Source organism: Roseovarius sp. CH_XMU1461 (assembly GCF_037027165.1).
In the GTDB taxonomy this organism is placed as follows: Bacteria; Pseudomonadota; Alphaproteobacteria; order Rhodobacterales; family Rhodobacteraceae; genus Roseovarius; species Roseovarius nubinhibens.
Genome location: NZ_JAYMDV010000005.1, coordinates 1 through 55,053, shown reverse-complemented (window position 1 = coordinate 55,053; position 55,053 = coordinate 1). Strand labels below are relative to the sequence as shown.

The following is a 55,053-nucleotide window of genomic DNA, read 5'->3' as shown; positions in this document are numbered from 1 at the left end:
GCACCGGCAGGTGGCCCCTTGGATGCTTGGTCAGGACTGCAGCGATCTCGACGATCTGCTCGATCTTGTCACCGAGCGCGAACACAAGTTTCCCGGCTCCTACCTGCGCCGCGCCATGGCCGGGGTCGACACCGCGATCTGGGATCTGCGCGGCAAACAGGCGGGCAAACCGGTGGCCGAACTTCTCGGCGGCTCGGCCGGCACGATCCGCGCCTATGCCAGCTCGATGAAGCGCGACATCACCCCCCGCGACGAGGCCGAGCGCATGAAGCGGCTGCGCGACGCCCATGGGTTCGACGCCTTCAAGGTGCGCGCCGGGGCTGAGGTTGGCCGGGGCCGCGATGAATGGCCGGGCCGCACCGAAGAGATCGTGCCGACCATGCGCCGCGAGATGGGCGACAGTGCCGCGCTGCTCATCGACGCCAACAGCTGCTATGCACCAGCGCAGGCGATTGAGCTTGGTAAGCTCTTGCAGGATCACGGGTTTTCCCATTTTGAAGAGCCCTGCCCCTATTGGGAGCTGGAGCAGACCAAAGAGGTCAGCGAGGCCCTCGACATCGATGTGACGGGGGGCGAGCAGGATTGCGACCTGACGACATGGCGGCGGATGATCGACATGCGCGCGGTCGATGTGGTGCAGCCCGACATCCTCTATCTCGGCGGCATCTGCCGGACGCTGCGGGTGGCGCGGATGGCCGAGGCGGCAGCGCTTCCGGTGACACCGCATTGCGCCAACCTGTCGCTGGTGACGCTCTTCACCATGCATCTGCTGCGCGCCATTCCCAATGCCGGGAAATATCTCGAGTTTTCCATCGAGGGCGAGGATTACTACCCGTGGCAGGACGGGCTTTTCGTCGAAGACCCCTACCGGATCGAAGACGGCCATGCCCGCGTCACCGAGGCCCCCGGCTGGGGTGTCGAGATCTGCCCCGAGTGGCTCGCGCGGTCGGCCTACAAGGTGAGCCGCGCCTGACAAGAACCGCTTGCACCTGCGAAATTGGCTGGCTACGGTCGCATCAGTTTTGTTTGAGTGAGTGCATAGCGACATGGGTTTCGTCGAAGCAGTCAAGACCTGCTATGGGCCTAAATACGCCCGGTTCAGCGGCCGCGCCGCACGGTCTGAATATTGGTATTTCATGCTTTCACACGTCTTGGTCTTGCTATGCTGGCTTGGCCTGGCGGTCGCCCTGTTCCTCCCCGCATTGGACAGGGTGCTTCCTCAATTTTTCGACGTTGCGGTGAGCCTCGCCATGCTTGCCATCTTCATTGTCACCATTCTCAAAGGCACCGAGGGCCGGAACCGCTTTGGCCCCGATCCGCTCGCGACCCGCGCTAGGGAAGAGATATTTGCATGAAGGTGACAATTCCGACCCAGCTAGAAATTAGCACGCCCCGCCACGCGCGCCCAGCTTGATCGGCGCTCCCCTCCCCCCTAGCATTCCAACCATAAACCTTAGAAAGGGACAGAAACCATGGGTTTTAAAGAAGCAATTTGCACAGTTCTCAAGGAAAAATACGCCACGTTTCAGGGCCGCGCGTCGCGGTCGGAATTCTGGTATTTCATGCTGTTTACCACGCTGGTGGGGATCGCCTGCGTCGGCCTCGGCTTTGCCACCGGCGGCATGGACCTTCTGGAAGGTCGTAACGCCTCGGCCCTGCCGATGATCTTCTTCGGTCTTTACGGCCTGTTCTATCTGGCAATCCTGATCCCGACCATCGCCGTCACCGTGCGCCGCCTGCATGACCGCAACATGTCGGGCTGGTGGTATCTCGGCTTTATCGTCGGCGGGATGATCCCCTTTGTGGGGCCGCTCATCTCGATTGCCATGATCGTGATCCTGGCGCTCAAAGGCACCGATGGCGACAATAAATTCGGCCCCGATCCGCTGCGCGGCGCGGCCAATTCCGACGTCTTCGCCTGATTTCATGAGGTCATTGCGCCTCCTTTGCCCCGCGCTTTTTCTGTGCGGGGCACTTCTCTCTGCGGGGCTTGCCTCTGCCAGAGAACCCTTGGCCCTGCCCGAAGATGCGCGCGCGGCCACGGCACCGCGAGGCGAGACGGCAGAGCGCTATCTCGAGGCGGCGCGCGCCCAGCGTCTCGAGACGCGGGCCGAATATGTGTCCGATCTGGGCAGCCTTACCCTGACCGGCGACACCCGCCGGATCGAGCCTGTCCGCCGCCGCGATCCGGGCGTCAAGCTCGAAGGTGGCACCGGCACGATCATCGTCGTTCTGGTGCTGCTGGCGCTGCTGTTGCTCTTTCTGCGCTTTGGCGGCACCGGCACGATCTTGTCGCGCGCGCCCAAGGAGAAGGACGGCAAAACCATCGACGCCCCCGAGAGCTGGAAAATCGACGCCGACGAGGCCGCCACCGATCAGCAGAGCCTGCTTGCCCAGCTCCGTGCCATGCCCGACCGGCGGGCGGCGCTGGTGCGGCTCTTGCGCCATGTGCTGCTGGCGGCGGGCACCGCTTGCGAGACGCGCTTTGCCCGCTCGGACACCGAACGCGAGGCCTTTGCCCGGCTGCCCGGCGACTGGAAATATCGCGGCACTTTGGCCGATATCCTCAAAGCGGCCGAGCTGGCCCATTACGGCGGCCGCGAGGTCAGCGATGACGGGTTTGAGGAGGCCCTGAGCCAAGGCGCGACCATTCTGCGGCTCGGAGAGATGCGTCATGGGTAACAAGGGTCCCATGGTGGTGGTGGCAGGGCTGATCCTCGCCGGTCTCGCGGGGCTCTTCTTGCTGCGCGGCGGCGAGGAGGGCGGCTATATCGACCGGTCTGTCATCGGGCTACACGGGCTGATCCCGGTCTATGAGGCCGACAATCTGCCGGTCCGCGCCTCGAACCGGCGGCTGCATCCCAATCGCGAGGACCTGTCGTTCCGGCTGCTGCCGCTCTATGACATCGACCTCGACAAGCCTCCCCAGCGTCCGACCACCAAGGATGAGCTGTTTCATCAACAGACCCAGAAGGACATGGAACGCTTTGCCTTCGAGACCAAGCTCATCGAGCTGCCAACGGTGATCGTCTTGCCGAAATGGCGCACCGGATTTGTCGAGACCGGCATCGCGCATGACCTCACGCTGATCCGCTCCGGCAATCTGTCGCGGCTGTTGCGGCAGATCGGGCTGAAAGACGCGCGGATCAACCGGGCCGGGCCGGAGTTTCTGCGCGGGACGCTCTTTGGGGCCGATGTCGCGCTCTTTCAGGCGCAAAGCCTGCCGCGCGACGTCCTGCCCGAACACTGCCGGCCCGAGGCGGCGCTCGGCGAGAGCGTCTTTGTCCTGAGCTGTGATCTGCCCGAGCCAGAGCATGCCACATGGATCGTCACCGACCCCGATCTTCTGAACAATCACGGGCTTGGCCTTGGCGACAACGCGCGTTTTGCCACCGCCCTCGCCCGCCGGGTCGGCGGCGAGATCACCCGCGACATCTATGTCGACACCAGCCCGGACCTGCTCACCGAATATGAGGCCACCGACGTAGAGCGGCGCGACTATGAGCGCACCGCCGATGATTTCGGCCGGATGTTCGACTATCCGTTCAACGTGCTCTGGGCGATGCTGGCGCTGGTGATTGCGGTGGTCTATTGGCGCGGCACCCGGCGTTTCGGCCCGGTGCGGCCGCTGGACGACCCGGGTGACGGCCACGGGATCTCGCGCGAGGCGTCGATTGCCGCCAAGGCGCGGCTGCTGCGTCTGTCGGGTCACGACGGGCATCTGGTATCGGATTTCGTGCAGGCTCAGCTTGTCGACATCACCCGTCAGGTCTTTGGCCCCGATCAGGGGGCGGCCGGGCAAGAGCGGCTCTTTGCCCATCTCGCCCGGCAGGACCCGACCCTCGCCCGCGAGTTCGAAGCGACGGCGCGCGCGCTCGTCTCCGAGGCCCCGTCTTTGCCGCAGGCCGAGATCTACCGGCTGCTCGGCACGTATAAATTGCTCTTGAAACAGGTTGTGGAACGCTATGGATCTCTCCGAATTTCAACAAATCACTGACGATATCCGCACCGAGGTGGGCCAGGTGGTTCAGGGGCAAGAGCCGCTGATCGACATGCTGCTGACCTCGGTCTTTGCGCGCGGGCACTGCCTTCTCGAAGGGCCGCCGGGCACCGCCAAGACGCTTCTGGCGCGCTGTCTGGCGCAGGTCATCTCGCTCGATTTCGGGCGGGTGCAATTCACCCCCGACCTGATGCCGGGCGATGTGCTCGGCGTGAACCTCTATGATTTCCAGAGCGGCAGTTTCCGCCTCACCAAAGGGCCGGTCTTTACCGACATCCTGCTCGCCGATGAGATCAACCGCGCCCCGCCCAAGACGCAATCGGCGCTGTTGCAGGCGATGAACGAACGCGAAGTGACCATCGACGGCACCAACTATCCGCTCGGCGGCGAGTTCTTCGTGATCGCCACCCAGAACCCCATCGAACAGCACGGCACCTATCCGCTGCCCGAGGCCCAGCTCGACCGGTTCTTGTTCAAGCTTCTGGTGGATTTCCCCGACCGCGACGCCGAAATCTCGATCCTGTCGCGCCATGCCGCCCTGCCGGTCGAGACCGACAAGGGCCGGACCGAGCTGCGCCGCGTGCTCGACCGCGACACGCTTCTCGCGGGGCGGGCGCTGGTCGACAGCATCCGGCTCGACGAGACGATCCTCACCTATATCGTCGATCTGGTCCGCGCCACGCGCACCGATGCCGAGGTGCTGCACGGGGCCTCGACCCGCGCAGCCGACGCGCTGGCCGGGGCGGTGCGGGCGCGCGCGGCGCTCGACGGGCGCGACTATGCGCTGCCCGATGATGTGCAGGCGCTGATCACGCCGGTGTTGCGGCACCGGGTGGTGCTCGGCCCCACCGCCGAGATCGAAGGCCGCACCTCCGACGATGTGTTGCAGACCATCGTCAACCGCCTGGACGCGCCGCGCTAGATGCGCCCGTCGCGTCGCCTTGTTGCGCTGACACTGGCGCTGGCCGCGATCACGGTGCTGGTCACCGTGCTCTTGCCGGATGCGAGCCTGGCGCTGCTCCTGTTGTGGGGCGGGCTGGCGCTCGTGGGCTGTGCCGATCTCATCCTGTCGGTGGCAAGCCGCAGTCTCACGCTCGAGGCGCTGCTGCCCGCGCAGGGCTATAACGGGGTCGAGACCTGGCTGCGCGGCACGCTTTCGCGCAAATCCGGGCCGCTGCCGCGTGTCATTGCCGCACGCCTTGGCCGGAGCCCCGGGCTGGTGGCGCAGGACACGGTCGATCTCAGCCCCTCGGAGGGCGCGGGCGAGATCACCTTTGACATCGGTCTGCGCCCGGTCGAACGCGGTACCCAGCGCGTCGACGACATCACGCTGTGCTATGGCTCGCGCTTTGGGCTCTTCGAGATCCTGCCGCGCTGGCCGCTCGATCTCGAAATCAAGATCCAGCCCAACCTTCAGCCGATCCTCTCGGGCGAGATCCAGACCCAGATGCTGCCGCTGCTCGACGGGCTCAAGACCACGACGCTCAAGGGCGAAGGGTCCGAATTTCATCAGCTGCGCGACTATATGCCCGGCATGGACCCGCGCAGCATCGATTGGAAACGCTCGGCCCGGATGAACGCGATGGTCGCCCGCGAGACCCGCGCCGAACGCAATCACCAGATCATGATCTGCGTCGATCACGGCCATCTCATGGCGCAAAAGCTCGACACGCTCTCCAAGCTCGACCATGCGATCAACGCCGCCCTGGCGATGACCTGGGCCGGGGTTCTGGGCGGCGACAATGTAGGGTTTTATACCTTCGGGGCGCGCCCCGGTCAGGTGGTGCCGCCGCGCGCCGGGCGCAACGCCTTTGGCCGCATTCGCGCGGTGACCGCCGATCTCCGCGAAAGCCACTCCGAGAGCAACCACACCCTCGCCCTCACCCATCTCCACGGGCTGCTGTCGCGGCGCTCGCTGGTCATCATCTTTTCCGATTTCGTCGACAGCACCAGCGCCGAGCTGCTGATCGAAAACCTCGCGGTGATGACGCGCCAGCATCTCGTGCTCTATGTCGCGCTGCGCGACCGCGAGCTTGACGCGCTGGCCCATCCCGAGGATCTCTCGATGGACAGCGTGGCGCGCGCCATCTCGGCGAGCCAGCTGCGGCAGGAACGGGCGCGGGTGCTCGACCGTCTGCGCCGTCTCGGCGTGCTCTGCCTCGACAGCGATCCGCAATCGCTCACCCCCGAGCTCATCTCGCGCTATATGGATATCAAATCGCAGGGGCTGATATGACCGACACCCATGCCACGCCGTCCCCTGTCAGCGACGCCATCCGCTCGGCCCGGTTCCGCAAGGAGCGCGAGACGAGCTGGAAACGGCTCGATGCGCTGGTGGTCGAGGCCGAGAAACGCGGCGTCCGCAACATGAGCTATCAGGACACGCTCGCCCTGCCGAGCCTCTATCGGCAGGCGATGAATTCGCTGAGCGTGGCGCGCGCCATCTCGCTCGATCAGGCGCTGCTCGCCTATCTCGAGGCGCTCTGCGCGCGGGCCTATCTGGTGATCTACGCGCCGCAGGAAAGCGTCCGCGACGCGCTCGTCAAGCTCTTCACCCAGTACATCCCGCAGGCGGTGCGCAATTCGGCGCTGGCGCTCGCGATCGGCTTTCTCGCCATGGCGCTGGGCGCCTTCACCGGCTACATGCTGTTTTTCGACGACCCGTCCTGGTTCTACAGCTTCGTCCCGTCGGGCCTGTCGGACGGGCGCACGCCCGAGGCCTCGGCCAGCTATCTGCGCAGCACGCTCTTCGACGACAATCCCAGGGCGCATGAAATGCTCGGGGCCTTTGCCGCCCAGCTCTTTTCGCACAACACCCAGATCGCCATCCTGATCTTTGCGCTGGGCATTTTCGTCAGCCTGCCGAGCTTTGCCCTGACCTTCTACAACGGTCTGGTGCTGGGCGCGTTCTTTGCCATGTTTGCCAAGGCCGGGCTCGGCTATGAGCTCTTTGGCTGGCTGTCGATCCACGGGGTGACAGAGCTTTCGGCGATCTGCATCGCCTGTGCCGGTGGCGCACAGCTTGGCCTCGCGGTGCTGATGCCCGGTCAGCTCACCCGCCGCGCCGCGCTGCGCGCCCGGGGCCGCGATGCGGTCTGCCTGGTCATCCTCGCCGCGCTCATGCTCATCGCCGCCGCCTTTATCGAAGGCTTCTTGCGCCAGACCGTGCAATCGACCGAGCTGCGCCTCGCCATCGGCTGGGGCATCGGGCTTGGCTGGCTGGCGTGGCTGATGCTGGCGGGCCGGTCGGGTGACGGCAGCGGCACAGGTGGCCCGGCATGAGCACCAACAGCGCGCAAACCGGGGCCGCCCAGTCCCAGAGCCCCCAGTCTCAGGCCACACAATCCCAGACCGCACAGGCCCAAACCAATACGACCGAGCCCGCCCCGGTGCGCGGCACGACGGTCAACAAATCCCAAGGCGGCCGGCGGCTCGAGAATTACCTGCCGCCCGAAGGCGTCCCCATCGCCTTCGACATCTCTGGCGGCGGCGCGCGGCTTGGCGCGCAGCTCCTCGACATCCTGATCACCTTCGGCGGTGTCATCCTTCTTCTGTTTTTGCTGCTCTGGAGCAATCTCCTCGGCTGGAGCGCCTTTCTCATCCTGCTGTCGCTGCTCTTTTTCTTTGTGCGCGTGCCCTATTACGTGCTGTCCGAACTGGTCTGGAATGGCCGCACCCTGGGCAAGCGCCTCGTCAAGATCCGGGTGATCAGCGCCGATGGCACGCGGCTCAGCCCCTATCAGATCACCGCCCGCAACCTGATGAAAGAGATCGAGGTCTTTACGCCGATCGCGATGATCTTCAGCGTCCCCGACAAACCCGGCTACGCCACCGCTCTCCTCATGCTCTGGGTGGTCGTGGTGCTCTTGGTGCCGTTCTTCAACAAACGCCGTCAGCGGCTTGGCGACATGATCGCCGGAACGCTGGTGGTGGACCAGCCGCTGACGCTGCTCCTGCCCGATCTCGCGCAGACCGCGACGGAAACCCGCGCCAAGCCGCGCTATCTCTTTGACCCGAGCCACCTCGGCATCTATGGCCGGTTCGAGCTGCAGACGCTGGAGCAGATCCTGCGCAGCCCGCCGCAATCGCCGGAACAGCGCAACAATGTCTCTTCGGTGACCAAGACCATCCTGACCAAGATCGACTATCCCGAAACGGTCAATCCGAACGATCAATGGCGGTTCCTGACCGATTTCTACACGGCCCAGCGGGAATTTCTCGAAAGCCGTCAGCTCTTTGGCGATGCGCGCGAGAACAAATTCCACGATGTCGCCAAAACCGCCAAGACTGGCGCAGACGCAAGGTTCACGCCGCCGAAATAAGTGGAGAGTGGCCCAAAGCGCAATTGACGATTCTCACCCCGATGCCGCCTGCCCCGCGCGGACGGGCCACGCGGTGAGAGCAAAAGAGGTGTCCCGATGTTTCTCTCGGTGTTCGATATGTTCAAAGTGGGCGTAGGCCCGTCCTCGTCGCACACGATGGGGCCGATGGTCGCCGCCGCCCGGTTTCTGGACAAGATGCGCGCCGCGCCCTTTGCCCCCGCAGGCGTCAAAGGCTCGTTGCATGGCAGCCTCGCCTTCACCGGCGTCGGCCATGCCACCGACCGCGCCACGATCCTTGGGCTCGCGGGCTTTCTGCCCGAGAGTTATGACCATGAAAAGGCCGAGGAAACCCTCGCCCAGATCCGCGAGACCCAGACGCTGCGCCCCGAGGGCCTGCCCGAGCTGCGCTTTCACCCCAAGGACGATCTCATCTTTGATTTCGGCCCCAATCTCGCCGGTCACGCCAATGGCATGATCCTGATGGCCACCGACGCGCAGGGCGACGTGATCCTGCAAGAGACCTATTATTCCATCGGCGGTGGCTTTGTGCTGACCGAGGACGAGCTCGCCCAAGGGCGCGACACCGATGATGGCGCGCCGGTCCCCTACCCGTTCAAATCCGCCGCCGAAATGCTCGAGATGGCGGAAACCTCGGGCAAGAGCATCGCCCAGATGAAACGCGCCAATGAAGAGGCGCGCGGCGGGGCCGAGAACCTGCGCACCGGGGTGGCCAAGATCTGGCAGGTGATGAGCGATTGCATCGACCGTGGCCTTGCCACCGACGGCATCCTGCCGGGCGGGCTGCAGGTGAAACGCCGCGCCAAGGGCATTCACGAGGCGCTCTTGGCCGAGCGCGGCACCAACCTCAGCGCGCCGCATAAGATCAACGACTGGATGAGCGTCTATGCCATGGCGGTGAACGAGGAAAACGCCGCCGGCGGTCAGGTCGTCACCGCGCCCACCAATGGCGCGGCCGGGGTCGTCCCTGCGGTCATCCGCTACTGGCTCGACCATGTGCCGGGGGCGAGCAGCGACCGCGTCGAGGATTTCCTGCTCACCGCCTCGGCGATTGGCGGGCTGGTCAAGTTCAACGCCTCCATCTCGGGTGCCGAAGCGGGCTGTCAGGCCGAAGTGGGCAGCGCCGCCGCCATGGGTGCGGCCGGTCTCGCCGCGGTGCTGGGCGGCACCCCGGAGCAGATCGAAAACGCCGCCGAGATCGCGCTCGAACATCACCTCGGCATGACCTGCGACCCGGTCAAAGGGCTGGTGCAGGTGCCTTGCATCGAACGCAACGGGCTTGGCGCGATCAAGGCCGTCTCGGCCGCGAGCCTCGCGCTGCGCGGCGATGGCACCCATCTGGTGCCGCTCGACGCCTGTATCGAAACCATGCGCCAGACCGGCGCGGATATGAGCGAGAAATACAAGGAAACCTCGCTCGGCGGTCTCGCCGTCAACGTGCCGAACTGCTGATGACCGACCGGCCCACCATTGCGGGGATGAGCGAGACGACGCTCGGCATCCTCTTCATGGTGGGGTTTTCCGTACTCGCGCCGGTGATGGACACCGCCGCCAAGCTGATCGGCGATCAGGTGGCGGTGGGTCAGGTGGCCGCCACCCGCTTTGTCTTTCAAAGCGCGCTGCTCTTGCCGCTCGCGGCCTGGATGGGCTGGCTGCACCGGCCCCGGCGCGGCGAAATGGGGCTGCATCTCATGCGCGCCGCGCTCTTGCTGGTGGCGACCTCGTGCTTTTTCTTCTCGCTGCGTTTCATGCCGGTGGCCGAGGCGATCTCGATCTTCTTTGTCGAGCCCTTCATCCTGACGCTTCTCGGCGCGTGGATGCTGGGCGAGCCGATCGGCCCGCGCCGCTATATCGCCTGTGCCGTGGGCTTTGCCGGGGCGCTCCTGATCATCCGGCCAACGTTTCAGGATGTCGGCCCGGTGGCGCTCTTGCCGCTGGTCACGGCCTTTCTCTTTGCCTTCTACATGATCCTCACCCGGCGCATGGCGACGCGAATGCATCCGATCACTTTACAGGCCTATACCGGCATTGCCGCGGTGCTCATCGCCATCCCGCTGCTGACTGCGTTCAACGGCTCGGGCCTGTCCGAGCTCGACCCCTCCTGGCCCGGCCCGCGCGAATTGTGGCTTCTGGCGGTGGTCGGTCTCATCGCCACGCTGAGCCATGTCTGCCTGAGCTTCGCGCTCTCGCTCGCGCCCGCCTCGACCATCGCACCGCTGCAATATCTCGAGATTGTCTCGGCCACGGTCATGGGGTTCTATGTCTTTGGGACGCTGCCCGATGGGCTTGCCATGGTGGGGATTGCGCTGATCGTCGGCTCAGGGCTTTTTGTCTTTCTGCGCGAACAGCATCTCGAACGCCGCCCACCGCCCGCGCCCTGATCTCGCCGCCCTGATCTTACCGCCCTGATCTCACCAATGCGACGCGCTGCGCCCCAGCGCCTCGATCACCCGGTCAAGACAGTCCGCCGGCAGGATCAGCAGCATCTTGGGCGCGGTAAAGCTCATCTCCACCGGCCCCAGCGCCCGGTTCGACGTGCCGATCACCCCATCGGGGTAAAAGCTCAGCCCGGCAATCGGCCATTCGAGCCCATCCGACACGCCCTCGACCGCCCCCAGCGGAAACAGCGAAACCACTGTCCCCGGCGCCAGATCGAGGACAATCGACGGCGGCGCGAGCAGCATGATACTGTCGCGGCTGGTCAGGATGACCCGCGCCTCTGCGTGGCGCACCAATGTGTTACAGGCCGCCAGCTGATGATCGAGCCGCGCGCCGAGAAACCCGACCCCAAGGATCAAGGGCGCCTCGATATGGCGCAGCGCCTTGTCGAAATCGGTGCTGTCCTGCTCGTCGATCCGATGGAGCCGCTCTTGCGGGATCTCGCGCCGCGCCCGCGCGGACAGGCTGTCGAAATCGCCGATGACCGCTTCCGGCATGATCCCCGCCGCCAGCGCCTTATCGGCACCGCCATCGGCTGCGACCACGCACTCGGCATGGGCCAGCGCCGCCGCGAGATCGCCCTGGTCCATATCCCCACCGCCGATCAGAGCGATTGGTGACAAGCTGGAAACAATCAAAGATACTACCCCGCATTATTGCCGATATTGGAAACAGAACACAAATTCGTCACGAAATGATACGCTCATGATCCTAGATTCGGGCCTCTTTCGACTGGCTCACCATGGTAAACCCTTCCGTTGTGGGCAACACAAAGCGAGCATAACATGGTCAGTACAAGCAAGATTTTAACGGTCTCCTACGGGACATTTTCCTGTACCCTTGAAGGGTTTGACGACAGTTTCGACACGATGAAGGCCATCGCGGAATATTTCCGTGATCTGGCCGCCGACGACCGTTATTTCGGGGCTGAACCGCCGACACCGGATGCCGAAATGCTGGCCCGTATCGCCGAGCGTGAAATCTCCCGCCGGGTCGAGGCCCGCGATGACGAGGGGCGCATTCACCTGCGCGCGGCCCAGGCCGAGCAGGCCGAGGCTGCGGCCCAACCGGCCCCCCAGCTGACCTCGCAAACCCCTTCTGCGCCTGCGGCTGAGCCCACTCCCGCGCCTGCTCCGGCGCCTGCCGCTGCGATGGAAACCCCCGCGCCGGTCGCCCCTATTGCGCCCGCGCCGGAACCTTTCACCGCCGCGCAGCCCACCCCCGAATACGAGGCCGAACCGGTCACTTCGACGCCGCGCGACATGGACCGCGCCGCCCCCGCCGAGGCCGAGAGCGTCGCCGACAAGCTGCGCCGCATCCGCGCCGTCGCCAGCCCGCAGAGCGTGGCCTTCGCCGAGACCTATAATGAGGACGAGCACGCGCAGGATTTCATGCAATCCGCCGCGCCCGAGGCCGAGGCCGAAGCCGCCCCCGAATCGGTGGCCCCCGCCGCCGAGCCCGTCGAAGAGATCTCTGACGCCTTCGCCGAAGACACTGCCGAAGAGACCGCAGACGACGCGGCCGAAGACCTCGCGGACGAGACCCCGGTCGACGTCACCGAGGATGTGCTCGCCGCGCTCGCCGCAGAGGACAGCGCCGAAAAGGCCGCTGAGCTCTATGACGACGAGGACGAAGACGAGGACGCGCTTTATAGCTCTGGCGCCGAGGCCGAGGACACGCTGGCGCAGCTGATGGCCGATGCCGCGTCTCAGGACGACATCACCGCCGCCGAAGTCAGTGCCGCCGAAGACAGCGCCAATGAGGACAGTGCCGAAGAGGACAGCGTCGAGCTTGGCGACAGCCTCGCCTCGCTTCTGGCCGACGATAAGGCCGAAGAGGCCACCGACGACGACGCCGAGACCTTGGAAGACGTGAGCCCCGTGCGCGTGGTCAAGGTCAAGCGCTCGGAGTTCGACAGCGTTTTCGAGGATGCCGAAGAGGTGGCGACCGACGAGACCGCCGAAGACAATGCCGCAGATAATGCCGAAGACAGCGCCGAAGCTCTCGACCCCGATGCCGAGGCCGAATTACTGCGCGAGCTCGCCGCGGTCGAGGCCGAATTCAACGGTCATGACGAGAGCGCCGATGCGCTGGCCATGGACGACTTGGACGATGATCTCGAGGATGATCTCGACGACGAGGACACGGCCGAGGCCGCCAGCGCAGAAGTCGAGGCCGCAGAAGACGAGGCAGAAGTCGTCCGCGAAAACGACATCGCCACCGCCCGTCCCTCGCGTCTCGCCGCCCAGGCCGACACCGCCGAAACCGACCGGATGTTCCGCGAAGCGGACACCCAGCTCGACGACAGCGAAGGCAGCAAGCGCCGCAGCGCGATCCAGCATCTGCGCGCCGCCGTCGCCGCCACCAAGGCCGAGAAAAGCGCCGGGATCGACATCACCCCGCGCACCGATGCCGCGCCCTATCACATGGATCTGGAGCAGGCCGTGCGCCCGCGCCGTCCCCGTGCCGATGGCGAAGCCCGCACCGACCGCCCCGAAGTCTCGCGCCCGGCGCCGCTGCGTCTCGTCGCCGAACAGCGCGTCGACACCCCGTCCGAGCCGGTGCGCCCGCGCCGCGTCTCGCAGGCCGAATTGGTGAGCGACACGCTCGACGGGCCCGTCCCCTCGACCGATGGCGGCTTTGCCGATTACGCCGAAAAGGTCGGGGCCGACAATCTGACCGAGCTGCTCGAAGCCGCCGCCGCCTATATCTCGGATGTGGAAGGCCGCGAACAATTCTCGCGCCCGATGCTGATGCACAAGCTGCGCGAAGTGGACGACAGCGGCTTCTCGCGCGAAGACGGGCTGCGCTCTTTTGGTCAGCTCCTGCGTCAGGGCAAGCTGCAAAAGGTCAAAGGCGGCCGCTTTACCGTGACCGATGTGACGGATTTCCGCCGCGCCGGCTGATCGCTCCCGCCGCAACAACGACAAATCCCCGGTGCCCGCGCCGGGGATTTTTTCTTGCGCCCCCTTTGCTTTGCCCGCGCCCGCGCCTATATTCATCCCTGTCCCCTCGGGGACTATGGACATAAACGCGCTCGTAATAAGCGGATCGGACCCGGGGGCGGTACCCGGCGTCTCCACCAACCATCCTTCATTTGGGGATCATGGGGACGAAATAGGATCGACGAACGTCTAAAGGGGTTAGCTTTGTCTCGGCGGGGTGCCACCGTATCGGCCCGAACAGTACAATTGCAAATGACAATCGTGCTCCGGTCGCAATGGCTGCGTAAGCAGTCGGAGTAACCGAAACTTAAGCCCTTGCCTCTAGCCAGGTAAGGCGGGGTTCGCAGGCACCTGGCAACAGAAGCCTGCACTTACCTCCCCCCATTCCCCCACTCCATTCGCACCCGGTCCTGCACCGGGATTGACAGCGCGCGCCGCGCCTTTCATTCTGCTCGGCATGGGGCCGCCGCGACTGCCCCGTGAGGCTTTGGCCCAAAGTCGCATCCACTGACCTTTCACAGAGGATGCTTTGTCATGCCCGCCCCCAATGAACTCACCCCAGCACAGCTCTCCCGCCTGATCGGCACCCCGGATTGCCCGCGGCTCATCGATCTCACCCTCGACGAGGATTTCGCCGAAGACCCCTATCTCATCCCCGGCGCCGAACGGCACAGCCACCGTGACCTGCCCGCCCTGACCCAGGATCTGCAAGGCCAGCGCGCCGTGCTCATCTGCCAAAAGGGCGCCAAGCTCAGCCAAGGCGCCGCCGCCTGGCTCGCGGGCGACGGGATCGACGCGATGTATCTGCAGGGCGGCAACCTCGGCTGGCGCGGCACGTCCGGCACGATCCGCCTGACCGCCGCCGCCCGGCCACCGCTGCACGATGGCGCGACGCTCTGGGTCACCCGGCACCGGCCCAAGATCGACCGCATCGCCTGCCCTTGGCTCATCCGCCGTTTTGTCGACCGACGCGCCCGATTTCTCTTTGTCGCCCCCGATCAGGTCGCGGAGGTCGCCGCCCGCTTTGACGCCACCCCGTTCGACATCGACGGCGTGCCGTTCAGCCACCAGGGCGAGGCCTGCAGCTTTGACACGATGCTCGATCTCTTCGGGCTGGGCTCCGAGCCGCTGCGCCGTCTCGCCCTCGTCATCCGCGCGGCGGACACCAATCGCCATGATCTGCACCCCGCCGCCGCCGGGTTGCTGGCGATCTCGGTGGGGCTCTCCCGGCAATATCGCAATGATCAGGATCAACTCACGGCGGGGCTGGCGCTCTATGATGCACTCTACCGCTGGGCCCGCGACGGCTATGACGAGGTCCATGACTGGCCCGGCACCGCCCCGGCACAGACCCAGACTCCGACCCAGTCGCCAACCCAGACCAAGGCCGGAGACCGCGCATGAGCCAGAGCTATTCCGACCTCTTGCGCAGCTTTGGCCGCATCGGTCTGCTATCCTTTGGCGGCCCGGCGGCCCAGATTTCCCTCATGCATGACGAGATCGTCACCCGCCGCGGCTGGATGAGCGAAGAGCGCTTTCTCGGCGCGCTCTCCTTTGCCATGCTGCTGCCCGGCCCCGAGGCGATGCAGCTCGCGACCTATTGCGGCTGGCGGCTGCGGGGCGTGCCCGGCGGGCTCATCGCCGGTGGGCTCTTCGTGCTGCCCGGCGCAGCGGTGATCCTGGTGCTGGCGCTGGCCTATGCGCAATTCGCCGATCTGAGCCTCGTGCAGGCCGGCTTTGCGGGCATCAAGGCGGCGGTGATCGTGATCGTGCTGCGCGCGCTCTGGAGCTTGGCGAAAAAGGCGCTGCGCCGCCGCGCCCATTGGCTCCTCGCGGCGCTGGCCTTTGTCGCCATGTACGCGGGCTCGGTGCCCTTTCCGCTGGTCATCGCGGTCGCGGCGCTGGCCGGGCTCGCCCTCGACCAAAGCCCCGCCCCGGCCGATCCCGTGCCGCATCCGGGCCATTCCCATCTGGCGCGCACGCTGCTGATCTGGGGGGCGCTCTGGGCCGCGCCTCTGGCGCTCGCCGCGGGTATGGGGGCGACGTTTCTCACCGAGATCGGGCTCTTCTTCAGCACGCTCGCCGTGGTCACTTTTGGCGGCGCCTATGCGGTGCTCGCCTATATGACGCAGACCGTGGTCGAAACCCATGGCTGGCTCGACACCGCCCAGATGATCGACGCGCTCGGCCTGGCCGAGACCACCCCCGGCCCGCTCATCCTCGTGACCGAATTCGTGGGCCTTCTCGCAGGCTGGCTGCAAGGCGGGCTGAGCCTCGCATTGCTCGCCGGTGGCATGACGCTCTGGGTCACTTTCGTGCCCTGTTTCCTGTGGATCTTCGCAGGCGCACCCTATGTCGACTGGCTCTTGTCGAAACCCCGGCTGCGCGGCGCGCTGGCGGGGATCTCGGCCGCCGTGGTCGGTGTGATTCTCAACCTCGGGCTCTGGTTCGCGCTGCATGTGCTCTTTGAGAGGGTGCATGATTCGCCCCTCGGCCCGCGCCCCGACTGGCCGAGCCTGTCGCTCACCGCGCTCGGGCTCACCCTCTTGTCAGCCCTGTTTCTACTGGTGCTGCGCCGGTCGATTCCCCTGACACTTGCCCTTACGTCACTTGCGGCGCTGACCCTGCACATTCTGGCCTGATCCACCTCTGCAGATATGCGCAACAGGGCTTTCGTTTCCGCCCGAATCCCGTATGCTTATGGGGCAACAACCTTGGGGCCATACATGTCGCGCATGATCGATTACGGGAAACTCATGCACGCTGCCATGCGGCGGCTCATTCAGGACGTGCTGATGGGCGTGCAAAAGGACGGGCTGCCCGGCGCGCATCACTTCTTCATCACCTTCGACACCACCCACCCCGAGGCGACCATGGCCGACTGGCTGCGCGATCGCTACCCGGCCGAGATGACCGTCGTCGTGCAGCACTGGTACGACAACCTCAACGTGACCGACGAAGGCTTTGGGATCACATTGAATTTCGGCGATGCGCCGGAAAATCTCTACATCCCCTATGACGCGATTCAGACCTTCGTCGACCCCTCCGTCGAATTCGGCCTGCGCTTTGAACAGCAAAGCGATGAGGACGACGAGGACGAGGATGACGACGATCTGCTCGAGGACGACGGATCGCTCGACGACGAGGACATGGAGGACGCCTCCGAGGACCGGCATGGCGACGCCCCCCGGACCGAGGCCGAAGTGGTCAGCCTCGACAGCTTCCGCAAGTGATCCATCCCGCTGTATGCCACGGCATACAGCGTTGATCTTTCCGCCCCAGACGCTATGACAGGCACAACCCAATCAGGAGTGTCCGACCCATGACCGCTACCCGTACCGAATCCGACAGTTTCGGCCCGCTCGAGGTGCCTGCCGACAAATACTGGGGCGCGCAGACCCAGCGCTCGATCATGAACTTCCCCATCGGCTGGGAAAAACAGCCCGTCGCCATCGTGCGCGCGCTGGGCGTGATCAAACAGGCCTGCGCGCAGGCCAACAAGGCGTCGGGTGCGCTGGATGCGAAACTGGCCGATGCGATCATCGCGGCGGCGGGCGAGGTGATCGACGGTCGGCTCGACGACAATTTCCCGCTGGTGGTCTGGCAGACCGGCTCGGGCACGCAATCCAACATGAACGCCAATGAGGTGATCGCCAACCGCGCCATCGAAATGCTCGGCGGCGAGATCGGCTCCAAGGATCCGGTGCATCCGAACGACCATTGCAACATGGGCCAATCGTCGAACGACACCTTCCCCACCGCGATGCATATCGCCACGGCGATGATGGTGCGCGATGTGTTCATGCCCGGCCTCACCCGCCTCGCCGAGGCGCTCGAGCGCAAATCGGAGGCCTTCAAGGACATCATCAAGATCGGCCGCACCCACACCCAGGACGCGACGCCGCTGACTTTGGGTCAGGAATTCTCGGGCTATGCCCATCAGATCCGCCAGGGCATCGCGCGGGTCGAGGCGGCCATGCCCGGCATTTATGAGCTGGCGCAGGGCGGCACCGCCGTCGGCACCGGGCTCAACACCACAAAGGGCTGGGGCGAAGAGGTTGCCGCCAATATGGCCGAGATCACCGGCCTGCCCTTCGTCACCGCCCCCAATAAATTCGAAGCCCTGGCCGCCCATGACGCGATGGTGTTCCTGTCGGGCGCGCTCGCGACCGTGGCGGGCAGTTGCTACAAGATCGCCAACGACATCCGTTTCCTCGGCTCCGGCCCGCGCTCCGGTCTGGGCGAACTGATCCTGCCGGAAAACGAACCCGGCTCGTCGATCATGCCCGGCAAGGTCAACCCGACCCAGGCCGAGGCGCTGACCCAGGTGGCGGCGCATGTGATGGGCAATGACGCGGCGATCAAGTTTGCCGGCTCGCAAGGGCATTTCGAGCTCAACGTCTACAACCCGATGATGGCCTATAACCTGCTGCAATCGATCCAGCTTCTGGGCGATGCCGCCGACAGCTTTACCGAGCGGATGCTCGACGGGATCGAGGCCAATGAGGCCCGCATCGACAAGCTGATGCGCGAATCGCTGATGCTGGTCACCGCGCTCGCGCCGACCATCGGCTATGACAATGCCACCAAGGTCGCCAAGACCGCGCATAAGAACGGCACCACCTTGCGCGAAGAGGCGGTCAAGCTCGGCTTTGTCGATGAAGAGACCTTTGATCGCGTGGTGCGCCCGCAGGACATGATCGGACCCAAATGAGCGACAAGCCGGTCAATCTGAACCGGGTCCGCAAGGACAAGGCGCGGGCCGCCAAAAAGGCCCGCGCCGAAGAAAACTCTCTCAAATTCGGGCGTAGCAAAGCCGAGATCAGCCTTGATCAGGCCCGCAAATCCCGCGCCGCGCAGATTCTCGACGCCCACCGCCGCGCCCCCGAGGCCAAGAGCGCCGATAAGAATGCCGGCAAGGGTGACGACAAGAGCGACGCGCCTTCGGATGAGATTGAGCGCGACCCATGACGGGCCGGCCGGTCAAACATTCGCTGACGCTCCGCGGTCACCGCACCAGCGTCTCCCTGGAGGCCCCTTTCTGGGAGGCTTTTCGGGCCATAGCCGCCGAACGTGGCATCCCGCTCAATCAGCTCGCCAATGAAATCGACGACGCCCGCGCCGCCAGCCTTGGCGCGGATGGCACCGACATGGGGCTCGCCTCGGCGATCCGGGTCTATGTGCTCGACCATTACCGCGCGGCGGCGGCTGATCCCGGTAAATCTCCCGGCAAATCGCCCGGCACATCTCCCGACTGATCCCCGAGCCGCCGCCCCGGCGCCTTCGCCCCCGACGCGCCGGAGAGACGCGGCGCGATACCGCCCGAGGGCCGCGACACCCCCGCCACGCCATCGATCTCCGCATCATAGGCGCAGACCCGGTTGCGCCCGGCCTCCTTGGCCCGATAGAGCGCCAGATCGGAGGCATGCAGCGCCCGGTCAATCGACGCCGCCTCCTCAGCCCGCGCCACGCCGAAACTCGCCGTGATATGCACCACATGCCCGTCGAGCACGAACTCCCGCGCCGCGACCCAGGAGCGCAGCCGCTCCGCCGTGGCGAGCGCCTCCGGCTCGGTCTCGGCGCGCAGCAGGATGATGAACTCTTCGCCGCCAAACCGCGCCACGATGTCATCCTCGCGGCAATTGCGCACGAGGCATTGGGCGAACTGGCGCAAGGCCGCATCCCCCGCCTGATGGCCATATTGGTCATTCACCCCTTTGAAATGGTCGATATCCGTCGCGATGAGCATCAAGGGCCAATTGCGCGCCTTGCCCACCTCCTCATAGAACCGCAGCCGCGAACAGGTCGCGGTGAGCGCATCGTGATTGACCGCATGTTCGAGCTGCGCGGTCAACCGCTCCACCGCCGCCATCTGCAGGCCGACAAAATAGGCAATCGGCATCGCCATGCTGATCGTGATCACCGTGCTGGTCACGAGGATCTGCCGCCACAGATCGGGCGGGTAGATCACCAGCTGCATCAGATGCACCCCGGTGAGCGCGCAGGCGGTGACGACCACCGCAAACAGGCGCACCTGTGCCATATTTTTCAACCGCAGCTGCATGCGACACCTTCCACTCTCCACCCACCACCCTAGCCCCCCGGCGTTAACAAAGTGTTCGCAGCGCCCGAACCCGCGCAGCCCCCTCTTCTCTTGGCGCGGTGACGCTTCCCCCCTATAAGGACGGGACCAAGACGAAAGGGGCCGCCCATGCGCCGCGCAACCATCACCCGCAAGACCGCGGAAACCGATATTTCGGTCGAGATCAATCTCGACGGCACCGGTCGCTATGACAATGAGACCGGCGTCGGGTTCTTTGACCACATGCTCGATCAGCTGGCCCGCCATTCGCTGATCGACATGACGCTGCGCTGCACGGGCGATCTGCATATCGACGACCACCACACGGTCGAGGACGTGGGCATCGCCCTCGGTCAGGCGCTGGCCGAGGCGCTCGGCGACAAGCGCGGCATCCGCCGCTATGGCGCCTGTCTGCTGCCGATGGATGACGCGCTCGTGCGCTGCGCCCTCGATCTCTCGGGCCGGCCGTTTCTGGTGTGGAATCTCGATCTGCCGACCCAGAAAATCGGCACGTTCGACACCGAACTCGTGCGCGAGTTTTTTCAGGCCCTGTCGACCCATGGCGGCATCACGCTCCATGTCGACATGCTGCACGGGGTGAACAGCCACCACATCGCCGAGGCCGCGTTCAAATCCGTCGCCCGGGCGCTGCGTGATGCGGTGGACACCGACCCGCGCAAATCCGACGCCATCCCCTCGACCAAAGGGGCGCTGTGATCCCATGAGCACTGCGATCATTGACTACGAGTCGGGCAATCTGCACTCGGCGGAAAAGGCGTTTCAGCGCGTCGCCGCCGAGACCGGCAGCGGCGAGGTTTTCGTCACCACCGATCCCGACGCGGTGCGCCGCGCCGACCGGATCGTGCTGCCCGGCGACGGGGCCTTCCCGGCCTGCCGCGCGGCGCTCTTCGAACGCTCGGGGCTCTTTGACGCCATCGAAGAAGCGGTGATCACCCAAGGCCGCCCCTTCATGGGCATTTGCATCGGCATGCAGATGCTCGCCTCGCGCGGGCTCGAGCATGGCGAAACCCCGGGCTTTGGCTGGATCGAAGGCACGGTGACGCCGATCGACCCCGGCGATCCGACGCTCAAAGTGCCGCATATGGGCTGGAACGATCTGATCCTCGGCGATCCGCACCCGGTGCTCGACGGGATCAACACCGGCGATCACGCCTATTTCGTGCATTCCTACCATTTTCAGGTGGCGAACGGCCCGGACCGGCTGGCGCATGTGGATTACGCGGGCGACATCACCGCGGTCGTGGGCCGCGACACGATCGTCGGCACTCAGTTCCACCCGGAAAAATCCCAGGCCACCGGGCTGCGCATCATCGCCAACTTCCTGCGCTGGAAACCTTAACACAGGTTAACCACTCGGATCGCCCTATACGGGCATCCCGGGCGCGGCAAAGGCACACGCCCGGGGCTAACCGTAGTGATAATTACGCTTGTAAAATCAAGAGCTTAAACAGAGACCACCCCAGGCGTTCGCTCCCGGGGTGGTCTTACTCTGTGAACACTCGCACGTGACACCTATAGGTGGTGTTTGGTTAACAAAAGATTACCGGGGGGCCAAATTGACGCAAGGTCATTTCACTTTGACCCAAGCGCCCCCATCGCGGCAGATGCCCAGCACACAGCCGCTCACCTTGAGGCTCTTGCCCGACATCTGAAGCTTGCTCTTGTAGGTCTTGCCCCGGTCCGGCGAATAGACCTTGCCGGTATAGGCGCCGCCGCCCTTGGGCACGGTCTCGGAAATGATCTTGCGGCCGATATTGGGGCTCTTCATTTCCTTGCCATTGGCGTCATAGGCCTTGACCAGCGTCCCGCAGAGCTGGGCACCGCAAGGCGCCACATGGATCATGCCGGAATTGCCATTGTCATCCTTGGCGGTGCGCCAATAGCCTTCGAGCGGATCGGCGGCCAGCGCCGCCCCCGCGCTCAGACAGACTGCGGCCACGGCCAATGCAAATCTTTTCATGTCGATCTCCTCCCTGAGATATGGCCGCAGCATGGCCCGCCCCCGGCGCGCCGATCAAGAATGACGTTGGGTCGCGTTGCATTTCCGGCGTCTCCATGCCAAAGCCCGGGAAACCACCTAGATCGCAAGACCCAAGCCACGCCGGAGCCCGCCATGATCCTCTACCCCGCCATCGACCTCAAGGACGGCCAGGCCGTGCGCCTTCTGCGCGGCGATATGGAGGCGGCGACCGTCTTCAACGACGACCCGGCGGCACAGGCCATGGCCTTTGTCGAGGCGGGCTGCGAATGGCTGCATCTGGTGGATCTCAACGGCGCCTTCGAGGGCGAGCCGGTCAATGCCGCCCCGGTCGAGGCGATCCTCGCCCAGACCAAGACCCCGGCCCAGCTCGGCGGCGGCATCCGCGACATGAAAACCATCGAGACCTGGCTCGGCAAAGGGCTCGCCCGGGTCATCCTCGGCACCGTCGCGGTGGAAAACCCCGCACTGGTGCGCGAAGCCGCCCGCGCCTTCCCCGGTCAGGTGGCCGTCGGCATCGACGCCCGCAATGGCCGCGTGGCGACCAAGGGCTGGGCCGAAGAGACCGACGTGATGGTGACGGACCTGGCCCAGAGCTTTGAGGACGCGGGCGTGGCCGCGATCATCTACACCGACATCAACCGCGATGGCGCGATGCAGGGCCCCAATATCGAGGCCACCGCCGCGCTCGCCCGCGCCGTCTCGATCCCGGTCATCGCCTCGGGCGGTGTCTCCTCCATCGAGGATCTCATCGCGCTGCGCGACTGTGGCGCGGCGCTCGACGGGGCGATCTCTGGCCGCGCGCTCTATGATGGGGCGATCGACCTGCGCGAGGCGCTGGCGGCGCTCAAGGGCTGAGTCGGATGGGGCTCTTTCGCAGCGTCGAAACGGCCCCGCTGCCCAAGGAGAGCCAGCTTTGGTCCCTCCACGCGCCGGGCGATTTCATCGACGGCTACCGGGTCCGGGCGGCCTATGCCCCGCGCCACGCGGCGGAGATCGCGCTGCGCTTTCCGGGCTGGGTGCGGCTCCTGTTGCGGCTGCGCGGGCTGCTCCTGTCGCCTTTCGATCTCAAATCACAGGGCCTGACATCACAGGACATGTCATCACAGAACACGGGCGGCGACAGCATCGCCATCTTCCCGGTCACCCATGAGAGCGCGCCGGAACTGGTGCTCGGCTTTGACGATCACCATCTCGATTTCCGCATCAGCTTTTTCGCCCGCGACGGCTATATCCACAGTGGCACATGGGTGCGGCGGCACAACCGGTTTGGCCGGTTGTACCTCGCGGCGATTATGCCGTTTCATATCCTCATCGCCAAACAGATGCTGGCCCGGCTCCACCGCCACGCCGAACGCCCAGCGGACCGCCAAGCACCCGGCCAACCGCCCGGCTGAGCATTCCACTGAGCGTCCCGGGCCGGGGATCACATCCCCGAGGCTTTTGCCACCAGCTTCTCGAGCGCGCCGGTCATCTGCTTGATATACTCGGCATCATCGTCGATCCCGTCGAGATCGAGCGTCTCATCGGGGTCCTCATAGGCGAGCCAGACCTGATTGTCCTTGTCGCGATAGACCAGCACTTTGAGCGGCAGGTAGAGCCCCGCCAGCATATTGTCCTGCATCGCCGGCGTGCCGAGCTTGGGATTGCCAAAGATCAAGAGCTGCGAAGGCTCCATATACATGCCGGCCTGTTCCGCCCCGCCCGCGTGATCGACCCGGGCAAAGACCGTGGCCCCTGCCCCTTCGACGGCCATCTCCAGCGCGTTCATCACCTCGTCCACGGCCCCCTCGGCCTTGACCCGCGTGATGTCATCCTCATCCGCCATGGCGCTGCCGGCCGCCCCGGCAAGCGCAATCATGATCCCGGCCATAATCTTCTTCATGTTCCAAACTCCTCATCTTGATCGATATCTCATGGGCACAGCCTCTGGCATGTTGAATGATTTAGCCATAAACAGCTTCGTGACAAACTGGACCCGGCACAAATATGCTCAAGACACGCATCATCCCCTGCCTCGACGTGGCCGACGGCCGCGTGGTCAAAGGCGTGAACTTCGTCGATCTCGTCGATGCGGGCGATCCCGTCGATGCCGCCCGCGCCTATGACGCGGCGGGCGCGGACGAGCTCTGCTTTCTCGACATCAACGCCACCCATGAGAATCGCGGCACCATGTTCGACGTGGTGCGCCGCACTGCCGAGCAATGCTATATCCCGCTGACCGTGGGCGGCGGCGTGCGCACCCCCGAAGACGTGCGCGCCCTGCTTCTGGCCGGGGCCGACAAGGTGAGCTTCAACTCCGCCGCCGTGGCCAATCCGCAGGTGGTCCGCGAGGCTGCCGCACAATTCGGCAGCCAATGTATCGTGGTGGCCATCGACGCCAAGACCGTGGCCCCCGGCAAATGGGAAATCTTCACCCATGGCGGCCGCAAACCCACCGGCATCGACGCGGTGCAATTCGCCCGCAAAGTGGCCGAGCTCGGCGCCGGCGAAATCCTTCTGACCTCGATGGACCGCGACGGCACCCGCGACGGCTATAACCTGCCGCTCACCCGCGCCATCTCGGACGCGGTGCCGGTGCCGGTCATCGCCTCGGGCGGGGTCGGCACGCTCGATCATCTCGTCGACGGGGTGACCCGGGGCGGCGCGGCGGCGGTGCTCGCGGCCTCGATCTTTCACTTCGGCGATTACACCATCGCCCAGGCCAAATCCCATATGGCGGCGGCTGGCATCCCGGTGAGGCTCGGCGCATGACCCTCGAAGAGCTCGAACAGATCGTCGCCCGCCGCGCCGAGGCCAGCCGCGACGACAGCTGGACCGCGAAACTTCTCGCCAAAGGCCCCGAGAAAGTGGCCGAGAAATTCGGCGAAGAATCCATCGAGGCGCTGATCGAGGCGGTCAAGGGCGACCGCGCGGCGCTCGCCTCCGAGGCGGCGGATGTGCTCTTTCACCTGCTGGTGATGCTGCGCGCCCGCGACGTGTCGCTGGCCGAGGTCATGGCGGTGCTCGACGCGCGTCAGGCGCAATCCGGCCTCGCCGAAAAGGCCGCGCGCAGATGATCCGCCATGTCGTGTTTTTCTCGGCCCGCGACCGCGCCGATTACGACCGCATTCATGACGGGCTGTCGCTTCTGGCGCAGATCCCCCATCACCGCCATTTCGAGCTCGGCCGCAACCTGCAGGGCGACATGATCAGCGACGCCCCCGTCGATATCGTGGTCTATGCCGAGTTCGACGACGAGGCGGCGCTGGCCGCCTATAAAGCGCATCCGCTCTACGAGGAATCGATCCGCCGCGTCCGCCCGCTGCGCGATCAGCGCATCGCGGCGGATTTCACCGCGAGCTAGGGACACGAGTGGCTGAACCGGGGGCGCTGCCCCCGGACCCCCGGGATATTTTCGGCCAGAAGAAGCCTCAGAGGCTTAGAGCTTGGAGGAGATGATGCCGGTGGCAAAGCCGCCCATGCGCAGCTCGCCAAAGAGGCGCTGATATTCGATCTTGGGGCAGCGGTCCATCACCACATCGACGCCGCGCGCGCGTGCGCGTTCAGCCGCGCCTTCATGCACCACGCCGATCTGCATCCAGATGGTGCGCAGCGCCGGAAAGGTGGCGAGCGCCTCGTCCACCACCTCGGGCACATGTTCGGGGCGGCGAAAGATATCGACCATGTCGATCTCGGCCTCGATCTCGGCGAGGCTGGCATGGACCTTGCGGCCAAAGAGCCTCTTGCCCGCCTGACCCGGATTGACCGGAAACACCTCATAGCCCTTGAGGCTCAGGTAGCGCGCCACGTAATAGCTCGGGCGGATCTCATTGGCCGAGACCCCCACCACCGCGATGCGCTTGGTGCGGCGCAGCACGTCTTTCAGAAACTGATCGCTATAGCTCTCCATCCGGCGATCCTAGCCGCCCTGCAAGGTGCGGCAAGCCCTTCTGCGACCCGCGCCACAAAAAAGCGCCCGCCAAAAAAAAAAAAGCGCCCAAGGGGAAACCCCCTGGGCGCAGTCACGGAACGAGGGACAGTGAAGTGAAACGCCGGGGTTCCGAACCGGCGCCTCTGAACTCTATGTAAGGCGCAATCTCAGGTTAAAAAGGGATTGTAATAGAGCTGTGAACAGGGGGCCGGATTTTCGCGCGACACGAATGTAACCGGCTGATATTTCAGTCGAAAATATCTTCGATCTCATCCCAGAGGTCGTCGATCAGCCGCGCAACCCCCCGGATCGGCGATTTCTTGCGCAGGTTTTTGCGCCGCTGACGCTGTTCTGGCGCGGGTTTCACCGGGCTGGGCTTGGGCGCGGGCCGGGCCGTGGGCCGCGCCGGCATATGTTTCATCTGCCGGATCGGCGCCCCGCAAGAGCCGCAGCTCAGCTCATGCTGCACCGCGCCGCGCAACCGCAACAGGCTGCGCGCGCCGCAATAGCAACAGGTTGCGATTTTCTCTGCCATGCCTCGCCCGGTTTACCGCTCTCGGGAGGCATATAGGGAGACCGCCGCCGCATTCGAGACGTTGAGCGAGCCAAAGCCGCCGGCAAAGGGGATTTTGACCAATTTGTCGCAGGTTTCGCGGGTTTTCTGCCGCAGCCCTGGCCCTTCGGCCCCGAGCACCAGCGCCACCGGCCGGTCGCGCATCCCGTCAAGCGCGGCGTCGATCGTGTCCTCCGCCTCGCCCGCCAGGCCAAGCACCAGAAACCCCATCGCCTGCAATTCGCTGATCGCATCGGCGAGGTTGCGCACCCGCAGATAGGGCTGCCGTTCGAGCGCCCCGCTCGCCGTCTTGGCCAGCGCGCCGGTCTCGGGGGCCGAGCCATGGCGCGGCGCGATCACCGCCTGCGCGCCGAACACCTCGGCCGAGCGCAGAATCGCCCCCACGTTATGCGGATCGGTCACCCGGTCGAGCAGCAGCAAGCGCGGCGCGCCCGTGCCCTCGCGCAGCGCCACATCCTCGAGCGAGCCCCAGTTCAGCGGCTTGACCTCGAGCGCCGCGCCCTGATGCACCGATTGCGGATCGATGGGGGCGGAAAACTTGCGCGGGTCGGCCATCTCGGGGGTGATCCCGGCGGCGTCGATGGCATCTTGGAGCTTGTCACAGGCGTTCTTGGTCACGATCAGCCGCAGCTTGTCGCGGGCCGGGTTCATCAGCGCATCGCGCACCGCATGCAGCCCGAAAAGCCAGACGGTTTCGGCGGCCGAGGCCTTTTTGGCCTGTTCCTTGTCGATGACCCAGCGCGGTTTCTTCATGGCAAGATGCCCCTTTCTCAACTGGCCCCCTCCGTGCACTGCCGATTGTCCGGGCGCAAGCGATTTTCCTGTTGACGCCCCCCGGTCGCGGCGGTAATCAGCCCCCCACATCCGGCGCTTTTGTGCCGGGAAAGTGGGCGACAGGCCGCAAGGTGTGGCAGGGGACTGTAACTCCCTCGCGGAGACGCACGCCTGGTTCGATTCCAGGGTCGCCCACCACTTTCCCTCTCTTGGAAATCGCCTCTACGCATGAGCGCACATTGCGCCAATGATACCGCATCATCTCTACAAAAATGCGCGCAGTCGTGATGCCGACGTCATACCGACGTGTGACCGACATGGCATTTCGGCGATTAGCCCTCCTCAAAACACAGCACCCGCCCCCTGTCAGAGGGCGGGTGCGGCCGGGTGAGACTCTCCGAGGGTGACGTTAGCCGATCACCTCATCCGAGCGGTCATCGGTCTCGCCATAGCGTTTGAGAACCGCCGGGCGCGTGCCCTCATAGACCCGGGCCAGATTGCCGGCGATCTTGGCATTCTCACGCTCAAAGAGGCAGTTCCCCTCGAGGTCAGAGGCCACGATGAACGGCCCCATCTTGTTGCAGCGGATCACCCACATCGCCTGCGCGAGGCCGAGCTCTTCGTTCCAATGCACCGCCTCCACCTTTTCCACCCCACGGCCCAAAAGCGCCCCGGTGCCATAGCCCACGGTCGACAGGTAGACCGCGCCATTGGGGACGAAATATTCCTTGTAATCCTTCGACGACATCCCCCCCTTGCCGATGATCAGACGGGCGCCGGTCTTGGCCATCCATTCGGGCAGCCATTTGGCAAAGCGGAACGAGGCGGTGGCGGTCACCGCCCCCATGTCGAACGTGCCGTCCGAGCGGATCGTGGCGGCTGGCGAGCAGTGGAAGTTTGCCGCAGACTCGGAGGGCAACTCCATGGGAATATTAGCGTTTTTCTCAAGCGCACGCATGTAGACGCCTTCGCGGGCGGTGTAGATCAGCCCGTCGAGATAGACGATATCGCCGAGGCGCAGCGCCGCGATATCTTCGGCGCTCGGGGTGGTGGACAGTCGGATTTCACGCGGTTTCATAAGGCGGCCTCCTTCGGCAGGTCGGCTAAGATTTCACTTGTGTGCTGGCCCAATGTCGGTGCGGGCGCCAGCGTCTTGGGGCCCCAGGGCGCGGCAAAGGGCAGCGCCGGGGCGCGCAGCGTCAGACCGAGCTGCGGCACCGGCAGATCGCGCCAGGCGGGGCTGTGTTTCATCTGCGGATGGTCGAGCGCCTCGGCGAGGCTCCGGACCCGCGCGGCGGGGACATTGGCCTCGGAGAGATGCGCCTCCCAGTGATCGGCATCACGGGCGAGGAAAATCTCTCGCAGGCTGGCCGCCACCTGCCCCGGCGCGCCCTGTTCAAGCAGGTCCTCGCGCCCCAGCGCCGCACAGAGCCTGCTGGCCTGAGCGGGCGTGTTGGCGGTGATCACGATGGCCCCTTCCGCACAGTCGAACCGCCCCGAATAAGGCGTGTCGGCAAAGGCGCGGTTGCCCTCCAGCCCCCGCAGCTGACCGGTGGTTTCATGGTGCAGCGCATAGGCCCCCATCAGCGTCGTCATCGCGTCGAGCATCGAAACCTGCAGGTGCTGCGGCTCTCCGGGCGCCTTCGCGCGCTGCAGGAGCCCCGCCAGCAGCGCCGCCACCAACGCCTGCCCCGCCACATAGTCGACAATGGGCAGGCCGACGCGCATCGGGCCGCTGGCCGCCTCGCCGGTCATCGCCATGAGGCCGCTGATCCCTTGCAGGATATGGTCATAGGCCGGTCGCCCGGCGAGCGGCCCATCGGGGCCATAGCCGCTCAGGCTGGCATAGAGAATATCGGCTTTCACCGCGCGGATCTGGTCATAGCCCACGCCGAGACGATCGACGACACCGGGGCGGAAATTCTCGACCATGATATCGGCGCTGCGGGCCAGATCGAGCAGACGCGCGCGGTCGCCCGCCTCCTTGAGATCGAGCGTGATCGAACGTTTGCCACTGTTTTGGCTGAGAAAACTCGCCCCGAGCCCGGCGGTGCGCATCTCTTCGGTGCCGCCATGGCCGCGCACGAAATCATCGCCCGCAGGCCGTTCCACCCGGATCACCTCGGCCCCCATCAGCGCCAGTTGCCCGGTGGCATAGGGCCCGGCGAGCACATGGGTCAGGTCGAGCACCCGGAGGCCCGCCAGCGGGCCCTCGCCCGCGGCCGTGGATTCCGGGGCTGGCGTCATGCCATCACCTCTTCCGCCCCTTCGAGCCAGTCCACCGTCTCGCGGCGCTGATAATCGGTGAACCAATCGGGATCGGTGCGATACTCCACCCGGCCATCGGCAAAGACCCGGGCCACGGCGCGGCGCGAGCTGAGACAGAAGGCATGGACCGACATCTGCATGCCGCCGGTGTGGCAATAGCCCACCTCAATGTTGCAATCGATCACCATGTTCTTGCCGACAAAGCCCATGGCCCCCATGCCGATGGAGTTACCGAGCTCTTTGAACTCGTCTTCCAGCGCGGCAATCTTGGGATCGCTGTTCTTGCTGCCGACGGTGCGCAGACAGGCGGCGCGCTTGCCGAGCACCATGCAGGTGTCCTTGCAGCCGCCAAGCCCGATGCCGATGATCGCCGGCTGACAGGCCAGGCCGCGCTTGCCAAAGGCCACGAGGCTGTCAAGGTAGAACCGCTTGATGCCTTCGATCCCGTCCGAGGGAAAGAGCATCCGGTAGTCTGTCCCGAAAAGCCCGCCCTTGTGCACGGTGATCAGGTCGATCCATTCGCCGCCCGGCTCATAGCCATATTCGATCTCGGGCGCGCCGATGCCGACGTTGTTGTTATGGTCGGTCCGCCACAGCGGATGCACCCGGTTGGGCCGGAGCGGCACGCCATCGGTGCGGTTCGCTGTCGCCCGCCGCAGCGCCGCCTCGAGCGCGATGGGGCCACCCTCGATCCGAGTGTCATTGCCCATTTTCACATACCAACGCGGGGTGCCGGTATCGCCACACATGGCGCGGCCATCCTCTTTGGCGGCCTTGTAATTCTCGAGCATCGCCTCCAGCACAAAGGAGGACAGATCGCCATCCTCGGTCTTGGCCGCGGCCTGCAGCCCCTGCAGGTAATCCTCAGGGATTTCGATAGCCGCCTTGTCCATCAGCGTTTCTGCGGTTTTCTGGATCAGGTCGATCGGGATCATCAATTCGCTCCCACAAGTGTTTCAGGTTCGCCCTCGGGCAAGATCGTCTCGCCGGGGCGCACAATGGTGAATTTGACCGGCTCGCGGCTGACCGACAGGGTTTCACCTGTCTTGCGTGCCACGGTGAAATACGACTCCTCCATCGCGCCGGGTTCGGGGAAATCCTCGCGGAAATGCGCCCCGCGCGAATTTTCCCGCGCCAGCCCGGCCCGCGCGATCACCTCGGAAATCTCGGTGAGCGACGCCATGTTGAGCCAGTCATGCCAGGTCAGGTTGAAGGCGAGATTGCTGCCATCGACCCCGGTTTCCATCAGCTCGGCCTCGATATCCCCGAGCTGCGAGAGCCCGCGATTGATGCCGGTCTCGGTGCGCATGACGCCCACATCATCCCACATGACATTTTGCAATTTCTTGCGCAGGTCCAGGATGTTGCCGGGCTTCTTCGAGAGCGGCGCCCTGGCCCGTTCGATCTCGCGGTCGAGAATGTTGCGGTCCGGATCGCGCAGCGCGCCCATGCGGCGGATATCCATCCCCATCACATCGCCCGCGACCCCGCCATAGACGGTGGAATTGGCCACGCCATTGCCGCCCAACCGGTTCGAGCCATGCGCCCCGCCCGCGTCCTCACCCGCCACATAGAGCCCTTCGAGCTCAGTCCGGGTCTCGGTATCGACGACCACGCCGCCCATGAAGTAATGCGCCGTTGGCACCACCTCGACCTTGCCGCCTGCGAGGTCAAAGCCGCTGTCGGCACAGCGTTTGACCATGCCCGCGAATTTCTTGCGGACATTCTCTGGGCCGAGGTGGCTCATCGAGATGAAGACGCCCTCCTGCTCGGGATTGTTGTTCTTGCGCATCTCGGCATAGATGCCCCGGCTCACCACATCGCGGGTGGCCCGCTCGCCGCGCGCGTCATAATCGAACATGAACCGCTGATCATGGTGATTGATGAGCTGGCCGCCCGCCCCGCGCAGCCCCTCTTCGAGAACCGTGCCGGTCATCCGCGTATGATCCCCCGCCAAGAGGCCGGTGGGGTGGAATTGCACCATTTCCATATCGCGCAGTGGCAAGCCGATGCGCAGCGCCATGGCAAGGCCATCCATCGTCTTGTCGCCCGAGGGCGTGTGGTATTTATACATGGTCGGGCCGCCGCCCGTCCCCATCATCACCGTCTTGGCGCGCACGAAACGGAACTTGCCGGTCCGCATGTCGATGAACAAAACGCCTGAGAGCGCCGATCCGTCCTTGGTCGGGATGAGCGCAATGGCGCGATGTTCCTGCAGTTTCTGCACCGGCCGGGCGAGCACCTGCTCCATCAACCGGCTGATGATCTCGATGCCTGTAAGGTCGCCCTTGTGCACCGTGCGGTCGGCGGTCTGACCGGCAAAGGCCTTCTGATGGACGCTGCCATCGGGGTTGCGGTCAAAGAAACAGCCGATCTCGTTCTCGAGCTCGTGGATACGCACCACCGCCTGTTCACAGAGCTTCCACGCCATGTCCTGATCGGGCAGCCATTTGCCGCCCTGGATCGTGTCCATGAAATGCCGCTCGACGCTGTCGCCATTGCCAAGCGCCACGTTATAGCCGCCCTGCACCATCCGCGTGCAGCCGCATTTCCCGATAAGCCCCTTGACGGCGAGCGTCACCCGCGTGCCCATCGGCGCCGATTGCAGCGCGTGCAGCGCCGCGAAAAGCCCTGCTCCGCCGGTCCCGAGGATGAGGATATCGGTGTCCATCATTTCGATGTCGGTCGCGTGTGTCATGGTCAAATCGCCCTGAGAAAGAAGAGGCCCGAGATCAGGAACGCCCCGGCGAGAACGCTGGCCGCGAGGCTCTTTTGCGGCCCGGACCACGGCAGAAACTCGAGCGCGAGCAGGCGCAGACCGCCCAGCATATGCGCCGCCAGCAGGAAGACGAGGCCGAACTCGGCCAGCTTCACCAGCGGCAGATCGGCCCAGTGGAGAAACCCGTCGAGCCGCGCCGGATCGGTGAGCGCCAGCGACAGCACATAGAGATGCGCGGGCAGAAAAATCGCCAGCGCCAGCCCCGAAAAGCGATGCAGCGCATAGGCGAGCCAGAGCGGGTGATCGCGATGCGTCTTCATCCCCTTCATAGCCCCGTCACGGCCATCACGGCCCGTGCCCCCATGTAAATCACGCCAATGCCAAAGCCCCAGGTGATCGCGCCCAGCGACCAGCCCTTGAGGCCGAGCATTTCATGGGCAATGACCCGCAGGCCAATCGCCCCGTGGAGGCCCGCCGCCACGACGAACAGCCCGTAGAAGAGAAACCAAAAGACCGATCCTTGGGTGCGCGACAGGATTTCACTGGCCGAGAGCCCGCCCTGGATCGCGTAGATCATCACCGCGATATGCACGAGGACAAAAGGCCCCATCGCCATCGCCGACAGGCGCTGCGCCATATAAAGCCGCATATCCAACATGTTACCGGCCCCCTTTAAAGAAGCGCTTGGCGCTGGCCCGTTTCAGCCCGGCAATCGCCGACAACGGATCGAGCTCGTTCGGGCAATAGAGCGTACAGCTGCCCTGGCTGTGGCAATTGTGACAGCCCCCCGCCCCCGACACCCGGTCGAGCACCGCATCGCGGTCGGCTTCTTTCGCGTCATTGTAGAGCGTCCAGGCCCGTTGCAGCGCCGCCGGACCAAGGTAATCGGGATTGCCCGCCACCGTATCACAGGAGGCGTAGCAGACCGAGCAGTTGATGCATTCGATGCCCGCATTGGCCTCGACCCGGCCCGGGGTCTCCGAGGTGATGACCGGCATCGGATCATGGCGGCTGGCGCTTGGGTGATGGTGCCCGCCCGCTTTGACCCATTTGTCGAAAAACGGGTCCATATCGGCGGCGAGATCCTTGATCACCGGCAGGTTGCGCAGCGGCGCGATGGTGAGGGCACCGCCTTCGGTCACCTTTTTCACATGGGTCCGGCAGGTCCAGCGCGGCTTGCCATTGACCATCATCGCGCAAGAGCCGCACATCCCCACCCGGCAGGCAAACCGATAGGTGAGCGTCGGATCGGCATATTGCTGAATCCAGGACACCACATCGAGAATGGTCTGATTGTCCTGCTGCGGCACCTCGAACTCTTCATAGGCGCCGCCCTCAGCCGTGCCGCGCCAGACCGACACACGCAGCACCGGTGTAGGGCCCGTGGCGTCCTCGGACGGGGTTATCTTACGCATTGCGGTCATTTAGTCCTCACTTGTCTGTACCGGCTTGGCAGGCAGGCCCGGGAGGGTCTCGCCGCGCGCGGCCCGCAGGCCTGCGCGGATGATCGCCGCGACGGTGATCCCGGTGAGCGCCCAGAAGAACCAGGTGATCGGGCTGCTGAACAGGATGGCGGGCGAGCCGCCGGACATCAGCATGGCCTGCCGGAAATTGTCTTCGAGAAGCGGGCCGAGAATGAAGGCGATGAGGAAGGGGGCCGCCGGCACGTCATAGCGCGCCATCATGAACCCGACCCAGCCCATCGCGAACATCACGCCCACGTCAAAGAGGTTGTTGTTGACCGCATAGACGCCATAGACGCACAGGATCAGCACCGCCGGGAACAGCACCGCCCGCGGGATATCGGCCACCAGCCGAAAGCCCCGGATCGCCACCGACCCGACGAGAAACAGAAAGACCGAGCTCACGATCAGCCCGATGAAGAGCCCATAGATGATGTCTACATTCATCACGAACATCATCGGCCCCGGCTGCAGCCCGTGGATCATGAAGGCGCCCACGATGATCGCGGTGATCACGTCCCCCGGCACGCCAAGCGCCAAGAGCGGAATGAGCGTCGCGCCTGCCACACCATTGTTGCCCGCTTCCGCCGCGGCCACACCTTCGACTTCGCCCTTGCCGAAATTGTCGCGGTCCGGCGATTTGCGGCGCGCTTCGGAATAGCTGAGAAAGGCCGACGGCGCCGCGCCGATGCCGGGGATCGAGCCGAGGAACACCCCGATCATCGAGCCGCGCACAATGGATTTGAACGATTTGCGGTAATCGGCAAAGGTGACCCAGTTCTTGCCGAGCGACCGCGCCTGCCCGTCATGGGCCCCGGGGTTCCAGACCATCGACAGGATCTCGGGGATCGCAAAGAGACCGATGAGAACCGCGATAAAGTTTAGCCCGCCCATCAGGTTGGGATCGCCAAAGGTAAAGCGGTTCGTGCCATAGATGAGGTCGAGCCCCACGGTGGCCAGCAACAGCCCCAAGAGCGCCGAAAGCGCGCCGCGCAGCAGGCTGTTGCCCGAGACACCGGCGATGATGGTCAGCGAAAAGAGAATAAGGGTGAAGAACTCGGGCGGGCGAAAGCTCAGCGCGAAACTGGCCAGCCACCCGGCAAAGAGAATGAGCGCAAGGTTGGAGATCAGATCCGCCGTGCAGCTCGCCCAGAGCGCCATGCCAAGCGCCCGGCCCGCTTCGCCCTTTTCGGCCATCGGATAGCCGTCGAGCACCGTCGCCGAGGAGGCGGGCGTGCCCGGTGTCTTGATCAGGATCGCCGGGATCGAGCCGCCGAAAATACCGCCCTTATAGACGCCGAGCAGCAGCAGGATGCCGGTGATCGGCGTCATGGTGAAGGTAAAGGGCAGCGTCAGCGCCACGGCCATCGTCGCCGACATGCCGGGGATCGCCCCGCCAACGACGCCGATCGCCACGCCGATCCCCAGCGCCAGAAAGGCCTCTACATTGCCGACCAGGGCCAGCCCGGCCATCAGACTGTCTAGGAAACTCATGGCAGCCTCACGAATTGGCCCTGCGGAATGGCCACACCGGCCACATGCGCGAAAAAGGCATAGAGAACGAGCGGCACGGCAATCGCGGCCACCAGGGTTGAGATCGGGATGCGCGGCTGCATGAGCAGCGCGGTCACCAAAAAGCCGATCATCGCGGTCCAGACCATGCCGAGACGGGGCATCAGCCACATCATCACGATCATCAGAACCGCCATCGCGGCCAAGCGCAGATAGGCATGGCGCGGCGTGTCGCCGCTGCGGCCACGGGCGCCACTGTCGGGGGCCGCCGGATCGCGGTCCTCGGTGGCCACGCCCTTGTCACGCCAGGAAAACAGGATGAGGCCAAGACCGGCGAGCCCGGTGAGCCAGGCCAGAACTTCGGGCCAGAACAGGGGTGAGAGCACGATTTTCGGCACGTTGCTGGGTGCGGAAACCCAGTTCGGGATGCCATAGACGAGAAGGATGATCGCCGCCAGAAGCGCGGTAATTCCCAATCTCATTTGCAGGACTTTATCTGTCATGGCTCTGCCCCCTCCCTCTCGGGCATAGCTGTGGTGGTGGCCGGGCATTCTCTGCCCGGCCGGGCCTTTTCAGGCAGGTCGCGCAGCGGAGCTTAGCCCTCGACGCGCATCCCAAGCTTGTCGACCAGCGCGCGGAACGTGTTGTACTGGCCTTCGATGAACTCGCCGGTCTCTTCCGGCGACATCAGACGAATGACCGAGCCACGCTCTTCCATCGACTTCAAAAAGGTCTCATCCGCCACGGCCGTGGCCATCCACTCGCCCCATTTGGCCGCAACATCATCGCCGAGGTCCTTGGGACCGGCGAGACCGGTCCAGCCCACCAGCTGGTTGAGCTCGGGATGCCCCAGCGAGGCCGCCGTCGGCGCGTCAAAGCCCGGCACCGGCTCGTCTGTGGTGACCATCAGCGGGCGCAGCTGCTTGTTGGCGACAAAGCTCGCCAGCGCCGAGGTGTTGGTGCAGACAAAGGTCGCCGTGCCGTTGAGCACCGCGGTCGCCGCCGCGCCACCGCCACGCTGCGGGATATGGGTCGCCACTTCGAGAGGGTTCTCGATCCCGAAAGCGTTGAGCACCATCGCGCCCGCCAGATGCAGCATCGAACCGACGCCAGAGGAGGAATAGCTCACACCGCCCTCATTGGCCTTGGCGATGAGATCCTCCATCGATTTGATGTCCGAGCCTTCCGCGACCACGCAGGCCACCGGGTTGATCTCATAGACCGCGACAAAGCGGAAATCATCGAGCGTATAGGGCAAGGTCGCCTTCATCGCCGGGCTCACAGAATGCGAGCCGACCCGCGCAAACAGCATCGAATAGCCATCGGGCGCCGCGTTCTGAACCACGACCGAACCGGTCGCGCCACCCGCGCCGGTGACATTGGTCATGACCAGGGCCTGACCCACCGCATCGCCCAGCGGCTCGGCAATGGTGCGGGCCGAAATGTCGGTCGCGCCGCCGGCCCCGTAAGGAATAATCATGTTGATCGGCCGATCCGGATATTCCGCCAGTGCGGCTGTGCCGGTGACCAGTGCGGCAGCACAGGCCACGGCCGTTTTAAATGCATTCAGTTTCATTCGTCCTCCCTTGACGACTCTCGCGCCTTTTGGCTGTACGGCCCTCCTCCCGCCCTCATCTCCCGACGGTAGAAAAACCTTGACAAAACCCTATGCGAAAGAAATCCTAAACAAAAATGAATTATCTTTAACTTTACTGAAAGCTTTACTTACACAGCTTTAGGTTGCTCGCCCTCTCACCGCAAAGTCCCTCCGCCCCATGTCCATCCGAATGCTTCGCACCCTCATCGCCGTGGCCGAACATGACACGTTCAGCGCCGCCGCCGACGCCGTGTTCATCTCGCACGCCGCCGTCAGCCAGCAGATGAAGGCGCTCGAGGCCGAGCTGGGGCTGCAGCTCTTCGACCGCAACCGCCGCCCGCCCGAGCTCACCCCGACGGGCCGCGCCTTTGTGGCCAAGGCGCGCGAGGTGGTCGCGGCCTATGACAATCTCGTACCTTCCGTGACCGAGGATGGCGGGCTCACCGGTGATCTGCTGCTCGGCACGGTGCCCACCGCGCTCGCCGGGTTGATCCCGCTCACCGTGTCCAATCTCAAACTGCGCTGGACGAGCCTGCATATCGCAGTCGAGCCGGCGCTCACCCGCCAGTTGATGTCCGCCACCCAGCGCGGCACGATCGATGCCTCCGTGGTCACCCGCCCCGTGGTCCTGCCGCCGGGGATGGAGTTTGCCGCCATCGCCGAGGAAAAGATGGTGCTGCTGGCCGCGCCGGGCACCCCATCCGACGATCCCATACACCTCCTGCGGACCGAGCCCTTCATCCGGTTCAGCCGCGACGCCGTGGTCGGACAGATCATCGAACATTGGCTGCAAAGCCAAGGCATCAGCGTCAAGGAAACCATGGAGCTCGAAGGGCTCGAGGCCATTTCGAGCATGGTGCTCGCCAATCTCGGCGTCTCCATCGCGCCGCGGCGCTGTGTGTCGTCCCCGGTGGTGCTGCCCGTCAAACGCCTGTCGCTCGGCCCCGATGGGCCGACCCGCACGCTCGGCCTGTGCTGGCGCGCCGACAGCCCCAAGAAACGCGTGATCGAAGAGGTGCTCTCGGCACTGCGCGAAGCCGTCGAAACCGGCTCGTTCGATCCGCTGCGCAATGTTGAAAAGGACAAGACATGACAGGCTGGACCATCGCCATGCTGCTCTGCGGGGCTTTCGCCGGCGGGTTTATCAACGGGCTCGCGGGCTTTGGCACCGCGCTCTTCGCGCTGGGCTTTTTCCTCAATGTCATGCCGCCGGTGCAGGCCGTGGCGGTGGTGGTCATCCTCTCGGTCGCCAGCGGGCTGCAAGGCCTCTGGCGCGTGCGCCACGACATCCACCAACAGCCCGCCCGCGTGCTGCGTTTCCTTTTGCCGGGCGTGCTCGGCGTGCCGCTCGGCGTGGGGCTTCTGGCGATGATCGACGCCCAGACGTTGAAACTGGTGATCGCCGGGTTTCTCATCCTCTACGGCGGCTATTTCAGCTTTCGCAAAACGCTGCCCGTCTATGCGGACCAGACCCGCAAGACCGACGCCACCGTGGGCTTTCTCGGCGGCATCCTCGGCGGCGCGGCCTCGCTCTCTGGGGCGCTGCCGACCATGTGGTGCTCGATGAAGCCCTGGCCCAAGACCGAAACCCGCGCCGTCTTGCAAAGCTTTAACGTGGCCATCCTCGGCATCACCGCGCTGCTTCTGGCATGGCGCGGCGCCTACGACCGCACGACGCTGCTGATGATCCTTATCGCCCTGCCCTCGACCATGATCGCGGCACAGATCGGGCTGCATGTCTTCGGCAGGCTTTCGACCGATCTCTTCCGCCGCTTCCTGATCGGGCTCACCTTTGTTTCGGGCTCGATCCTGATGCTGCGCGAGCTCTGGGCCCTCGGCGCGGGCTGACGCGGCTCAGTCGTCGAGGTCCGGCTCGTCCGGCGTGGTGTTGAGATAGATCCGGCCAATCGCCCGCACAAAAGGCAGGTTCACAAAGACCACGATCCCCGCCGCGATCAAGAGCCGCCCCATGATGCTCACCGGCATCGGCTCGGTCTCCTGCGCATAGAGCAGGATGATCACGGTGATCACCACGAACCAGATGGCCAAGAGCCTGAGATGACGCAGAACGACCTGCGGTTGACCTGTCGACACCTGCCGCCCTTTCCGCTGCGATGTTCTCCCGGCCACTATCCACCGCCCACCGCGCTCTGCAAGAGCAATTGACGCGACAAACCCCGGTTTCTCGCCGCCAACAGCCCCCCTATCCCATCGCCCGTTTGCCCGTGCGTGCCGGCACCAGCGCGCGCAGCAGCTCTGTCATGTCGAGCACGCCCAGCTGGCGATCGCCCTCCATCACCCGGTACACTTTGCATGTCTCGCCGCCAGAGAGGCTGATCAGGCTCTCAAGAGTGTCATCGGCGCGCACATCGCCGTCGAAGGGCCCGCCATGGCTTGCCACCTCCGCCATGATCGACCGCACCCGCAGCACCCGGGCGCGGTTAATATCGCTCACGAAATCCTCGATATAGGGGTCGCTCGGGTTGAGCAGGATATGCTGCGGCTCGCCCTGCTGGACGACATAGCCATCCTTGAGGATCACCAGATGATCCGCCAGTTTCAGCGCCTCGTCGAGGTCATGGGTGATGAAGATGATGGTCTTCTTCAAATCCTGCTGCAGCTCGAGCAGCAGATCCTGCATATCCGTCCGGATGAGCGGATCGAGCGCCGAAAACGCCTCATCCATGAGCATGATCTCGGAATCCGAGGCCAGCGCACGGGCAATGCCGACGCGCTGCTGCATCCCGCCCGAGAGCTGATGCGGGTAGTGATCCTCATAGCCCGCGAGCCCGACCCGCGCCAACCACTTGCGCCCCGCCGCGAGGATTTCGGGCCGCGCAGCCCCCCGCACGGTGAGCGCGGTTCCGGCGTTCTCGGCCACGGTGCGATGGGGCAGCAGGGCGAATTTCTGAAACACCATCGACATGGTGGTCTGGCGCAGCCTGCGCAGCTTTCGCTCTCCATAGCCGAGCACGTTTTCACCATTCACCCAGACTTCGCCCGAACTCGGTTCGATGAGCCGGTTGAGATGGCGGATCAGGGTCGATTTTCCCGATCCCGACAGGCCCATGATCACCGTGATTTCGCCCGGTTGCATGTCGATATTGATGTCCTGCAAGCCGAGCACATGGCCATGGCATTTGAGCAGGTCCGTTTTGCCCACCCCGCCCAGCACCTGTTGCAGCGCATGGGCCGGACGCGGGCCGAAGATCTTGTAGAGGTTTCGGATCGAAACCTTGGGGGCCTGTGTCATGCCTGCCTCTTCACTTCTGAGCTTCGTTGATGCGAGACAGGGCAGACTTGCTGACCCGGTCCAGAATGATCGCGATGAGCACGATACAGAAGCCCGAGACCAGCCCGACCCCGAGCTCCAGATTGCGGATGCCGCGCAGCACGAGCACGCCGAGCCCCGGCGCCGAGACGAGCGAGGCGATCACCACCATCGCCAGCGACATCATGATCGTCTGGTTGATCCCGGCCATGATATTGGGCAGCGCCAACGGGATCTCGACGCCAAAGAGCTTTTGCCGCCGCGTCATGCCAAAGGCATCGGCCGCCTCGATCACATCGCGGTCGACCAGACGAATGCCGAGATCGGTGAGCCGGATCACCGGCACAATGGCGTAAAGGATGATGGCAATCCCGTAGAGCTTGGATTCCGTAACGGAAAAGAGAAAGATGAGCGGGATCAGATAGACGAAAGTCGGCAGGGTCTGCAGCATGTCGAGCACCGGGATCGTCCATTTCTGGAACCGGTCGCTCTTGGACATGAGAATGCCGATCGGCACGCCGAGACAGACACAGATCGCGGTGCAGACAAAGATGATCGACAGGGTTTGCACCGAATAGCTGTAATGGTCGATGAAGCCCAGAAAGAGAAAGCTGATGGCGACCAGAAGCACCATGCGCCACTGACGGCTGAGCAACCATGTCCCGAGCAGCAGAAGTGGGATCATGATGAACCACGGCACCGCCTGAAACAGGGTCAGCGCGCCGTCGAGCGCCCAGCTGAGCGGTTGGGTCAAAGGATCGAGCACAAGCTTGAGGCTGTCCTTGACGCCGAGAAAGAGCTGTTCGACCCCTGCGGTCATCTCGCGGGTGCGCGGGATGCTCTGGCAGGCCTCATGCAGATTGTCGAGCGAGGGAAAGGGCGTCGCCAGAAACGGGACAGGCGCATCGGCCGTCGTGCCGCCGCCCTTCTTGGCCAGCAGTTCGGCCATGGTCATCGGCCCGCCGCTGCCGCCCGTCTCTCCGCACCAGTCGCGCAGCCCGACCTTGTCGAACATCGCATCGTAATAGGCCATGCCATTTCCTCAATTTCTATTGCCGTTCACCTGTGGCGCACCGGCGGGCGACGGGTTGCCCCCGCGCCCGCCGGTCCCTCTCAGGCCGCTATCAGGGGATCAGGGCCGCGAGGTTTTCGCGTGCCGCGTCATTCACCCAGCCCGCCCAGATGTCGGAATTGTTGGACAGGAACCAGACGGCCGCCTCTTCGCTCGAGGCGCCGTTTTCTTCCTGCCAGGCGAGGATGGCGCCCATCTGATCATTGGTGAAACTCAGATTGCTCAGCATCTCGACGATCTCGGGGTTTTCCTCGGCAAAGCCGGGCGTCACCGCGGTGATCACCCGCGCCCGCGGATAGGGCGATTTGCCGACAGTGGCGCAATCGGCCTTGGAGTTGCAGGCGTGGATATCGGCGTCAAATTCGCCCAGATCGACCATCACCATGGGAAACTTGCCCAGCACCGAGGTCGGCGCCCAGTAATAGCCGAACCAGGGTTCCTTATCCGCATAGGCGGCGGCGATGGAGGTGGCGAGCGTCTCGCCCGAGCCATGGGCAAAGACCTCGATCCCGTTGCCCTCGAGATCCCAGGCCTTGGCGAGCGAGCTGTCGACAATCGCCGCCGCCCAGCCATCGGGAGACCGGTGAAACCGCCCGCCCACGAGATCGGGATTGGCGAGAATGCCCTCGATGGTGGTCACTTCGGGATGCGCCTCGGCCAGGTACTGCGGCACCCACCAGCCCTCTTGGCCACCGTCCGAGAGCACCTCTGTCAATGTGCGCACAGTGCCTTGCGCCTCGAGCTTGGCATAGTTCGGCAGGCTCGAAAGCCAAAGCTCAGTCAGGATGTCGGGCTCTCCGGTCTCGGAGACCGAGGTGACAGCCGGCACGGTCGACGAGGGCACAACTGTCACCGCGCAGCCATAGCCCTGCTCCATGAGAAAGGTCGCCACGGTGGTGACGACCGAGGCCGAGGCCCAGTTCATCTCGGTGATCGAAACCTCGCCACACTCGGCCTGCGCGATCGAGGCCGAACCGAGAAAACCAATTACACTCAAAGTCGCTAGATTGATCTTGGTCATGTCTTACTCCCTGGTGGTGTGTTTTCCGCCCCTTGCGGCGCGGTTTCTTTGGGGAGGCGCCGCCCGGGGGCGACACCTGGGCTCAGTGGACGATCCCATAATCGCGGGTGACGGCCACACGCATCGCTTCGCGCAACGCGCCGAGATATTGGGGCAGGTTCTCGCGGATCACATTGGTGTGGCTCGGCGCGAAAATCCGGATGTCATATTTGGCGTAGAACCGGTCGATGGCGGCCACGACCTGATCGGGATCGGCCCAGCGCAGCCAGGCAAAGACCACGCAATTGGTGATCGAGACGTCATGCCCGAACCGCTCGGCCGAATAGCCGACCTCTTCCATCTCATCCATGAAGCGAAAGCACTGATGCTCGTTATGGGCATTGAGCGCCCAGTCCACCGGGCACAGAAACCCGGTGTTATGCTCATAGATCCATTGCGTCAGCGCGTGATCGACAAAGAGCGGTTCGATGATCTCGATACTATGCTGGCCGAGCTCGACCCGGTCGCCGTAGTCGAGCTGTTTGGCATCGCCCAGCCCATGCACCTCGTAATGGTCATGCCCGCCCACGGTGAGCACCTCGACCTCCGGGTAGGCGCGGCGGATGGCGGCGGTATTTGCCGCATGGGGCAGCTCGGTATGGCTGATCCAGAGGTAATCGAGCCGCCGGTCACCCAGGAGATCGGCCAAGGCCTCAATCACCGTCTTGTGCTGCGCCGGGCCGAGCGTGTCGATCAGAAATGTCTTGTCATCGAGGAACAGATACGAGCTGTAGATGATGTCATTGGCCTCGGGATCGAACTTGGGGTTCACCCGCGCGAAATCGCTGGCAAAGCCCCGGTTGAGCCGCGCCGCCTCGGCCCCGGCACAATGGCAGATCCAGTAGATATTCGGCGTGATCTGACGCACGCCCACGCGGTCGGCACCGCTTCCATAGACTTTCGTGCTCATTGGCAGGTCTCCTTGATGGCTTGGCTGAAACGGTCGCGGCAGCGGTCGATGTCCTGCCGCATCGCATTGCCATGGGTGGGGGCGATGACCCGCACATCGCGTTTGTCGAAGACCTGATCGATCTCGGCGAGAAGCTTGGCCCCGCTCACCTGCGGCAAAAAGCGAAAGGCGCTCTCGTGGTAGCGCCGCAGCCATTCCACCTCGACCCGCAACTCGTCATCGAATTTGAGATCGGCCTCACCGGGATAGAGATAGCCAAAGGCATCGGCGGTAAAGAGCGTGCCGCTTTGGGCGTCATACATCCAATGGGTGCCCGGCTGATCCTTCAGGATTCCGTCGAGAAAGGAGATATGCCGCCCGCCATAGATCTCGTCGGTGCCGGCATAGCCATAGAGCACCTGCTCTTCGCGCACCCACCAGGGCAGTTCGACATGCGGCAGGATCGCGCTCGACGCGACGAGCTTGGTCTTGGGCCAGGCCTCGAGAATGGCTTGGATATTGCCGGTATGGGGCAGCTCGGTATGGGTGAGAAAGACATAGCCCGGCGCGACATCCCCGAGCAGCGCCTTGAGCTCCCCCATGATCGCCCCACGATGGATATGCGACCCGGAATCGAACAGCAGCGGGCAGCCGTCATTCAGCAGCACATAGACCCTCACCGCCTCGTGCCAGCCATCGCGGCCCGCCACGCTCTCGCCAATCTGGTAGAGGTCGTCCCTCACATGTCTCAACATTCTTGCCCCCGACGCATTTGCCATTTCTGGCTCATTTGTCAGGGCGGCACGGCAAAAACTCCATTGCCTTTTGCGCGGATTTTCATATCAATTCTGATATGGATAAATCTGGCCGAAACCTCCCCTCCATCAGCGCGCTCGCAGCCTTTGAACGGGTGGCGCAGCTGGGCAATGTCACCCGCGCCGCCGAAGAGCTGAACACCTCCCAAGCCGCCGTTAGCCGCCATATCCGGCGGCTGGAGGCCGATCTCGGCGTGGCGCTTCTGGGGCGCAGTGGCAGAGGTATTTCGCTCACCGCCGCCGGGGCCGTCTATGCCGATGAGGTCGCACAGGTCCTGGCCCGCCTGCGCCGCGCCGGGGAAACCGTTTCGGCCAATCGCAACGAGCTGGTCATCGCCTGCACCCATGAAGTATCACATTTGATATTGATGCCGCGCTATGGCGAGCTGCGCAAAGCGCTCGGGCCACAGGCCCATATCCGGGTGGTGACCTGCGAATATCCGGCCATTCCCGCGATGATCGACGCCGGGGCCGACATTGTCTTTCACTATAGCCGCCGCCGCCCCGCCGGGCTCGCCGCGCAGATCGCGGTCGAGGAAATCCTGCCCGCCGCCGCGCCGGATTTCGTCGCCGAACACGGGCTCGCCGACCATGATGACCTCAGCCGCTGGCAACACCTGCCCCGGCTCTGCCTGACCAAGGCCAATTCCGGCTGGGCCACCTGGCAGGACTGGTTCGACGCCCGCTCCCTCGCCCTGCCCGACGCGCCCGAACAGCAGTTCGACAATTACGTCTACGCGCTCGAGGCCGCGACACGGGGCGAAGGCACCGTGCTCGCCTGGCGCGGCTTTGCGGATGGCTACCTGCGCACTGGGCAATTGGTCCCGCTCAGCGCGCATTGGGTCAAAAGCGGCGCCACGCTCTATGCCGTGGCCTCGCCCAACGGCCGCGAAAAGAAGCTGACCCATAAATGCATCAAGACCCTGTCGCGCCTCACCCGACCGGCCCCGATCCCCCTCGCGGCGCAGACCGAGGGCTGACTGCGCGGCACGCTGCCTCCGCACACGCGCCCTGATGGCGGGCATTGTTCTGCGGCCGGGCACCGAGAACGCCTGTTTCAACGACCTGCCCCACCACAGAAAACGCGCCTCTAATAGCATGTCCACATGCAACAATCGCCCAAATGTATTCAATGGCAACGTTATTGTATACAAGGTTAGTGAAATATGTTTTACTGCCATGAAAGATTCTGTTGCCAATAGCGCCGTGGGGAAACCTATGACCCGACCGAATGACATCTCCCCCGATGCGGCCCGCAGCGCGCGGCGGCCTCCTCCCCCATCGCCCTGCCCCTCTCACACAGGCCTAAACACAGGCCCAAACACGGGCCCAAACACGGGGCTGCGTGACCCCCACGCCGTCCCATCTGACACCTCAAACCCATAGGAGTGCCCCCGTGACAGATAACATGAATGAACTTTGCCGTATGACCGCGACCGAAGCTGTCGCGCGGTTGCGCCGTCGCGAGCTGAGCCCGCTGGAGCTGGTCGAAGCCTCGATCGAGCGGATCGAAACCGTTGACACCGAGGTCAACGCGCTGCCGATCCATTGCTTTGACCAAGCCCGCGAAGAGGCGCGCAACTTTGATGCCGACGCCCATAAGGACAATCCCAAATCGCTGCATGGCCTGCCCATTGCCGTCAAGGATTACAATGATGTCCGTGGTGCCGTGACCACCTATGGCTCGCCGATATTCGCCGACAATGTCGCCGAAAAATCCGATGCCACGGTCCGGCAGCTCGAGGAAAACGGCGCCATCACCGTGGCCAAATCCAACGTGCCCGAATGGGCGGGCGGCAACACGTTCAACCCGGTCTTTGGCGCCTCGCGCAACCCGTGGGACCTGCGGATGAGCGTCGGCGGATCTTCCGGCGGCTCGGCGGCGGCCCTGACCAGCGGCTCAGTCTGGCTCGCCACTGGCAATGACCTCGGCGGCAGCCTGCGCACTCCCGCGGCCTTCAACGGCATCGTCGGCCTGCGCCCGGGCCCGGGCCGCGTGCCGCGCGGCGCGCGCCTGCCCCCGATGGACACGCTCTGGGTCGAAGGTCCGATGGCGCGCAATGTCGATGACCTCGCTCTGATGCTCGATGCCGGGATCGGCCATCAGGCCGACGACCCGCTCTCTTTCGACCAGACCGGCACCTCCTTTGTCGCGGCCCTCACCGAGACCGGCATGCCCGAGCGCGTGGCCTTCAGCCCCGACCTCTCCATCGTCTCCATGGAAAAGGAAATCGCCGAAATCTGCGGCGGCGCGGCCACGACCTTTGGCGATCTTGGCGCCGATGTCACCGATGACATCCCCGATTTCACCGGGGTTCTCGAGGCGTTTCAGACCCATCGCGCGGTGCTCTTCGCCGCGCTGATGGAGCCGATCCTCGCCCAGCACCGCGACCGGATCGCGCCGGAAATCATCGGCAATATCGAACGCGGCCTGAACATCACCCCCTCGCAGATTTTCGAGGCCGAGCGGGTGCGCGCCGAGCTCTACAAAAAGATGGTCGCCTTCTTCGACACCCATGATCTCTTGATTTGCCCGGCGGCCTCCATCGCGCCCTTCCCGGTCGAACAGCGCTATGTCAAGGAAATCGACGGCAAGCCCTGCGAGACCTATATCGATTGGTTCTCCATCACCTTCGCTCTGACCATGACCGCCTGCCCCACCATCAGCGTGCCCTGCGGATTTACCGCCTCCGGCCTGCCGGTCGGCGTGCAGATCGTCGGCAAACCGCGCGGCGAGGCGGCCTTGCTCCGCGCCGCTCGCCGGTTCGAAGAGGCCTTGGGCATCGCCAAACAGCTGCCGATCAACCCGCGCGCCAAGGGCGCCTGATCCAACCCCATCGCGGGTCCTGCGCCGGGCATGCCATGGCGGAGGTTTGACAGGACCAGACCGCGACGCGCGCCACGTAGCGCGTCGCGAAACCGTCTCGGGATGTCGCGGCCACAGAGGTGCGACCCCCCGTTTGCCGATCTCATGGGCCAGGTCTGAAGAGTGTTCGGCGAGACATCGGGCAATTTCTCGGACAGAGTGATCCCGCACCGACCAAGACACCGACCAAGACACTGACCCAGAGACTGACCAAAGACTGGCCAAGAGACCGCGCATGAAACCCGATCCGCTGCTGACGCCCTTCCAACTGCGCCACCTGACCCTGCGCAACCGGATCATGAGCACCGCCCACGCGCCGTCTTACGAAGAAGGCGGCCACCCGCGCGACCGCTACCGCCTCTACCACGAGGAAAAGGCCAAGGGCGGCCTCGGCCTCACCATCATCGGCGGCTCGACCAATATCGCCCCCGACAGCCCCTCGGTCTTTGGACAGCTCTATGCCGGCGACGACAGCATCATTCCGTGGTTTCAAAAGCTCACCGATGGCGTGCGTGCCCATGGCGCGGCGGTGATGTGCCAGATCACCCATATGGGCCGTCGCACCGCCTGGGACGGTGGCCACTGGCTCCCGGTCGCCGGGCCTTCGGTGACACGCGAACGCGCCCATCGCGCCATCCCCAAGGCCATGGAAGCCGAAGACATCCGCCGCATCATCGCCCAGTTCGCCGCGGCCGCCAGACGCTGTCAGCAAGGCGGGTTCGACGGGATCGAGCTGCTGTCGCACTCGCATCTTCTGGGGCAATTCCTGTCGCCCCTGGTGAACCAGCGCGACGATGACTACGGCGGCTCATTGGAGAACCGCCTGCGTCTGACGCTGCAGGTGATCGAGGCGGTGCGCGAGGCCGTGGGCCCGGATATGATCCTCGGCATGCGTGTGACCGGCGATGAGCTCACCGCAGGCGGGCTGACGGCTGACGATTGCGTGACCATCGCCCAGGAAATCTCGGCCACCGGCGCGGTGGATTTCCTCAACATCCTCGCCGGCGCCCCCTATGACGATCTCGGCCTCGCGGGCTGGGTGCCGCCCATGGGCCTGCCCGCCGCCGCCAATCTGAGCGTCGCCAGCCGCATCCGCCGCGCCGTCGATCTGCCCATTTTCCACGCCGGTGGCATCGCCGACATCGCCACCGCTCGCCATGCAATCGCCGAAGGCCATGTCGATCTCATCGGCATGACCCGCGCCCATATGGCCGATCCCTATCTGGTCGCGAAACTCGCCCGCGGCGACGAGACCCGCATCCGCCCCTGTGTGGGCTTGGGCTATTGCGTCGACCGTGTGAACCAGGGCAAAGCCGCCGTCTGCGGCCATAACCCCGCCACCGGGCGCGAAGCCTTGATGCCGCATGTGATCGCCCCCGCGTCCGAGCCCCGCAAGATCGTGGTGGTCGGCGGCGGCCCCGGAGGGCTCGAGGCCGCGCGTATCTGCGCCCTGCGCGGCCATCACGTGGTGCTCTTTGAGGCGAGCGACCGTCTCGGCGGCCAGCTCAAGCTCGCCAGCAGCGGCATGACCCGCCGTCAGATCTGGGGCGTCGCCGATTGGCTCATCGAGGAGGTGACCCATCTCGGCGTCGCGCTGCGGTTAAACCACTATGCCGAAGCCGAGGACATCCTCGCCGAGACCCCGGATGTGGTGCTCCTCGCCACTGGCGGCTGGCCCGACACGCCGCATTTCGACGGTGCCGAGCTCAGCGTCTCGAGCTGGGATGTCCTCTCCGGCGAGGCGCGGCTCAGCGGCGAGGTCCTGCTCTTTGACGAGCTAGGCGATCACCCCGCGCTCACCTGCGCCGATGTGCTCGCCCGCAAAGGCTGCACCGTGACCCATGTCACCCCCGACCGCGCCACCGCGCAGGATCTCGGCCCCACCAATTCGGCCGTCGCCCTGCGCGATCTGGCGCGACAAGGCGTGACATTTCACTGTTTGCAAGACATCGCCGCCATCCGCCAGCAGGGCAATCGCAAGGAGGTCACCCTGCGCCATGTGCTGACCGGGGACACCAGCACGCGGCTCGTCGATCATGTGGTGATCGAACAGGGCACCGTCCCGATGGACGCGCTTTACCATGATCTCAAACCTCAGGCGCGCAACTTGGGCCAAGTGGATCAGGATGCGCTGCTCGAGGGCCGCGCGCCGCTCATCCCGCTACAGGACGGGGGCAGCTACCTGCTCGCCCGCCTCGGCGACGCCATCGCGGGTCGCAACATCCATGCGGCGCTCTATGACGCCCTGCGCCTCTGCAAGGATCTCTGAGGCTGGTACGTTCCGGCTGGCACGCCGCCTCCCCCAGAACGCCAAAAGCCCCGCGACTGCGGGGCTCTTTCGGCCTCAGGCTTGCCAACAAAGCCTCACCCTTTGCGCGTTGCCCGTTCCAGCAAGGGCAGCAACAGCGGCGCAAGCAGCGAAAACAGCAGCGACAGCGCCAGCAGGCTTGAACTCGCCGCGGCCCGCTCGACCCAGGACGGCTTGATCAACAACACCCTGTCCCGCCCGGCATAGGCCAGCTCCAACCGGCTGTTGGCCTCCGCCCCCGTGGCCACCACATGCAGCCCCGCCATCTCGTCATGATCGACCGAGATCGAGGCCATCACCGTGTTGCGATACTGATCTGAACGCCCGTCGATCCGCGCCCCCTCGCAGGTCTGGAAAAACAACGGGCTGCAAATGATTTGAAGCTGATCGCCGCGCCGGATCTCGCCATCGCGGGTGATTTCCGGCGACCATCCGATCCAGCCGCTGACCAGCCCTTGCTCATAAATCGCATAAGACCCGTCGAGCACATAGCCCGTCGCGCCCGCGCTCATCTCCTGCCCGAGCAAGAGATAGCCGGAAAAGGCGAGCGCCCCGTTGCGCGCCGCATCCGCCCAGCTCACCCGGAGGGTTGTCCCCGCAGGCCAGCTCTCGGCCTCGGTCAAAAGCCGAATGCTCATCCTCTCCGGGGTCCAGTTCAGAACCAGCCGCTGATCGCGCGGCCAGACGACCGGCCCATCGATTGTGTCCGCAAAGGTCTCGCCATCGCCGCAGGGCGGTGTCGCCGCCGCCTCGACATCCGCCGACGGAACACAGACCGTCGCCCCGGTCAGATCCCAAGCCAGCGGCTCTGACGTCAGTTCGACCTGCGCCGAAAGGGTGCGCGCCTGCAATTGGATCGTGCGACTGGGCGACACCAGAATGAGCACCGTCGCCAGAACGAGAAAGGCGATCATGCTCCGCGCCGTGGCACTGCCCCCGACCATCTTTCTGAAATTGCGCCGAAGCGCCGCGATCAACGGTCTGTAGCTGCCAGACGCCGTCATGGCAGCTCGACAAACAGAGTTTCGGGCCGCCCGCGCCGCCCGTCCTTCACCGGGACAAGCCGGATCTTCATCCGGCCCGTCTCGGGCGGTCTAGGCACGACACAGATCCGATCAAAAGCCACGGTGATGTCGGCGCTGATTTCCGTGCATTCCACCGGCGCGCCGGCTCCCGGAATGGCGACAAGCCGATCCGCGTCAAAGCTGTTCACCAGCAGCGTAAAGCTCTCCGCCCGGCCCGACGCCCGCCAGAGCGCCAGCCCCGCCGCCGTCTCCTCGGTCACCTCGTCACAGGGCGCTTGCAGAATGCGGATGCCAAACCCTTCCGGCGCGGTCTGGGCGAGCTTATCGGGGAAACGGGTCATCATCACATGCGGCACGGTCACCGGCTGCGACGTATTCTGCGGCGCGCGGTAGGTGTTCTCGCTGTCATAGAGCCCGTCAGAGCTGCTGGTGCGGACGCAGAACTCTTTGCCGGCCCAGTCGCTCGGGACAATGGCGTGCAGCTCCGCCGCCGCATCACTGCCGATCACCTGCAGCCCCATGACCCGCGCCCCGCCGGTATTCGCCGCCGGGCGTAGATTTTCCTGAAAGACTTCCGACAGCAGCTCGGCCTGCTCCGCAGTTGCTTGGCCCGGGAAACTAGGTGACAATAAGACGCTCACGCTCAGCGCCAAAGCCAAGGGTTTCATGATCAAATTCATCTTCGTCCCCCTCGCTGCCTTCGTCATCACGACCAGTGCTTGGGCCCAGGCCGTCAGAATCGACGCAGCCTCCGACGGCCAAGGGTTTATGGTTAAGGATAATGGCATCTGTTGGGTTCTCATGCCAAGCCATTTGCTCGACGCCTTTGGCCAGATCGAGGTCGAGACCTCGCCCGCGCCTTCCGTCTATGGCAGCGGCGAGGCCTATCCCGATTTCTGGGAGGGGATGGATTTCGCCATCGGCGTTGTGGGCCAGGCCGCGGGACGCACCGCCTGCACCGCAGAGCTCGGCATGATCATGCAGACCCGCAAGACCGCCGGCGCTGTCCTGCGCGGCGATCTGCGCTTTGTCGAGCCCGGCGGCGGCGTCACCCAGCGGCCGATGCGGATCGTCGACACGCTCGACCACAAGACCTTTGTTGCCGAATTCGAAGACCCCGACGACCGCGCCTTCCAAGGGCTGTCCGGCGCCTTTCTCTTTGCCGACGAGCTGCCCGTCGGCATGGCGATCCAGAGCCCGGACGGCAGCCAGCGCATGAGTTTCATCCGGATTGAAGAGCTGGGATTTGCAACGCGCCGCTGGCTGGCCGGTCGCGCCCGCGCCGTGACAAGCGCCACTACTGAGACCGTGGCTCAGCCCGAAGAAGGCCAGCATGAATTGCGCCTTCTCGACTATCAGACGCAGGCCCTCACCCCGGATGCCAGCCCCGAAAACCTCGCGACCCGCAGCGGCCCCTATCGCTTTGAGTTTACCGGCCGCACCACCTTGGTCTTTGGCGTGGGCGATGGCGAGGCGGTCGGCGTGAGCCGCGTGCGCATCCGGTCGCAGGCCGACGCCGCCAAACCGCTGGCCATCCGCGTGATGATCGACCCTTCGGCGGCAGGCGGAAACCCACAGCGGTTCGACCGCGGTGAAATGACCCCGACCGGCAGTTTCGACAGCGGCAAGAAATCCGAACGCTTCGCCCGCCGGGTGATCGTGACCATCGACAGCGTTCAGGGCTCCGGGCCGGTGCAGATCGACAGCGTCGAAGTCTATTGACCCGGATCGCCCCGCCTCACGGTTTGACAGGGACCGTCACCGGCACCGACGGCCTGATATTGGCCACCTGAAGCATGCCGACAAGATTGCCCTCGGCATTCAACGTCATCGAGGTCCACCGGCTCCACAGGTTCATCGACACATTGCTTTCGCTCAAGGTGAGCAGGCAATAGCTCGCATTCACGTGGAAATCGTAACAGCCGTTTTCCGCATCAAACCCACCGACCTTATAGGATAAAAACGCCGTCCCAGACGTATCCACCGTGCCGCTTTGCTGGTTGATCGCCGAGGTCAGGTTCTCCCGATCCAAGGACGAGCCATCGATGTAAATATTCAGGATCGGCCCGGTGTCCAGATAGGCTTTCAGCGCCGCCTTACGGACCCCCGGGCTGGTGCTGGTCAGCCCATGCTGCAACGCCATGCGCCTGATCTGCGCATCGTCCAACCCGATCATGATCTGCATCGCCGCCAGCGACCGATCCGGGTCCGGATCGTTGAGCAATTCAGCATATTCGTCGACGCTGCCCATGCGCTCATCCACCATCGCGGCAATCTCTGCCGCCGACAGCGATTGCGCCTGGCTACTCCCCACCATGGTGAACAGCGCCAAAACACTTGCGAAAAATCGACCGAGCTTCATCAGAAATTCCCCTACCGCATGACCCTCTCCAGCCTATGCGCAGGTCTTTCAACCAGTCAATCCGCTTCCGCCTGCGCCGCCACAGCCGACCCCACACCTGCAAAACACCCCCAACAGGGGAGTTAACGGCCTGAAATCAGGTCATCGAGGAGGCACGCGCGCGATCCAATGGAAGGAATACCCCCTCAAACACCGAAAGCCCCGCGTTTTGCGGGGCTTTTTCGGTGTTTTTTGGTTGCGGGAGTAGGATTTGAACCTACGACCTTCAGGTTATGAGCCTGACGAGCTACCGGGCTGCTCCATCCCGCGACAGGGGTGTTTGTTCGATTTTGTTTGTATTGAGAGATACTTGAGGAACTTTTCTAGGTTTGGCGGTGACCTACTCTCCCACGACTTAAGTCGCAGTACCATCGGCGCGACAGCGCTTAACGGCCGGGTTCGGGATGGGACCGGGTGTTTCGCTTGTGCTATGACCACCAAACCGAGGAAAGTTCCTGAGTACCAAGTCAAGTACGCATTGTGTGTATGCTTTTGATTTTGTTCTGTAATAGTCTTGCTATTACTGGATCAAATCAAGCCTATCGGACAATTAGTACCGGTCAACTGAATGCATTGCTGCACTTACATCTCCGGCCTATCGACGTGGTGGTCTACCACGGTCCTCAGGGATACCTTGTTTTGAGGGGGGCTTCCCGCTTAGATGCCTTCAGCGGTTATCCTGTCCGATCATAGCTACCCTGCACTGCTGCTGGCGCAACAACAGGTCCACCAGTGGATCGTTCACCCCGGTCCTCTCGTACTAGGGGCAACTCCTCTCAAGTATCCTACACCCACGGCAGATAGGGACCGAACTGTCTCACGACGTTCTAAACCCAGCTCACGTACCTCTTTAAACGGCGAACAGCCGTACCCTTGGGACCTGCTCCAGCCCCAGGATGAGATGAGCCGACATCGAGGTGCCAAACACTGCCGTCGATATGGACTCTTGGGCAGTATCAGCCTGTTATCCCCGGCGTACCTTTTATCCGTTGAGCGATGGCCCTCCCACTTGGGACCACCGGATCACTATGGCCGTCTTTCGACTCTGCTCGACTTGTCAGTCTCGCAGTCAGGCTGGCTTCTGCCATTGCACTCAACGAGCGATTTCCGACCGCTCTGAGCCAACCTTCGCGCGCCTCCGTTACGCTTTAGGAGGCGACCGCCCCAGTCAAACTACCCACCACGCAGGGTCCCGGATCCGGATAACGGACCGCGGTTAGACTTCAAGCAGAACAAGAGTGGTATCTCAAGGATGGCTCCCCAGAAACTGGCGTCTCTGGTTCAAAGCCTACCACCTATCCTGCACATGTTGTGCCTGAAGCCAGTGCGAAGCTGTAGTAAAGGTGCACGGGGTCTTTCCGTCTAACCGCGGGAAGCCTGCATCTTGACAGGCAATTCAATTTCGCTGAGTCGATGTTGGAGACAGCGGGGAAGTCGTTACGCCATTCGTGCAGGTCGGAACTTACCCGACAAGGAATTTCGCTACCTTAGGACCGTTATAGTTACGGCCGCCGTTTACCTGGGCTTCAATTCGGAGCTCTCACCCCTCCTTTTAACCTTCAGGCACCGGGCAGGCGTCAGACCCTATACGTCGTCTTGCGACTTCGCAGAGCCCTGTGTTTTTAGTAAACAGTCGCCACCCCCTGGTTTGTGCCCCCAGCCAATACTTGCGTAGAAACTGGGCCTCCTTCTCGCGAACTTACGGAGGTATTTTGCCGAGTTCCTTCAACATCGTTCTCTCAAGCGCCTTGGTATGCTCTACCAGTCCACCTGTGTCGGTTTAGGGTACGATCTCATGATGGAGCTATTTCCAGGGACTGATTAGCGGCCCACCCAATCCAATAAGGGTGAACAACCTTCACAATCCGTCACTTCCATCTGGCCCAGGAATATTAACCTGGTTCCCATCGACTACGCCTTTCGGCCTCGCCTTAGGGGTCGGCTTACCCTGCTCAGATTAGCTTTAAGCAGGAACCCTTGGACTTTCGGCGAGAGTGTCTCTCACACTCTTTGTCGCTACTCATGTCATCATTCTCACTAGTGATCTCTCCACGGGATCGCTCACGCGCCCGCTTCATCGAAAGCTCCTCTCCTCCAATGCACCCCGAAGGATGCTAAGGAGGAATGGAACTATGTCACACTACGCTCTGCTACCAGTGCTATGCACTCCTCGGCTTCGGCTCATGGCTTGAGCCCCGTTACATCTTCGCCGCAAGACATCTTATTTAGACCAGTGAGCTGTTACGCTATCTTTAAAGGATGGCTGCTTCTAAGCCAACCTCCTGGTTGTTTTGGACGTCTCACCTGCTTTCCCACTTAGCCATGAATTGGGGGCCTTAGCCGGAGGTCAGGGTTGTTTCCCTCTCCACTACGGACGTTAGCATCCGCAGTGTGTCTGCCATCTAGTACTTCTCGGTATTCGGAGTTTGGTTAGGATCAGTAAGCCTGTGGGGCCCCATTACCCATCCAGTGCTCTACCCCCGAGGGTATTCGGATGACGCTCTACCTAAATAGATTTCGCAGAGAACCAGCTATCTCCGAGTTTGATTGGCCTTTCACCCCTAGGCACAACTCATCCCGACCTTTTTCAACAGGTGTGGGTTCGGACCTCCAGTAAGTGTTACCTTACCTTCATCCTGGTCATGCCTAGATCACTCGGTTTCGGGTCTGATCCATCTAACTCATGCGCCCTATTAAGACTCGCTTTCGCTGCGCCTACAC

The 55,053-nt window shown here is 64.1% G+C and carries 57 protein-coding genes, 2 tRNA genes, 2 rRNA genes and 1 other RNA gene (1 of these 62 only partly in view); 33 read left to right on the top strand and 29 right to left on the bottom strand.

The features are described from left to right. The 11 genes from WA237_RS14545 to WA237_RS14495 all read left to right on the top strand — a co-directional run. On the top strand, positions 1-973 hold the 3' portion of the coding sequence (locus WA237_RS14545) for a mandelate racemase/muconate lactonizing enzyme family protein (RefSeq protein ID WP_336098516.1). The gene continues 128 nt to the left of window position 1, outside the view; 973 of the gene's 1,101 nt are visible here — the last part of the coding sequence; the start codon falls outside the window, past its left edge; the stop codon is at positions 971-973. 73 nt (positions 974-1,046) lie between these two features. Next, positions 1,047-1,355, top strand: a complete 309-nt coding sequence (locus WA237_RS14540; RefSeq protein WP_336098513.1) for a DUF805 domain-containing protein — start codon at positions 1,047-1,049, stop codon at positions 1,353-1,355. A gap of 117 nt (positions 1,356-1,472) precedes the next feature. Beyond that, positions 1,473-1,922: a DUF805 domain-containing protein gene (locus WA237_RS14535; RefSeq protein WP_336098512.1), complete on the top strand. Its 450-nt coding sequence runs from the start codon at positions 1,473-1,475 to the stop codon at positions 1,920-1,922. An 88-nt stretch (positions 1,923-2,010) separates the two neighbouring features. Beyond that, positions 2,011-2,682 (top strand): hypothetical protein, encoded by a 672-nt coding sequence (locus WA237_RS14530; RefSeq protein WP_336098511.1) that lies wholly within the window; start codon positions 2,011-2,013, stop codon positions 2,680-2,682. Continuing rightward, positions 2,675-3,997, top strand: coding sequence for a hypothetical protein (locus WA237_RS14525; RefSeq protein WP_336098510.1), 1,323 nt, complete (start codon positions 2,675-2,677; stop codon positions 3,995-3,997). Before WA237_RS14530 ends, WA237_RS14525 begins: the two co-directional genes overlap by 8 nt. Further along, positions 3,966-4,922: an AAA family ATPase gene (locus WA237_RS14520; protein ID WP_009814504.1), complete on the top strand. Its 957-nt coding sequence runs from the start codon at positions 3,966-3,968 to the stop codon at positions 4,920-4,922. Before WA237_RS14525 ends, WA237_RS14520 begins: the two co-directional genes overlap by 32 nt. Then, positions 4,923-6,236 (top strand): DUF58 domain-containing protein, encoded by a 1,314-nt coding sequence (locus WA237_RS14515; RefSeq protein WP_336098507.1) that lies wholly within the window; start codon positions 4,923-4,925, stop codon positions 6,234-6,236. Beyond that, complete coding sequence (locus WA237_RS14510; protein ID WP_336098505.1) at positions 6,233-7,282, top strand: stage II sporulation protein M; 1,050 nt, start codon at positions 6,233-6,235, stop codon at positions 7,280-7,282. The genes WA237_RS14515 and WA237_RS14510 overlap by 4 nt, the downstream gene beginning before the upstream one ends. Then, a complete protein-coding gene (locus WA237_RS14505) occupies positions 7,279-8,322 on the top strand; it encodes an RDD family protein (protein ID WP_336098503.1) in 1,044 nt (347 codons plus the stop codon). The genes WA237_RS14510 and WA237_RS14505 overlap by 4 nt, the downstream gene beginning before the upstream one ends. A 96-nt stretch (positions 8,323-8,418) precedes the next feature. After that, the gene (locus tag WA237_RS14500; protein ID WP_216016294.1) at positions 8,419-9,792 is read left to right on the top strand and encodes an L-serine ammonia-lyase; all 1,374 of its coding nucleotides are present in this window, start codon (positions 8,419-8,421) and stop codon (positions 9,790-9,792) included. Continuing rightward, positions 9,792-10,721, top strand: a complete 930-nt coding sequence (locus WA237_RS14495; RefSeq protein ID WP_336098502.1) for a DMT family transporter — start codon at positions 9,792-9,794, stop codon at positions 10,719-10,721. Before WA237_RS14500 ends, WA237_RS14495 begins: the two co-directional genes overlap by 1 nt. Positions 10,722-10,751: 30 nt before the next feature. Here WA237_RS14495 and WA237_RS14490 read toward each other — a convergent pair whose 3' ends face one another. Next, complete coding sequence (locus WA237_RS14490; RefSeq protein ID WP_336098500.1) at positions 10,752-11,402, bottom strand: thiamine diphosphokinase; 651 nt, start codon at positions 11,400-11,402, stop codon at positions 10,752-10,754. A 162-nt stretch (positions 11,403-11,564) separates the two neighbouring features. Here WA237_RS14490 and WA237_RS14485 point away from each other — a divergent pair, with 162 nt between their 5' ends. From WA237_RS14485 to WA237_RS14450, 8 genes are all read left to right on the top strand, one after another. Next, positions 11,565-13,685: a hypothetical protein gene (locus tag WA237_RS14485; RefSeq protein ID WP_336098499.1), complete on the top strand. Its 2,121-nt coding sequence runs from the start codon at positions 11,565-11,567 to the stop codon at positions 13,683-13,685. A 60-nt stretch (positions 13,686-13,745) separates the two neighbouring features. Next, positions 13,746-14,096, top strand: a transfer-messenger RNA (tmRNA) gene (ssrA, locus tag WA237_RS14480). Positions 14,097-14,258: 162 nt separating this feature from the next. Further along, positions 14,259-15,128 (top strand): chromate resistance protein ChrB domain-containing protein, encoded by an 870-nt coding sequence (locus WA237_RS14475; RefSeq protein WP_336098498.1) that lies wholly within the window; start codon positions 14,259-14,261, stop codon positions 15,126-15,128. Beyond that, positions 15,125-16,366: a chromate efflux transporter gene (gene chrA, locus WA237_RS14470; RefSeq protein ID WP_336098496.1), complete on the top strand. Its 1,242-nt coding sequence runs from the start codon at positions 15,125-15,127 to the stop codon at positions 16,364-16,366. Before WA237_RS14475 ends, chrA begins: the two co-directional genes overlap by 4 nt. Before the next feature lie 84 nt (positions 16,367-16,450). Next, positions 16,451-16,957: an SspB family protein gene (locus WA237_RS14465; RefSeq protein WP_336098495.1), complete on the top strand. Its 507-nt coding sequence runs from the start codon at positions 16,451-16,453 to the stop codon at positions 16,955-16,957. Positions 16,958-17,046: 89 nt separating this feature from the next. Further along, positions 17,047-18,438 (top strand): class II fumarate hydratase, encoded by a 1,392-nt coding sequence (fumC, locus tag WA237_RS14460; protein WP_009814493.1) that lies wholly within the window; start codon positions 17,047-17,049, stop codon positions 18,436-18,438. Continuing rightward, entirely contained in the window at positions 18,435-18,695 is a 261-nt protein-coding gene (locus WA237_RS14455) for a DUF4169 family protein (protein WP_336098494.1), read from the top strand. The genes fumC and WA237_RS14455 overlap by 4 nt, the downstream gene beginning before the upstream one ends. Continuing rightward, positions 18,692-18,982, top strand: coding sequence for a ribbon-helix-helix domain-containing protein (locus WA237_RS14450; protein WP_009814491.1), 291 nt, complete (start codon positions 18,692-18,694; stop codon positions 18,980-18,982). Before WA237_RS14455 ends, WA237_RS14450 begins: the two co-directional genes overlap by 4 nt. Here the strand turns inward: WA237_RS14450 and WA237_RS14445 are convergent. Continuing rightward, positions 18,916-19,767 carry a GGDEF domain-containing protein gene (locus WA237_RS14445; RefSeq protein ID WP_336098492.1) on the bottom strand — a complete coding sequence of 284 codons (852 nt, stop codon included), beginning with the start codon at positions 19,765-19,767 and terminating at the stop codon, positions 18,916-18,918. The genes WA237_RS14450 and WA237_RS14445 overlap by 67 nt on opposite strands. A gap of 168 nt (positions 19,768-19,935) precedes the next feature. On the opposite strand from WA237_RS14445, the gene hisB reads away from it, so the two are divergent. After that, a complete protein-coding gene (hisB, locus tag WA237_RS14440; protein WP_336098491.1) occupies positions 19,936-20,523 on the top strand; it encodes an imidazoleglycerol-phosphate dehydratase HisB in 588 nt (195 codons plus the stop codon). A 4-nt stretch (positions 20,524-20,527) separates the two neighbouring features. Then, entirely contained in the window at positions 20,528-21,166 is a 639-nt protein-coding gene (hisH, locus tag WA237_RS14435) for an imidazole glycerol phosphate synthase subunit HisH (protein ID WP_009814488.1), read from the top strand. 228 nt (positions 21,167-21,394) lie between these two features. On the opposite strand, the gene WA237_RS14430 is transcribed toward hisH, so the two are convergent. Beyond that, positions 21,395-21,787: a DUF2147 domain-containing protein gene (locus tag WA237_RS14430; protein ID WP_040618518.1), complete on the bottom strand. Its 393-nt coding sequence runs from the start codon at positions 21,785-21,787 to the stop codon at positions 21,395-21,397. A gap of 153 nt (positions 21,788-21,940) precedes the next feature. On the opposite strand from WA237_RS14430, the gene hisA reads away from it, so the two are divergent. After that, positions 21,941-22,663, top strand: a complete 723-nt coding sequence (gene hisA / locus WA237_RS14425; protein ID WP_216016286.1) for a 1-(5-phosphoribosyl)-5-[(5-phosphoribosylamino)methylideneamino]imidazole-4-carboxamide isomerase — start codon at positions 21,941-21,943, stop codon at positions 22,661-22,663. 5 nt (positions 22,664-22,668) lie between these two features. After that, positions 22,669-23,202, top strand: a complete 534-nt coding sequence (locus WA237_RS14420) for a DUF2867 domain-containing protein (RefSeq protein WP_336098488.1) — start codon at positions 22,669-22,671, stop codon at positions 23,200-23,202. Between the two features lie 29 nt (positions 23,203-23,231). On the opposite strand, the gene WA237_RS14415 is transcribed toward WA237_RS14420, so the two are convergent. Next, positions 23,232-23,690: a DUF302 domain-containing protein gene (locus WA237_RS14415; protein ID WP_009814484.1), complete on the bottom strand. Its 459-nt coding sequence runs from the start codon at positions 23,688-23,690 to the stop codon at positions 23,232-23,234. 104 nt (positions 23,691-23,794) lie between these two features. On the opposite strand from WA237_RS14415, the gene hisF reads away from it, so the two are divergent. From hisF to WA237_RS14400, 3 genes are read left to right on the top strand one after another with little or no spacing between them, the layout of a single operon-like run. After that, positions 23,795-24,559 carry an imidazole glycerol phosphate synthase subunit HisF gene (gene hisF / locus WA237_RS14410; protein ID WP_009814483.1) on the top strand — a complete coding sequence of 255 codons (765 nt, stop codon included), beginning with the start codon at positions 23,795-23,797 and terminating at the stop codon, positions 24,557-24,559. Then, complete coding sequence (locus WA237_RS14405) at positions 24,556-24,864, top strand: phosphoribosyl-ATP diphosphatase (RefSeq protein WP_336098486.1); 309 nt, start codon at positions 24,556-24,558, stop codon at positions 24,862-24,864. Before hisF ends, WA237_RS14405 begins: the two co-directional genes overlap by 4 nt. Next, positions 24,861-25,151: a Dabb family protein gene (locus tag WA237_RS14400; RefSeq protein WP_286905618.1), complete on the top strand. Its 291-nt coding sequence runs from the start codon at positions 24,861-24,863 to the stop codon at positions 25,149-25,151. The genes WA237_RS14405 and WA237_RS14400 overlap by 4 nt, the downstream gene beginning before the upstream one ends. A 75-nt stretch (positions 25,152-25,226) precedes the next feature. On the opposite strand, the gene WA237_RS14395 is transcribed toward WA237_RS14400, so the two are convergent. From WA237_RS14395 to rlmB, 3 genes are all read right to left on the bottom strand, one after another. Beyond that, entirely contained in the window at positions 25,227-25,697 is a 471-nt protein-coding gene (locus WA237_RS14395) for a CoA-binding protein (RefSeq protein ID WP_336098483.1), read from the bottom strand. Positions 25,698-25,965: 268 nt separating this feature from the next. After that, complete coding sequence (locus WA237_RS14390) at positions 25,966-26,253, bottom strand: hypothetical protein (protein WP_336098481.1); 288 nt, start codon at positions 26,251-26,253, stop codon at positions 25,966-25,968. Between the two features lie 12 nt (positions 26,254-26,265). Next, positions 26,266-27,045, bottom strand: coding sequence for a 23S rRNA (guanosine(2251)-2'-O)-methyltransferase RlmB (gene rlmB / locus WA237_RS14385; protein WP_336098478.1), 780 nt, complete (start codon positions 27,043-27,045; stop codon positions 26,266-26,268). 135 nt (positions 27,046-27,180) lie between these two features. Between rlmB and WA237_RS14380 the strand changes: the two genes are divergently transcribed. Beyond that, positions 27,181-27,264: transfer RNA gene (locus tag WA237_RS14380), tRNA-Tyr, on the top strand. A gap of 211 nt (positions 27,265-27,475) precedes the next feature. Here WA237_RS14380 and WA237_RS14375 read toward each other — a convergent pair. From WA237_RS14375 to WA237_RS14330, 10 genes are all read right to left on the bottom strand, one after another. Continuing rightward, positions 27,476-28,144, bottom strand: a complete 669-nt coding sequence (locus tag WA237_RS14375; protein ID WP_009814477.1) for a fumarate hydratase C-terminal domain-containing protein — start codon at positions 28,142-28,144, stop codon at positions 27,476-27,478. Further along, positions 28,141-29,313, bottom strand: a complete 1,173-nt coding sequence (locus WA237_RS14370; protein WP_336098475.1) for a CaiB/BaiF CoA transferase family protein — start codon at positions 29,311-29,313, stop codon at positions 28,141-28,143. The genes WA237_RS14375 and WA237_RS14370 overlap by 4 nt, the downstream gene beginning before the upstream one ends. After that, positions 29,310-30,269: a fumarate hydratase gene (locus WA237_RS14365; RefSeq protein WP_009814475.1), complete on the bottom strand. Its 960-nt coding sequence runs from the start codon at positions 30,267-30,269 to the stop codon at positions 29,310-29,312. The genes WA237_RS14370 and WA237_RS14365 overlap by 4 nt, the downstream gene beginning before the upstream one ends. After that, positions 30,269-32,032, bottom strand: coding sequence for an L-aspartate oxidase (locus WA237_RS14360; protein WP_336098474.1), 1,764 nt, complete (start codon positions 32,030-32,032; stop codon positions 30,269-30,271). The genes WA237_RS14365 and WA237_RS14360 overlap by 1 nt, the downstream gene beginning before the upstream one ends. Positions 32,033-32,034: 2 nt before the next feature. Continuing rightward, the gene (gene sdhC / locus WA237_RS14355) at positions 32,035-32,382 is read right to left on the bottom strand and encodes a succinate dehydrogenase, cytochrome b556 subunit (RefSeq protein ID WP_009814473.1); all 348 of its coding nucleotides are present in this window, start codon (positions 32,380-32,382) and stop codon (positions 32,035-32,037) included. After that, positions 32,379-32,711: a succinate dehydrogenase gene (locus tag WA237_RS14350; protein WP_009814472.1), complete on the bottom strand. Its 333-nt coding sequence runs from the start codon at positions 32,709-32,711 to the stop codon at positions 32,379-32,381. Before WA237_RS14350 ends, sdhC begins: the two co-directional genes overlap by 4 nt. Before the next feature lies 1 nt (position 32,712). Then, complete coding sequence (locus tag WA237_RS14345) at positions 32,713-33,468, bottom strand: succinate dehydrogenase/fumarate reductase iron-sulfur subunit (RefSeq protein WP_336098473.1); 756 nt, start codon at positions 33,466-33,468, stop codon at positions 32,713-32,715. 9 nt (positions 33,469-33,477) lie between these two features. Continuing rightward, the gene (locus WA237_RS14340; protein ID WP_050754142.1) at positions 33,478-35,010 is read right to left on the bottom strand and encodes a tripartite tricarboxylate transporter permease; all 1,533 of its coding nucleotides are present in this window, start codon (positions 35,008-35,010) and stop codon (positions 33,478-33,480) included. Further along, complete coding sequence (locus tag WA237_RS14335; protein WP_009814469.1) at positions 35,007-35,510, bottom strand: tripartite tricarboxylate transporter TctB family protein; 504 nt, start codon at positions 35,508-35,510, stop codon at positions 35,007-35,009. The genes WA237_RS14340 and WA237_RS14335 overlap by 4 nt, the downstream gene beginning before the upstream one ends. Before the next feature lie 113 nt (positions 35,511-35,623). Further along, the gene (locus tag WA237_RS14330; protein WP_009814468.1) at positions 35,624-36,604 is read right to left on the bottom strand and encodes a Bug family tripartite tricarboxylate transporter substrate binding protein; all 981 of its coding nucleotides are present in this window, start codon (positions 36,602-36,604) and stop codon (positions 35,624-35,626) included. 211 nt (positions 36,605-36,815) lie between these two features. Here WA237_RS14330 and WA237_RS14325 point away from each other — a divergent pair, with 211 nt between their 5' ends. Next, complete coding sequence (locus WA237_RS14325; RefSeq protein WP_336098472.1) at positions 36,816-37,718, top strand: LysR family transcriptional regulator; 903 nt, start codon at positions 36,816-36,818, stop codon at positions 37,716-37,718. Further along, positions 37,715-38,473, top strand: a complete 759-nt coding sequence (locus WA237_RS14320; protein WP_336098471.1) for a sulfite exporter TauE/SafE family protein — start codon at positions 37,715-37,717, stop codon at positions 38,471-38,473. The genes WA237_RS14325 and WA237_RS14320 overlap by 4 nt, the downstream gene beginning before the upstream one ends. 6 nt (positions 38,474-38,479) lie before the next feature. Here WA237_RS14320 and WA237_RS14315 read toward each other — a convergent pair whose 3' ends face one another. From WA237_RS14315 to WA237_RS14290, 6 genes are all read right to left on the bottom strand, one after another. Next, on the bottom strand, positions 38,480-38,719 hold the full coding sequence (locus WA237_RS14315) for a hypothetical protein (RefSeq protein ID WP_336098470.1): 240 nt from the start codon (positions 38,717-38,719) through the stop codon (positions 38,480-38,482). Between the two features lie 109 nt (positions 38,720-38,828). Then, positions 38,829-39,878 (bottom strand): quaternary amine ABC transporter ATP-binding protein, encoded by a 1,050-nt coding sequence (locus WA237_RS14310; RefSeq protein WP_336098468.1) that lies wholly within the window; start codon positions 39,876-39,878, stop codon positions 38,829-38,831. Positions 39,879-39,888: 10 nt separating this feature from the next. After that, positions 39,889-40,929, bottom strand: coding sequence for an ABC transporter permease (locus tag WA237_RS14305; protein ID WP_336098467.1), 1,041 nt, complete (start codon positions 40,927-40,929; stop codon positions 39,889-39,891). Between the two features lie 91 nt (positions 40,930-41,020). Continuing rightward, positions 41,021-41,989 (bottom strand): ABC transporter substrate-binding protein, encoded by a 969-nt coding sequence (locus tag WA237_RS14300; RefSeq protein WP_336098466.1) that lies wholly within the window; start codon positions 41,987-41,989, stop codon positions 41,021-41,023. Between the two features lie 82 nt (positions 41,990-42,071). Then, positions 42,072-42,938, bottom strand: coding sequence for an MBL fold metallo-hydrolase (locus WA237_RS14295; RefSeq protein WP_336098465.1), 867 nt, complete (start codon positions 42,936-42,938; stop codon positions 42,072-42,074). Beyond that, positions 42,935-43,672: an MBL fold metallo-hydrolase gene (locus WA237_RS14290; protein WP_336098463.1), complete on the bottom strand. Its 738-nt coding sequence runs from the start codon at positions 43,670-43,672 to the stop codon at positions 42,935-42,937. The genes WA237_RS14295 and WA237_RS14290 overlap by 4 nt, the downstream gene beginning before the upstream one ends. Before the next feature lie 98 nt (positions 43,673-43,770). On the opposite strand from WA237_RS14290, the gene WA237_RS14285 reads away from it, so the two are divergent. The 3 genes from WA237_RS14285 (at position 43,771) to WA237_RS14275 (ending at position 48,867) form a co-directional block, all read left to right on the top strand. Then, a complete protein-coding gene (locus WA237_RS14285) occupies positions 43,771-44,712 on the top strand; it encodes a LysR family transcriptional regulator (RefSeq protein WP_336098461.1) in 942 nt (313 codons plus the stop codon). A 446-nt stretch (positions 44,713-45,158) separates the two neighbouring features. Then, positions 45,159-46,559, top strand: coding sequence for an amidase (locus WA237_RS14280; protein ID WP_336098460.1), 1,401 nt, complete (start codon positions 45,159-45,161; stop codon positions 46,557-46,559). Between the two features lie 274 nt (positions 46,560-46,833). Beyond that, positions 46,834-48,867 carry an NADH:flavin oxidoreductase gene (locus tag WA237_RS14275; RefSeq protein ID WP_336098458.1) on the top strand — a complete coding sequence of 678 codons (2,034 nt, stop codon included), beginning with the start codon at positions 46,834-46,836 and terminating at the stop codon, positions 48,865-48,867. Positions 48,868-48,962: 95 nt separating this feature from the next. On the opposite strand, the gene WA237_RS14270 is transcribed toward WA237_RS14275, so the two are convergent. Next, positions 48,963-49,820 (bottom strand): hypothetical protein, encoded by an 858-nt coding sequence (locus WA237_RS14270; RefSeq protein ID WP_336098456.1) that lies wholly within the window; start codon positions 49,818-49,820, stop codon positions 48,963-48,965. 86 nt (positions 49,821-49,906) lie between these two features. Then, a complete protein-coding gene (locus WA237_RS14265; protein ID WP_336098454.1) occupies positions 49,907-50,611 on the bottom strand; it encodes a hypothetical protein in 705 nt (234 codons plus the stop codon). 121 nt (positions 50,612-50,732) lie between these two features. Here WA237_RS14265 and WA237_RS14260 point away from each other — a divergent pair, with 121 nt between their 5' ends. Beyond that, complete coding sequence (locus WA237_RS14260; RefSeq protein WP_336098452.1) at positions 50,733-51,653, top strand: hypothetical protein; 921 nt, start codon at positions 50,733-50,735, stop codon at positions 51,651-51,653. Between the two features lie 16 nt (positions 51,654-51,669). Here the strand turns inward: WA237_RS14260 and WA237_RS14255 are convergent, their stop codons facing one another. From WA237_RS14255 to WA237_RS14240, 4 genes are all read right to left on the bottom strand, one after another. Beyond that, the gene (locus tag WA237_RS14255) at positions 51,670-52,293 is read right to left on the bottom strand and encodes a hypothetical protein (RefSeq protein WP_336098450.1); all 624 of its coding nucleotides are present in this window, start codon (positions 52,291-52,293) and stop codon (positions 51,670-51,672) included. Positions 52,294-52,525: 232 nt separating this feature from the next. Continuing rightward, positions 52,526-52,602, bottom strand: a tRNA-Met gene (locus WA237_RS14250). A 57-nt stretch (positions 52,603-52,659) separates the two neighbouring features. Continuing rightward, a 5S ribosomal RNA gene (gene rrf / locus WA237_RS14245) occupies positions 52,660-52,774 on the bottom strand. Positions 52,775-52,861: 87 nt separating this feature from the next. Then, positions 52,862-55,053 (bottom strand): 23S ribosomal RNA (locus tag WA237_RS14240); the annotation flags it as partial.

Coding starts and splice junctions, on each gene's coding strand:
- WA237_RS14540 (WP_336098513.1), top strand. CDS start 1,047: ATGGGTTTCGTCGAAGCAGTCAAGACCTGCTATGGGCCTAAATACGCC.
- WA237_RS14535 (WP_336098512.1), top strand. CDS start 1,473: ATGGGTTTTAAAGAAGCAATTTGCACAGTTCTCAAGGAAAAATACGCC.
- WA237_RS14525 (WP_336098510.1), top strand. CDS start 2,675: ATGGGTAACAAGGGTCCCATGGTGGTGGTGGCAGGGCTGATCCTCGCC.
- WA237_RS14520 (WP_009814504.1), top strand. CDS start 3,966: ATGGATCTCTCCGAATTTCAACAAATCACTGACGATATCCGCACCGAG.
- WA237_RS14515 (WP_336098507.1), top strand. CDS start 4,923: ATGCGCCCGTCGCGTCGCCTTGTTGCGCTGACACTGGCGCTGGCCGCG.
- WA237_RS14510 (WP_336098505.1), top strand. CDS start 6,233: ATGACCGACACCCATGCCACGCCGTCCCCTGTCAGCGACGCCATCCGC.
- WA237_RS14505 (WP_336098503.1), top strand. CDS start 7,279: ATGAGCACCAACAGCGCGCAAACCGGGGCCGCCCAGTCCCAGAGCCCC.
- WA237_RS14500 (WP_216016294.1), top strand. CDS start 8,419: ATGTTTCTCTCGGTGTTCGATATGTTCAAAGTGGGCGTAGGCCCGTCC.
- WA237_RS14495 (WP_336098502.1), top strand. CDS start 9,792: ATGACCGACCGGCCCACCATTGCGGGGATGAGCGAGACGACGCTCGGC.
- WA237_RS14485 (WP_336098499.1), top strand. CDS start 11,565: ATGGTCAGTACAAGCAAGATTTTAACGGTCTCCTACGGGACATTTTCC.
- WA237_RS14475 (WP_336098498.1), top strand. CDS start 14,259: ATGCCCGCCCCCAATGAACTCACCCCAGCACAGCTCTCCCGCCTGATC.
- chrA (WP_336098496.1), top strand. CDS start 15,125: ATGAGCCAGAGCTATTCCGACCTCTTGCGCAGCTTTGGCCGCATCGGT.
- WA237_RS14465 (WP_336098495.1), top strand. CDS start 16,451: ATGTCGCGCATGATCGATTACGGGAAACTCATGCACGCTGCCATGCGG.
- fumC (WP_009814493.1), top strand. CDS start 17,047: ATGACCGCTACCCGTACCGAATCCGACAGTTTCGGCCCGCTCGAGGTG.
- WA237_RS14455 (WP_336098494.1), top strand. CDS start 18,435: ATGAGCGACAAGCCGGTCAATCTGAACCGGGTCCGCAAGGACAAGGCG.
- WA237_RS14450 (WP_009814491.1), top strand. CDS start 18,692: ATGACGGGCCGGCCGGTCAAACATTCGCTGACGCTCCGCGGTCACCGC.
- WA237_RS14445 (WP_336098492.1), bottom strand. CDS start 19,767: ATGGCACAGGTGCGCCTGTTTGCGGTGGTCGTCACCGCCTGCGCGCTC.
- hisB (WP_336098491.1), top strand. CDS start 19,936: ATGCGCCGCGCAACCATCACCCGCAAGACCGCGGAAACCGATATTTCG.
- hisH (WP_009814488.1), top strand. CDS start 20,528: ATGAGCACTGCGATCATTGACTACGAGTCGGGCAATCTGCACTCGGCG.
- WA237_RS14430 (WP_040618518.1), bottom strand. CDS start 21,787: ATGAAAAGATTTGCATTGGCCGTGGCCGCAGTCTGTCTGAGCGCGGGG.
- hisA (WP_216016286.1), top strand. CDS start 21,941: ATGATCCTCTACCCCGCCATCGACCTCAAGGACGGCCAGGCCGTGCGC.
- WA237_RS14420 (WP_336098488.1), top strand. CDS start 22,669: ATGGGGCTCTTTCGCAGCGTCGAAACGGCCCCGCTGCCCAAGGAGAGC.
- WA237_RS14415 (WP_009814484.1), bottom strand. CDS start 23,690: ATGAAGAAGATTATGGCCGGGATCATGATTGCGCTTGCCGGGGCGGCC.
- hisF (WP_009814483.1), top strand. CDS start 23,795: ATGCTCAAGACACGCATCATCCCCTGCCTCGACGTGGCCGACGGCCGC.
- WA237_RS14405 (WP_336098486.1), top strand. CDS start 24,556: ATGACCCTCGAAGAGCTCGAACAGATCGTCGCCCGCCGCGCCGAGGCC.
- WA237_RS14400 (WP_286905618.1), top strand. CDS start 24,861: ATGATCCGCCATGTCGTGTTTTTCTCGGCCCGCGACCGCGCCGATTAC.
- WA237_RS14395 (WP_336098483.1), bottom strand. CDS start 25,697: ATGGAGAGCTATAGCGATCAGTTTCTGAAAGACGTGCTGCGCCGCACC.
- WA237_RS14390 (WP_336098481.1), bottom strand. CDS start 26,253: ATGGCAGAGAAAATCGCAACCTGTTGCTATTGCGGCGCGCGCAGCCTG.
- rlmB (WP_336098478.1), bottom strand. CDS start 27,045: ATGAAGAAACCGCGCTGGGTCATCGACAAGGAACAGGCCAAAAAGGCC.
- WA237_RS14375 (WP_009814477.1), bottom strand. CDS start 28,144: ATGAAACCGCGTGAAATCCGACTGTCCACCACCCCGAGCGCCGAAGAT.
- WA237_RS14370 (WP_336098475.1), bottom strand. CDS start 29,313: ATGACGCCAGCCCCGGAATCCACGGCCGCGGGCGAGGGCCCGCTGGCG.
- WA237_RS14365 (WP_009814475.1), bottom strand. CDS start 30,269: ATGATCCCGATCGACCTGATCCAGAAAACCGCAGAAACGCTGATGGAC.
- WA237_RS14360 (WP_336098474.1), bottom strand. CDS start 32,032: ATGACACACGCGACCGACATCGAAATGATGGACACCGATATCCTCATC.
- sdhC (WP_009814473.1), bottom strand. CDS start 32,382: ATGAAGGGGATGAAGACGCATCGCGATCACCCGCTCTGGCTCGCCTAT.
- WA237_RS14350 (WP_009814472.1), bottom strand. CDS start 32,711: ATGTTGGATATGCGGCTTTATATGGCGCAGCGCCTGTCGGCGATGGCG.
- WA237_RS14345 (WP_336098473.1), bottom strand. CDS start 33,468: ATGCGTAAGATAACCCCGTCCGAGGACGCCACGGGCCCTACACCGGTG.
- WA237_RS14340 (WP_050754142.1), bottom strand. CDS start 35,010: ATGAGTTTCCTAGACAGTCTGATGGCCGGGCTGGCCCTGGTCGGCAAT.
- WA237_RS14335 (WP_009814469.1), bottom strand. CDS start 35,510: ATGAGATTGGGAATTACCGCGCTTCTGGCGGCGATCATCCTTCTCGTC.
- WA237_RS14330 (WP_009814468.1), bottom strand. CDS start 36,604: ATGAAACTGAATGCATTTAAAACGGCCGTGGCCTGTGCTGCCGCACTG.
- WA237_RS14325 (WP_336098472.1), top strand. CDS start 36,816: ATGCTTCGCACCCTCATCGCCGTGGCCGAACATGACACGTTCAGCGCC.
- WA237_RS14320 (WP_336098471.1), top strand. CDS start 37,715: ATGACAGGCTGGACCATCGCCATGCTGCTCTGCGGGGCTTTCGCCGGC.
- WA237_RS14310 (WP_336098468.1), bottom strand. CDS start 39,878: ATGACACAGGCCCCCAAGGTTTCGATCCGAAACCTCTACAAGATCTTC.
- WA237_RS14305 (WP_336098467.1), bottom strand. CDS start 40,929: ATGGCCTATTACGATGCGATGTTCGACAAGGTCGGGCTGCGCGACTGG.
- WA237_RS14300 (WP_336098466.1), bottom strand. CDS start 41,989: ATGACCAAGATCAATCTAGCGACTTTGAGTGTAATTGGTTTTCTCGGT.
- WA237_RS14295 (WP_336098465.1), bottom strand. CDS start 42,938: ATGAGCACGAAAGTCTATGGAAGCGGTGCCGACCGCGTGGGCGTGCGT.
- WA237_RS14290 (WP_336098463.1), bottom strand. CDS start 43,672: ATGTTGAGACATGTGAGGGACGACCTCTACCAGATTGGCGAGAGCGTG.
- WA237_RS14285 (WP_336098461.1), top strand. CDS start 43,771: ATGGATAAATCTGGCCGAAACCTCCCCTCCATCAGCGCGCTCGCAGCC.
- WA237_RS14280 (WP_336098460.1), top strand. CDS start 45,159: ATGACCGCGACCGAAGCTGTCGCGCGGTTGCGCCGTCGCGAGCTGAGC.
- WA237_RS14275 (WP_336098458.1), top strand. CDS start 46,834: ATGAAACCCGATCCGCTGCTGACGCCCTTCCAACTGCGCCACCTGACC.
- WA237_RS14270 (WP_336098456.1), bottom strand. CDS start 49,820: ATGATCGCCTTTCTCGTTCTGGCGACGGTGCTCATTCTGGTGTCGCCC.
- WA237_RS14265 (WP_336098454.1), bottom strand. CDS start 50,611: ATGAATTTGATCATGAAACCCTTGGCTTTGGCGCTGAGCGTGAGCGTC.
- WA237_RS14260 (WP_336098452.1), top strand. CDS start 50,733: ATGCCAAGCCATTTGCTCGACGCCTTTGGCCAGATCGAGGTCGAGACC.
- WA237_RS14255 (WP_336098450.1), bottom strand. CDS start 52,293: ATGAAGCTCGGTCGATTTTTCGCAAGTGTTTTGGCGCTGTTCACCATG.